The organism is Allobacillus salarius (genome assembly GCF_007559425.1).
GTDB lineage: Bacteria > Bacillota > Bacilli > Bacillales > Alkalibacillaceae > Allobacillus > Allobacillus salarius.
This window is the reverse complement of the sequence record NZ_VMHE01000015.1, coordinates 1-55,241: the sequence shown is the minus strand read 5'-3', so window position 1 is coordinate 55,241 and position 55,241 is coordinate 1. Positions and strand designations below refer to the sequence as shown.

42 protein-coding genes, 2 tRNA genes, 1 rRNA gene and 1 riboswitch are annotated in these 55,241 nt (G+C 38.5%); of the genes, 10 read left to right on the top strand and 35 right to left on the bottom strand.

What is annotated here, in order from left to right:
- Nucleotides 1-100: 100 nt before the first annotated feature.
- From pruA to pcrB, 5 genes are all read right to left on the bottom strand, one after another.
- Nucleotides 101-1,657: an L-glutamate gamma-semialdehyde dehydrogenase gene (gene pruA / locus FPQ13_RS09035; protein ID WP_144089012.1), complete on the bottom strand. Its 1,557-nt coding sequence runs from the start codon at nucleotides 1,655-1,657 to the stop codon at nucleotides 101-103.
- A gap of 108 nt (nucleotides 1,658-1,765) precedes the next feature.
- Nucleotides 1,766-2,974 carry a CamS family sex pheromone protein gene (locus FPQ13_RS09030; protein ID WP_144089011.1) on the bottom strand — a complete coding sequence of 403 codons (1,209 nt, stop codon included), beginning with the start codon at nucleotides 2,972-2,974 and terminating at the stop codon, nucleotides 1,766-1,768.
- A gap of 12 nt (nucleotides 2,975-2,986) precedes the next feature.
- Nucleotides 2,987-4,981, bottom strand: coding sequence for an NAD-dependent DNA ligase LigA (ligA, locus tag FPQ13_RS09025; protein WP_377863223.1), 1,995 nt, complete (start codon nucleotides 4,979-4,981; stop codon nucleotides 2,987-2,989).
- A 32-nt stretch (nucleotides 4,982-5,013) separates the two neighbouring features.
- The gene (gene pcrA, locus FPQ13_RS09020; RefSeq protein WP_144089009.1) at nucleotides 5,014-7,227 is read right to left on the bottom strand and encodes a DNA helicase PcrA; all 2,214 of its coding nucleotides are present in this window, start codon (nucleotides 7,225-7,227) and stop codon (nucleotides 5,014-5,016) included.
- On the bottom strand, nucleotides 7,228-7,935 hold the full coding sequence (gene pcrB, locus FPQ13_RS09015; RefSeq protein ID WP_144089017.1) for a heptaprenylglyceryl phosphate synthase: 708 nt from the start codon (nucleotides 7,933-7,935) through the stop codon (nucleotides 7,228-7,230).
- Nucleotides 7,936-8,357: 422 nt separating this feature from the next.
- Here pcrB and FPQ13_RS09010 point away from each other — a divergent pair, with 422 nt between their 5' ends.
- A complete protein-coding gene (locus FPQ13_RS09010) occupies nucleotides 8,358-9,740 on the top strand; it encodes a glycine--tRNA ligase (protein ID WP_144089008.1) in 1,383 nt (460 codons plus the stop codon).
- Between the two features lie 542 nt (nucleotides 9,741-10,282).
- Here FPQ13_RS09010 and mgtE read toward each other — a convergent pair.
- On the bottom strand, nucleotides 10,283-11,653 hold the full coding sequence (gene mgtE, locus FPQ13_RS09005) for a magnesium transporter (RefSeq protein WP_144089007.1): 1,371 nt from the start codon (nucleotides 11,651-11,653) through the stop codon (nucleotides 10,283-10,285).
- Nucleotides 11,654-11,768: 115 nt separating this feature from the next.
- Between mgtE and FPQ13_RS09000 the strand changes: the two genes are divergently transcribed.
- Entirely contained in the window at nucleotides 11,769-12,143 is a 375-nt protein-coding gene (locus tag FPQ13_RS09000; protein ID WP_144089006.1) for a fluoride efflux transporter FluC, read from the top strand.
- Nucleotides 12,140-12,475: a fluoride efflux transporter CrcB gene (gene crcB, locus FPQ13_RS08995; RefSeq protein WP_144089005.1), complete on the top strand. Its 336-nt coding sequence runs from the start codon at nucleotides 12,140-12,142 to the stop codon at nucleotides 12,473-12,475. Before FPQ13_RS09000 ends, crcB begins: the two co-directional genes overlap by 4 nt.
- A 239-nt stretch (nucleotides 12,476-12,714) precedes the next feature.
- Here the strand turns inward: crcB and FPQ13_RS08990 are convergent, their stop codons facing one another.
- From FPQ13_RS08990 to FPQ13_RS08980, 3 genes are read right to left on the bottom strand one after another with little or no spacing between them, the layout of a single operon-like run.
- Nucleotides 12,715-13,023, bottom strand: coding sequence for a YerC/YecD family TrpR-related protein (locus FPQ13_RS08990; protein WP_144089004.1), 309 nt, complete (start codon nucleotides 13,021-13,023; stop codon nucleotides 12,715-12,717).
- A 42-nt stretch (nucleotides 13,024-13,065) separates the two neighbouring features.
- On the bottom strand, nucleotides 13,066-14,118 hold the full coding sequence (locus FPQ13_RS08985) for a DUF3048 domain-containing protein (protein ID WP_144089003.1): 1,053 nt from the start codon (nucleotides 14,116-14,118) through the stop codon (nucleotides 13,066-13,068).
- A gap of 33 nt (nucleotides 14,119-14,151) precedes the next feature.
- Nucleotides 14,152-15,900, bottom strand: coding sequence for an adenine deaminase C-terminal domain-containing protein (locus FPQ13_RS08980; RefSeq protein ID WP_144089002.1), 1,749 nt, complete (start codon nucleotides 15,898-15,900; stop codon nucleotides 14,152-14,154).
- A gap of 72 nt (nucleotides 15,901-15,972) precedes the next feature.
- Here FPQ13_RS08980 and FPQ13_RS08975 point away from each other — a divergent pair, with 72 nt between their 5' ends.
- Nucleotides 15,973-16,188 (top strand): YgaP-like transmembrane domain, encoded by a 216-nt coding sequence (locus tag FPQ13_RS08975; protein WP_144089001.1) that lies wholly within the window; start codon nucleotides 15,973-15,975, stop codon nucleotides 16,186-16,188.
- A gap of 75 nt (nucleotides 16,189-16,263) precedes the next feature.
- Here FPQ13_RS08975 and FPQ13_RS08970 read toward each other — a convergent pair whose 3' ends face one another.
- From FPQ13_RS08970 to FPQ13_RS08945, 6 genes are all read right to left on the bottom strand, one after another.
- Nucleotides 16,264-16,443 (bottom strand): NETI motif-containing protein, encoded by a 180-nt coding sequence (locus FPQ13_RS08970; RefSeq protein ID WP_246065454.1) that lies wholly within the window; start codon nucleotides 16,441-16,443, stop codon nucleotides 16,264-16,266.
- Nucleotides 16,415-16,981, bottom strand: a complete 567-nt coding sequence (locus FPQ13_RS08965; protein WP_144089000.1) for a DUF2179 domain-containing protein — start codon at nucleotides 16,979-16,981, stop codon at nucleotides 16,415-16,417. The genes FPQ13_RS08970 and FPQ13_RS08965 overlap by 29 nt, the downstream gene beginning before the upstream one ends.
- 276 nt (nucleotides 16,982-17,257) lie before the next feature.
- Nucleotides 17,258-18,580, bottom strand: a complete 1,323-nt coding sequence (locus FPQ13_RS08960) for an NCS2 family permease (RefSeq protein ID WP_144088999.1) — start codon at nucleotides 18,578-18,580, stop codon at nucleotides 17,258-17,260.
- Nucleotides 18,581-18,725: 145 nt separating this feature from the next.
- Nucleotides 18,726-18,828: riboswitch (purine riboswitch) on the bottom strand.
- A 126-nt stretch (nucleotides 18,829-18,954) separates the two neighbouring features.
- Nucleotides 18,955-21,159: a transglutaminase TgpA family protein gene (locus FPQ13_RS08955; protein ID WP_144088998.1), complete on the bottom strand. Its 2,205-nt coding sequence runs from the start codon at nucleotides 21,157-21,159 to the stop codon at nucleotides 18,955-18,957.
- Nucleotides 21,159-22,424: a DUF58 domain-containing protein gene (locus FPQ13_RS08950; protein WP_144088997.1), complete on the bottom strand. Its 1,266-nt coding sequence runs from the start codon at nucleotides 22,422-22,424 to the stop codon at nucleotides 21,159-21,161. Before FPQ13_RS08950 ends, FPQ13_RS08955 begins: the two co-directional genes overlap by 1 nt.
- A 1-nt stretch (nucleotide 22,425) precedes the next feature.
- Nucleotides 22,426-23,382 carry an AAA family ATPase gene (locus FPQ13_RS08945; protein WP_246065452.1) on the bottom strand — a complete coding sequence of 319 codons (957 nt, stop codon included), beginning with the start codon at nucleotides 23,380-23,382 and terminating at the stop codon, nucleotides 22,426-22,428.
- Between the two features lie 375 nt (nucleotides 23,383-23,757).
- Here FPQ13_RS08945 and FPQ13_RS08940 point away from each other — a divergent pair, with 375 nt between their 5' ends.
- Nucleotides 23,758-23,985, top strand: coding sequence for a hypothetical protein (locus tag FPQ13_RS08940; protein ID WP_144088996.1), 228 nt, complete (start codon nucleotides 23,758-23,760; stop codon nucleotides 23,983-23,985).
- Nucleotides 23,986-24,703: 718 nt separating this feature from the next.
- On the opposite strand, the gene FPQ13_RS08935 is transcribed toward FPQ13_RS08940, so the two are convergent.
- Entirely contained in the window at nucleotides 24,704-24,982 is a 279-nt protein-coding gene (locus FPQ13_RS08935; RefSeq protein WP_144088995.1) for a hemagglutinin, read from the bottom strand.
- 328 nt (nucleotides 24,983-25,310) lie between these two features.
- Between FPQ13_RS08935 and FPQ13_RS08930 the strand changes: the two genes are divergently transcribed.
- Nucleotides 25,311-26,231: a YegS/Rv2252/BmrU family lipid kinase gene (locus FPQ13_RS08930; protein ID WP_246065450.1), complete on the top strand. Its 921-nt coding sequence runs from the start codon at nucleotides 25,311-25,313 to the stop codon at nucleotides 26,229-26,231.
- Between the two features lie 131 nt (nucleotides 26,232-26,362).
- On the opposite strand, the gene FPQ13_RS08925 is transcribed toward FPQ13_RS08930, so the two are convergent.
- From FPQ13_RS08925 to FPQ13_RS08895, 7 genes are all read right to left on the bottom strand, one after another.
- The gene (locus tag FPQ13_RS08925) at nucleotides 26,363-27,016 is read right to left on the bottom strand and encodes a class A sortase (protein ID WP_144088994.1); all 654 of its coding nucleotides are present in this window, start codon (nucleotides 27,014-27,016) and stop codon (nucleotides 26,363-26,365) included.
- 65 nt (nucleotides 27,017-27,081) lie between these two features.
- Complete coding sequence (locus tag FPQ13_RS08920; protein ID WP_144088993.1) at nucleotides 27,082-32,853, bottom strand: Cna B-type domain-containing protein; 5,772 nt, start codon at nucleotides 32,851-32,853, stop codon at nucleotides 27,082-27,084.
- 190 nt (nucleotides 32,854-33,043) lie between these two features.
- Nucleotides 33,044-34,171: a response regulator gene (locus tag FPQ13_RS08915; protein ID WP_144088992.1), complete on the bottom strand. Its 1,128-nt coding sequence runs from the start codon at nucleotides 34,169-34,171 to the stop codon at nucleotides 33,044-33,046.
- The gene (locus FPQ13_RS08910) at nucleotides 34,152-36,929 is read right to left on the bottom strand and encodes an ATP-binding protein (protein WP_186279625.1); all 2,778 of its coding nucleotides are present in this window, start codon (nucleotides 36,927-36,929) and stop codon (nucleotides 34,152-34,154) included. The genes FPQ13_RS08915 and FPQ13_RS08910 overlap by 20 nt, the downstream gene beginning before the upstream one ends.
- Nucleotides 36,930-37,475: 546 nt before the next feature.
- Nucleotides 37,476-38,045: an SCO family protein gene (locus tag FPQ13_RS08905; RefSeq protein ID WP_144088990.1), complete on the bottom strand. Its 570-nt coding sequence runs from the start codon at nucleotides 38,043-38,045 to the stop codon at nucleotides 37,476-37,478.
- Nucleotides 38,046-38,195: 150 nt separating this feature from the next.
- Complete coding sequence (locus FPQ13_RS08900) at nucleotides 38,196-39,947, bottom strand: GMC family oxidoreductase (RefSeq protein ID WP_144088989.1); 1,752 nt, start codon at nucleotides 39,945-39,947, stop codon at nucleotides 38,196-38,198.
- 20 nt (nucleotides 39,948-39,967) lie between these two features.
- Nucleotides 39,968-40,735 (bottom strand): gluconate 2-dehydrogenase subunit 3 family protein, encoded by a 768-nt coding sequence (locus tag FPQ13_RS08895; protein WP_246065448.1) that lies wholly within the window; start codon nucleotides 40,733-40,735, stop codon nucleotides 39,968-39,970.
- A gap of 1,402 nt (nucleotides 40,736-42,137) precedes the next feature.
- Here FPQ13_RS08895 and FPQ13_RS08885 point away from each other — a divergent pair.
- Entirely contained in the window at nucleotides 42,138-42,707 is a 570-nt protein-coding gene (locus FPQ13_RS08885; protein WP_377863222.1) for a biotin transporter BioY, read from the top strand.
- A gap of 294 nt (nucleotides 42,708-43,001) precedes the next feature.
- Here FPQ13_RS08885 and groL read toward each other — a convergent pair whose 3' ends face one another.
- Nucleotides 43,002-44,633: a chaperonin GroEL gene (groL, locus tag FPQ13_RS08880; RefSeq protein ID WP_144088987.1), complete on the bottom strand. Its 1,632-nt coding sequence runs from the start codon at nucleotides 44,631-44,633 to the stop codon at nucleotides 43,002-43,004.
- Nucleotides 44,634-44,672: 39 nt separating this feature from the next.
- Nucleotides 44,673-44,957 (bottom strand): co-chaperone GroES, encoded by a 285-nt coding sequence (groES, locus tag FPQ13_RS08875; RefSeq protein WP_144088986.1) that lies wholly within the window; start codon nucleotides 44,955-44,957, stop codon nucleotides 44,673-44,675.
- Between the two features lie 249 nt (nucleotides 44,958-45,206).
- On the opposite strand from groES, the gene FPQ13_RS08870 reads away from it, so the two are divergent.
- Both FPQ13_RS08870 and FPQ13_RS08865 read left to right on the top strand, forming a co-directional pair.
- Complete coding sequence (locus tag FPQ13_RS08870; RefSeq protein ID WP_144088985.1) at nucleotides 45,207-45,923, top strand: CPBP family intramembrane glutamic endopeptidase; 717 nt, start codon at nucleotides 45,207-45,209, stop codon at nucleotides 45,921-45,923.
- A gap of 3 nt (nucleotides 45,924-45,926) precedes the next feature.
- A complete protein-coding gene (locus FPQ13_RS08865; protein ID WP_144088984.1) occupies nucleotides 45,927-46,130 on the top strand; it encodes a YdiK family protein in 204 nt (67 codons plus the stop codon).
- 386 nt (nucleotides 46,131-46,516) lie between these two features.
- Here the strand turns inward: FPQ13_RS08865 and FPQ13_RS08860 are convergent, their stop codons facing one another.
- Together FPQ13_RS08860 and FPQ13_RS08855 are read right to left on the bottom strand one after the other, a co-directional pair.
- Nucleotides 46,517-47,926, bottom strand: coding sequence for an MDR family MFS transporter (locus FPQ13_RS08860; RefSeq protein ID WP_144088983.1), 1,410 nt, complete (start codon nucleotides 47,924-47,926; stop codon nucleotides 46,517-46,519).
- 34 nt (nucleotides 47,927-47,960) lie between these two features.
- A complete protein-coding gene (locus FPQ13_RS08855; protein WP_144088982.1) occupies nucleotides 47,961-48,590 on the bottom strand; it encodes a redox-sensing transcriptional repressor Rex in 630 nt (209 codons plus the stop codon).
- An 87-nt stretch (nucleotides 48,591-48,677) separates the two neighbouring features.
- On the opposite strand from FPQ13_RS08855, the gene FPQ13_RS08850 reads away from it, so the two are divergent.
- Complete coding sequence (locus FPQ13_RS08850) at nucleotides 48,678-50,618, top strand: ABC-F family ATP-binding cassette domain-containing protein (RefSeq protein ID WP_144088981.1); 1,941 nt, start codon at nucleotides 48,678-48,680, stop codon at nucleotides 50,616-50,618.
- A gap of 311 nt (nucleotides 50,619-50,929) precedes the next feature.
- Here FPQ13_RS08850 and tsaD read toward each other — a convergent pair whose 3' ends face one another.
- The 8 genes from tsaD to rrf all read right to left on the bottom strand — a co-directional run bounded on the left by tsaD (nucleotide 50,930) and on the right by rrf (nucleotide 55,113).
- Entirely contained in the window at nucleotides 50,930-51,940 is a 1,011-nt protein-coding gene (tsaD, locus tag FPQ13_RS08845) for a tRNA (adenosine(37)-N6)-threonylcarbamoyltransferase complex transferase subunit TsaD (RefSeq protein WP_144088980.1), read from the bottom strand.
- Nucleotides 51,941-52,399, bottom strand: coding sequence for a ribosomal protein S18-alanine N-acetyltransferase (rimI, locus tag FPQ13_RS08840; RefSeq protein ID WP_144088979.1), 459 nt, complete (start codon nucleotides 52,397-52,399; stop codon nucleotides 51,941-51,943). It lies immediately after the preceding gene.
- Nucleotides 52,383-53,081, bottom strand: coding sequence for a tRNA (adenosine(37)-N6)-threonylcarbamoyltransferase complex dimerization subunit type 1 TsaB (tsaB, locus tag FPQ13_RS08835; protein WP_144088978.1), 699 nt, complete (start codon nucleotides 53,079-53,081; stop codon nucleotides 52,383-52,385). Before tsaB ends, rimI begins: the two co-directional genes overlap by 17 nt.
- Entirely contained in the window at nucleotides 53,078-53,527 is a 450-nt protein-coding gene (tsaE, locus tag FPQ13_RS08830; RefSeq protein ID WP_144088977.1) for a tRNA (adenosine(37)-N6)-threonylcarbamoyltransferase complex ATPase subunit type 1 TsaE, read from the bottom strand. The genes tsaB and tsaE overlap by 4 nt, the downstream gene beginning before the upstream one ends.
- A gap of 15 nt (nucleotides 53,528-53,542) precedes the next feature.
- Nucleotides 53,543-54,499 carry a thiamine-phosphate kinase gene (gene thiL, locus FPQ13_RS08825; protein ID WP_186279624.1) on the bottom strand — a complete coding sequence of 319 codons (957 nt, stop codon included), beginning with the start codon at nucleotides 54,497-54,499 and terminating at the stop codon, nucleotides 53,543-53,545.
- A 173-nt stretch (nucleotides 54,500-54,672) separates the two neighbouring features.
- A tRNA-Asp gene (locus FPQ13_RS08820) sits at nucleotides 54,673-54,749 on the bottom strand.
- 135 nt (nucleotides 54,750-54,884) lie between these two features.
- A tRNA-Met gene (locus FPQ13_RS08815) sits at nucleotides 54,885-54,961 on the bottom strand.
- 36 nt (nucleotides 54,962-54,997) lie between these two features.
- Nucleotides 54,998-55,113 (bottom strand): 5S ribosomal RNA (gene rrf / locus FPQ13_RS08810).
- Nucleotides 55,114-55,241 lie beyond the last annotated feature (128 nt).

Genomic DNA, 55,241 nt, shown 5'->3' with positions numbered 1-55,241 from the left:
GATCTTCAGCAGTTAGAGGCGCTGGTTCAGCAGTCAAATCAAATCCATCAACCAAAACAAAAAAATCCCGGCATTGCCCCGGGATTTTCTCATCTTCCTATTAATACATTTCAGAGATTGTTTTTCCTTGTAGGAAGTTATTCAAGTAGTCAGGTCCGCCTGCTTTGGAGTCGGTTCCGGACATCTTGAATCCGCCGAATGGGTGGTAGCCTACGATTGCTGCTGTACATCCACGGTTAATGTATAGGTTTCCGACGTGGAAGTCTTCTTTCGCCATTTCGATATGCGTACGGTTGTTGGAGATAATTGCTCCAGTTAAGCCGTACTCTGTATTGTTGGCAATGTCTAACATTTCGTCAAAGTCTTTTGCTTTTGTGAAGGCAACGACTGGTCCGAAAATTTCTTCTTGCATGATGCGGGATTTCGGATCAGCATCAGCAAAGATTGTCGGCTGGATGAAGAAACCGTTCTTGTCATCTCCAGTACCACCATGTACGAGGCGAGCACCTTCTTCTTTCCCGATTTCAACGTAGTTCAAGATTTTATCGTAGGAAGCTTGATCAATCACTGCACCCATATAGTAGTTTTGCTCGGATGGGTCACCTACATCAAGCTCTTTCGTTAATTCAACACAGCGGTCTAATAACTGATCATAAACGTCTTCATGCGCAACAACTCGAGAACATGCTGAACATTTTTGACCAGAGAAACCGAATGCTGAGTTAACAATCGATTCAGCGGCTAATTCTAAATCTGCATTGTCATCAACGATAATGGTGTCTTTTCCGCCCATTTCAGCGACGACGCGTTTTAACCACTCTTGTCCTTCTTGTACGACTGCTGCACGTTCGAAAATACGCGTACCTACTTCACGAGAACCTGTGAAGCTGACAAAGCGCGTTTTTGGATGCTCGACTAAGTAGTCACCGACTTCTCCACCTGGTCCTGGTAAGTAGTTGATGATTCCACCTGGAAGTCCTGCTTCTTTTAATGCTTCCATTAACTTGTAAGCAATGACTGGTGTATTACTTGCCGGTTTTAAGATGACAGTATTACCAGTCACTATTGGAGATACAGCCGTTCCAGCCATAATTGCAAATAGGAAGTTCCATGGTGAAATGACAACTCCTGCTCCTAATGGAATATAACTGAAGCGGTTATTTTCAATTGGACGGCTGACGATATCTAGCCCTTTTCCACTATCAATTTCTAGCATTTGTCTTCCGTAATATTCTAAAAAGTCGATTCCTTCTGCGATATCCGCGTCGGCTTCTTTCCAAGGTTTTCCGGCTTCTTTAATAATCCACGCATTAAATTCAAAACGTCTGCGCCGGACGATTGCTGCTGTGCGGAAAAGAATATCGGCACGCATTTCAGCAGTGGATTTTCTCCACCAATCGAAATGTTCATTTGCGGATTGAATTGCTTTCTCCGCAAGTTCTTTATTCGCTTTGGAAACTTTCCCAATCACTTCTTCTTTATTACCCGGGTTTGTCGAAACGATTTTATCATCTGTATAAATCTCTTCACCGTTGATGAGGAGAGGATACTCTTTGCCAAGCATTTGTTCAACTTGATGAAGCGCTTCTTTCTGCGCTTTCTGATTTTCCTCTAATGAAAAGTCTGTAAACGGTTCATGTGTGAAAGGTACTACCATTGAAATCTTCCTCCTCTTAATTTTCTGATATTATAGCGCTTACACATCTATTTTAAATGAAAGGGAGGCGGTATTCAATCCTTCTTTTTTACCTCCCTATCAAAACAGCTATTGATAGATATAAACTTCTGGTTCTTCTTTGTCTGCTTTTCTGTAAACGACACTCTCTTGACGTTCCGGTGACATGACATTCACTTCTACATCGTAATGGTTTGGAAAATGTTCCTGAACCAACCGGTACACATGTTGTGTGAAGCCGATGACTTCTTGTTTTCCATTGAATTCTATTGTTATATCAATTGATAAGTCGTGTAAATTTCCACCATTAAAATAACCCGTACCAATTACACCAATATAATTCGGGAAAAATTCGCCGACATCTCTTTCAAATGCCGTAAAGGCTTCATATTGATCGTAATGGTCTCTTTCTGCTTTCCCAGAAGGAAAAAGAACATACTGTTCATTAATATTTTCCCATTCGCCGATTGTTCGACCATTCGGATCAACAACAGCTTTCGTTAAGTAGTTTCCAGGTGTGATTCCACTTGCCTCATTTTCTTTATACAATGCAATCAAAATTGGAATATCCGCTAACTCTTCACGGTCTCTCAGTCGGTTGATCACCTTCTCTGCCGTTTCCTTGCCGAACTTCAATAGTTCCGCTTCATCGATTTCTGTGTAAAGTGTCGGTTCACCGATATCTGTTTGAAAAGCATATTCCGATTTCAATACAAGTGCTACCGCGATGCCTCCAAGTTGCATTTGGTCTTCATTGACACGCTGCAAATAGTTTTGTTCGTGTATATAAGAGAGGATCTGTGGACTATCCTCTTGCATTTCTTTTCTCTTTTCTTTGTCTGCTTCTTTATATTCATCATCGTCCAATGGTGGATTCAACCCAACTTGAATATCTTCAGGATTCGCATCTTCATTTTCATCTAGATGTTCTTGAACCTCTTCTTTTGTCGGTTGTCTACCGAGATACTCTCCTAACGTATCTTCCGTCAGATATTGTCCCTCTTGAAAAAAGTACTTCTCCGGATCAAAAACATCCTTCGCTTGGCGAATCAACCCTTGTTCAACCTCATCGATATCATACCGGTTTTTTACCCGATCGACGATATAACCACGCGCGACACCCGGGACGTAAGGCAAAATGGTTCGATACGTATCTTCTTCTAGCTTGTTGGTCGGAATAATATATCGCTGTTCCTCTTCATCTTCTGTTTCCTGTACAACTTCTTCATCGGTGTTATAGTTTGGTGCACAGCCTGAGACGATTAATAGCGCCAGGCTGAACAGCATCAATCGTTTCATTCTGTCCACTCCCTAAGCATTCAGTGCTTCTAGCATCTGTGCTTCATTCCATATTTCAATGGATAATTCTTTTGCTTTATCCAATTTCGAGCCAGCATCCTCACCAGCAATCAATAAATCCGTATTTTTACTGACACTCCCTGTTACTTTTCCACCAAGTGATTCAATTTGACTTTTCGCTTCGCCGCGAGACATTTCTGATAATTTACCGGTTAACACGATTGTTTTATCAGCAAATGGGGAATCGGTTGGCACTTCGATGGCTTCGTGTAAATAATCCATATTCAAGCCTGATTCCTTCAAGCGTTGAATCAACTCTTTTGCTTCTGGCTTCTCAAAATACGTCACGACGGAATCCGCCATTTTTTCTCCAATTTCCGGAACGCTCTCTAGTGTTTCACGGTCGGCCTCCATGATTGGATCAATCGATTTAAACTCAGCCGCTAATATGTCCGCCGCTTTACTGCCGACAAAGCGAATGCCTAACCCAAACAATAAGCGCTCTAGCGAATTTTCTTTCGATGCTTCAATGGCATTCATTAAGTTGGTAACTGATTTCTCACCCATCCGTTCCAGCTGAAGCAAATCTTCTTTTTTCAAGTGGTATAAGTCAGCAAAATTCCGAATAAGCTCGTGATCAAATAATTGTTCGATGACTTTTTCACCTAAACCATCAATGTTCATTGCCGTTCGTGATACGAAATGGATGAGACCTTCTTTTAGCTGGGCCGGACAATTTGGATTCATACAGCGCAAGGCGACTTCGCCATCAATTCTCTCCAAATGGCTGTCACACACCGGGCAATTACTAGGCATGCGGAAAATCTGCTCATCACCGTCTCGCTGATCTTCAACGACACGAACGACTTCTGGTATAATATCGCCCGCTTTTTTGATGACTACGGTATCGCCTATTCGGATATCTTTTTCAATAATTAAATCTTCGTTATGCAAAGATGCACGCTGTACAGTCGTTCCAGCAACTTGAACAGGTGTTAAAATCGCCGTTGGAGTGACAACGCCTGTCCGTCCGACACTGAGTTCGATATCTAGCAAATCGGTAATCGCTTCTTCCGCAGGGAACTTATAAGCGATTGCCCAACGCGGGCTCTTTGCTGTAAAACCGAGCTCTTCCTGTTGCTGAATCGAATCGACTTTAATGACGATGCCATCAATATCATAGTCCAACTCGTTACGGTGGATTGTCCATTCTTCTGTGTATTCAATGACTTCTTCAATCGTGTCGAATCGCTTCGTTTCTGGGTTCGTTTTAAACCCTAATTCTCTTAAGTATTTCAATCGTTCACTATGGGAAGCAGTCGATGCTGCTTGCCATTCACCAACTGCATATAAAAAGACGTCTAGGTTACGACGTGCGGCCACTTTCGGATCGAGCTGACGCAATGAGCCTGCTGCCGCATTCCGAGGATTGGCGAATAGTTCAAGACCTTCTTTTTCCCGATTGTCATTCAACGAAAGAAAAGACTGCTTTGGCATGAACACTTCTCCGCGGGCTTCAATCGTCACAGGCTCCGTCAGACGAAGTGGGATGCTTTTGACGGTCCGTAAATTGTGCGTGATGTCTTCTCCCGTTTTCCCGTCACCTCTTGTCGCTCCGAGCACGAACTTTCCTTCCTCGTAACGCAACGAGACAGCAAGTCCATCAATCTTCAGCTCACAAACGTACTTAAAGTCATCTCCGATTTTTCCGCGGACACGGCGATCGAAATCACGTAATTCTTCCGCATTAAAAGCATTGCCAAGACTTAGCATTGGCACCGTATGATCAACTTTTCGAAATTCATCTAGTGGCTGACCACCCACGCGTTGGGTCGGTGAGTCATCTGTAATGAGTTCTGGGTGTTCTTCTTCCAGCTGAACAAGCTCGTGTAGTTTCTGATCATACACGGCATCGGGAACGGTCGGTTGATCCAACACATGATACTCATAATTATATTGATTGAGCTCTTTTCGTAACGCTTCAGCTCTTTTTTTTGCTTCGCTCATATCACTCATCCTTTTTCACATGGGTAATCGCCTTATATTTTTTCGATTGGTGCAAATTGGGCAAGTAATCGTTTAATTCCTGTCGGTGCCGGAAATGCGATATCTAACTCGGTATCTTCCTCTTCACCAACGACTTTGACGACCGTACCTTCGCCCCACTTTTTATGGGAAACCTTATCGCCTAATTGGAAGTTCACATCGCCTTTTGGCTTTTCTTTAATGACACGAGATTTCCTTTTCCCTGTCGTACGATTTGGTCTGAAGTCATCAATTGTTGTTCCAAAGCCTGTTTGTTGAGTCGTCTCTTTGACATCCTCTTCGATTAAATCAACTGGTATTTCATCTAAAAAGCGGCTTCGCTCGTTGTATTGCGTTCGACCAAAAATCGTTCGTGACGTAGCATGTGTAATAAACAAATCACGCTCGGCGCGAGTGATGCCTACGTATGCCAATCGGCGTTCCTCTTCCATTTCCTCCATATCGAATAACGAGCGGGTATGTGGAAAGATGTTTTCTTCCATTCCGACTAAAAAGACGACTGGAAATTCAAGTCCTTTCGCTGCGTGTAGTGTCATCAATGTAAGCTTATCTTTCGTCTCTTCATCCGTGTTATCCAAGTCAGAGATCAAAGCTAAGTCTGTCAAAAATGAAATTAACGTTTGATCTTCACTCGTTTCTTCAAATTGCTTTGTAACGGTTTTGAACTCTTCTAAGTTTTCCAAGCGGCTTTGTGATTCGATGGATCGATCTTTCATCAGCTCCGCTTCATAGCCTGAGCGAGACAGGACTTGCTCAACCACATCCGTGACATTTAAAAATTCCTGTTGCTGTTGCCAGTCTTCAATCATTTCTCGGAATAAATTCAGTTGATTGGATGCTTTTTTGCTCATGCCTGTGAAATCTGATTCTTTAACCGCATCAAATAATGATAAGTCATTGATTTCTGCATGCATTTGCAATTTATCCACCGACGTTTTACCGATGCCTCGTTTCGGCACATTCACGACACGCTGAAAACTAATATCATCATGCGGGTTCGTTATTAACCGTAAGTATGCGAGCAAGTCTTTAATTTCTTTTCTGTCATAGAATTTTGTCCCGCCGACGATTTGGTAAGGGATGTCGGACTTCACGAGTACATCCTCCACTGCACGTGACTGCGCATTCGTCCGGTAAAGAATCGCCATTTCTTTATAGCGTGTACCTTTTGTTCGGTTTAACTCTTGTACTTGATCGATGACGTAGCGCGCTTCATCCCGCTCATCAAGCGCTTTAAACAATTTGATTTCCGTTCCGTCATCGTTTTCTGTCCAAAGGTCTTTTGGTTTTCTCGATTGGTTATTTTCAATGACGGTGTTCGCAGCTTGTAAAATCTTTTTCGTCGAACGGTAATTTTGTTCGAGTAAAATTACTTTTGCGTTTGGATAATCTTCTTCAAATGAAAGAATGTTATAAATGTCAGCCCCACGCCATTTATAAATCGATTGGTCAGAGTCACCGACGACACATAAATTTTGAAAACGAGCGGCTAACTGTTTCACTAATTCATACTGCGCTTTGTTTGTATCCTGATACTCATCGACATGAATATATTGAAAACGATTTTGGTAGTAATGAAGAACTTCAGGATGCTTTTTAAATAAAAAATGAGTTTCCATAATTAAACTATCAAAGTCTAGTGCTTGGTTTTTCTTCAAAATCGTTTCGTATGTTTCATATAATTCAGCAATTTTTTCTTCACCGTAATCATTCGCTTGCTGCTTCATCACTTTCGGTGTAATCAGCTTATTTTTCGCATCACTGATCGCATATTTTACCGCCTTCGGATTGAACACTTTCGGATCGACGTTATTGATTCGAAAAGCTTCCTTGACTGCCGTTTGCGAATCAGACGCATCATAAATCGCGAAGTTCCGGTCGATGCCTAATTTATCCCCGTCTCGGCGTAAAATTCGAACACAAAGGGAGTGGAACGTCGACATAATAATCTCTCTCGCTTGTTCACCGACAAGTTTCGTGACACGTTCCTTCATTTCCTTTGCTGCTTTATTCGTAAATGTAATCGCCAAAATGTTCATTGGCGCAACGTCTTTCTCTGATAGTAAATAAGCAATCCGGTGAGTCAACACCCGTGTTTTACCACTTCCGGCCCCTGCCATGACAAGTAGCGGACCGTCTGTGTGCTTGACCGCCTTCGCTTGCTCTTTGTTCATTCCTTCAAGGATCTCTTGCATGGATAAACTCATTTATTTCCCACCCTTAATTTTCTCGACTGAATGGACCGCGTGAACGGTTCGCAATGCTGCATTCAAATTTTCATAAATGATATTTCCGACAACGACGATATCTGCATGCCGCGCCATATCTCTCGCTTCAGCCTTCGTCGTAATTCCACCACCATAAATCAATAAACTTTGATCGAGTTCTTCACTTACGCGTTCAACAAGTTTTACATCTCCATATGTACCGCTGTACTCCATATAAACGAAAGGAAGATGCATTAAATGTTCCGCAACTTGTGCATAAGCAATGACATCTTCATCCGTTACCTGCTTCGAATCTGTCCATTGATACGCTTTTGACTCGGGATTTAACATAATATAGCCTTCCGCTTTCAACTCTTCCCATTCAATGAACTCCCCGTATTCCTTAACGGCTTGCTGATGGTAATCAATCAACCACTTTGGATTTTCTGTATTCAACACCATCGGAATAAAGTAAAAATCATAGCCAGGTGTGACGGCTGACAAATTGGACACTTCCAAAATACACGTCACTTCATATCGACGAATTCTTGCCAATAAATCAAGCACTTGATCGAGTGTCACATCGTCCGTGCCACCGACGATCACTGCATCTGTACCTGATTCGCAAATTTTTTCCAACGATTCATCATCAATCGGTTTGTTCGGATCTAATTTAAAAATGTGTCGCCACATTCGGTAATCTTCAATCATTCGACATACGCCTCCAAAATTACATACCTTTACCTCACTTATTATAGCAGAAACAAGGGGGGTCTTTCACCGATTCTTCTTAAGCAATTTGGATTAATTTGATGACGAACCAATCCCTCCACACAATTTTGTTGAGAAAAAGATTCCGTTATGCTACGATATTCTCAGGAAATATGAATATAGACCCACGAAGAAGGACCAATAGTAACCAATCACCTCTGCAATAAGCGATTCAGGGACGGTGCAAGCCTGAAGCAAGGATTGGCGAAAAGGCAGTCTTGAGTGTAATTTTTAAAGCGGACATGATTGTTTCATGTCAAGCAGGGTGGAACCGCGAGAGTACATCTCGTCCCTGGGCAGTTAATGCTCTGTGGACGAGATTTTTTCATGTAACAGACATTATTAAGGAGGCTATATACATGGCGAAAAATATGGAACAGCTCGTCAATCATGCGAAACACCGTGGTTTCGTTTTTCAAGGATCTGAAATTTATGGAGGACTAGCAAATACATGGGATTATGGTCCATTAGGTGTTGAAGTAAAACGTAATTTGAAGGATGCTTGGTGGAAAAAGTTTGTCCAAGAGCAGCCGAACATGGTCGGCTTGGATGCTTCGATTTTAATGAATCCAAAGACGTGGGAAGCTTCCGGACACCTTAACAATTTCAATGACCCGATGATCGATTGTAAAGAATGTAAGTCACGCCACCGTGCAGACCATTTAATCGAAAATCATTTTGAAGCGAAAGGCGAAGAACGTGTCGTCGATGGCTTGCCTTTTGACGAATTGCAGAAAATCATTCAAGAAGAAGGAATTACTTGCCCGAATTGCGGCTCTAATGACTTTACGGATATCCGTCAATTCAACTTGATGTTTAAAACCTATCAAGGTGTAACAGAAGACTCCTCTGATGAAATCTTTATGCGTCCTGAAACAGCACAAGGAATTTTTGTGAACTTCAAAAATGTTCAGCGTTCGATGCGTAAAAAAGTTCCGTTCGGAATTGCACAAATCGGTAAAAGTTTCCGTAATGAAATTACACCAGGAAACTTTACGTTCCGAACGAGAGAATTCGAGCAAATGGAGATTGAATTTTTCTGTAAACCTGGCGAAGAAAAAGAGTGGTTTGACTATTGGTTGGACTTCAGCCATAACTGGCTGACAAATCTCGGTCTCAATAAAGAATTGATTCGACGTCGCGAACATGATGAAGATGAATTATCTCACTACAGTAATGAAACAACCGATCTAGAATACCTTTTCCCATTTGGATGGGGTGAGCTATGGGGAATCGCATCTCGTACGGACTATGACTTAACACAGCACGCCGAACATTCCGGCGAAAACTTTGAATACATCGATCAAGAAACAAATGAGCGTTATATCCCTTACGTCATTGAGCCATCATTAGGAGCAGACCGTTTGGCACTTGCTTTCCTAGCCGATGCGTATAAGGAAGAAGAACTTGAAGATGGAACAACACGTACCGTGATGAATTTCCATCCAGCAATCGCACCATATAAAGCGGCAATCTTCCCATTGTCCAAGAAACTATCTGAAGAAGCGCAAGAAGTATTCCGCGACTTAGCAACAGAGTTCATGGTTGACTATGACGAATCCGGTTCAATCGGAAAACGTTACCGTCGTCACGATGAAGTTGGTACACCGTATTGCATCACATACGACTTTGATTCAAAAGAAGACGGTCAAGTGACAGTGCGCGACCGCGATACAATGGAACAAACAAGAATGCCAATCAGCGAACTAAAATCCTTTTTAGCTGACAAAATGAACTATTAATATGGAAATGACACCAAGATTTGGCTTGGTGTCATTTTTTTGATGGATAATGATTGTTTTGCGGGGCGTCTAATACCGGATAGGCTATTGAATTTTGACGCTACCTTCGATTAGAGGACGTCTTTTCTACGATAGAGCAATAAAATTCAGGCCTTTCGTCGATTAGAGGGCTGCTATTCGACGATAGAGCAATAAAATTTGGACCTACCGTCGATTAGAGAGTGTCTATTCGACGATAGAGCGATAAAATCCGGGCCTTCCGTCGATTAGAGAGCGTATATTCGACGATAGAGCGAGAAAATTCAGGCCTTTCGTCGATTAGAAGGCGTCTATTCGACGATAGAGCAATAAAATTTGACCCTTCCGTCGATTAGAGAGCGCCTATTCGACGATAGAGCAATAAAATTTGACCCTTCCGTCGAATAGAGAGCGTATATTCAACGATAGAGCAATAAAATTTCGGCCTACTGTCGATTAGCAAACTACTATCCAAGTGTAGCGGTCAAACTATCCTTTTTTTGTATTTTCCACTTAAATATATTCTATTGCAAGTACTGTAAAAATGATGTTGCAATAAGGAAGTAAATGACGATACTAACCATGTCGTTAAGCGTCGTTATAAAAGGTCCTGAAGCAACGGCCTGATCAATATTTAATTTGTTAATAATAATTGGAATGACACAGCCAATGAAGGTCGCAAATCCCAATGCGAGAAAAACCGAGCCGCCGACGATAAATGCTAGTGGCCAATTTCCGTTATAGAAAATCGGAATGACGATAAGCAATACCGCAGCAGAGCAAATACCGATCATGAACCCTGCGGATAACTCACGTAAAATAATTTTCCAGACACCTTTCTTCACTTCGTCATTTGAAATACTTCTAACAATGACTGCTAGTGTCTGTGTTCCCGTGTTTCCCGCAGCACCCATCACTAAAGGAATAAACGCAGATAACATCACAACTTCTTGTAGCGTATTTTCGAAAAAACTAATGATTTGCGCTGTAACCATGCCGATCAGCAGTAATCCCATAATCCATGGTGCTCTTTTTTTCGCGGCAAGTAAAGCGGATATTTCAATACCTAGTGCGCCTCTGGATGCGGCGAATTCACCTAAGTCCTCTGTCGCTTCTTCCTCTACGACATCCATAATTTCGTCGACCATAATAATTCCTAATAAATGACGATCATCATCAACAACAGGAATGGCAATCAAGTCATAGTCTTTTGTCAGTTTCGCAATATCTTCCTGATCCTTGTCTTGCACTACTTGTATGACTTCTTCTTTCATAATCTCTTCTAACGTCTTCGTCGATTCACCCGCCAACAAATGGCGAAGCGAGACTACGCCGACTAATTGATGCTGATCATTTTCGACATAAACATAGTATATCGTCTCAGCTAGATCAGCAAACGCTCGCAATTTTTCGATTGCTTGCTCTATAGTCAAGTCTTTATTTAACGAAACGAACTCTGTTGTCATTAACGCTCCAGCTGTACCTTCCTCATGTTTCATCAGTTGCATTACAGTCCGGGCTTGTTCAGCATCCATTTGATCAATCGATTGATGAATGACATGCTCTGGCAAGCGGTTAAATAAATCGGCTAACCGATTCGTTGACATCGCTGAAAAAACATCAGCCTGGTACGTGTCCTCTAATTCTTGAACTTTATCTACTTGGTCCTTCAGTTTCAATTTCTGAAAGATTGCAGCGAATTCTCTTGCTGACAAAGCTTTATATACGTTTTTTCTTAACGAGGGATTTTGCAATTGTTCAAACCATTTCATTTGATTGTATTGATGTAAACGTAACAATTCATGTCTAAATGACTCAATATCATCGTTTTCAAGATATTCATCTAACTTTTTATAAGAACGATGTGCAGAGGTTGCACTCAATAATAGAAACATAACGATTCACCTCAACTATCCAATCTATCTAATGGATTACCCGAAGTTTTGTCTTTTGAACCCCTGACAGAATGAACATGTTAGAATAAAAGAAACAAAAACTAGGAGCATTCCGATGAAACTACATTATTTATTGGCAGTCGGGTTAGGAGGCGCTGTAGGAAGCGGCTTTCGTTACATGGTCGCCCGCTTACTAACAGAAACACCAGCTATTGCAACTTTATCCGTCAATATTGTTGGAAGCTTTTTATTAGGGATAGTCGTAGCGTATTTTATTAAATATCCTGAAAAACACACCTTACAATTACTTTTAGGGACTGGTTTTTGTGGTGGATTTACAACAATGTCTACAGTGGCTTTCGATTTCTTCAAACTCATTGATAGCGAGCAATATATTTACTTGGCCGCTTATTCATCAGCAACCTTAATCGGAGGAATCCTCGCTGCTTTGTTCGGATTTCTATGGATGGAAAAGAAGGTGACAAAATGATTCACGTCATGATTGGTGGAGCATTTGGTGCAATCACCCGGTATGTGCTCTCATTATTATTCTCTAAAACCAATGTATTTCCTTGGGGAACGTTCGCCATTAATTTAATCGGATCTTTTTTATTAGGAATTGTCATCGCCACTATGTCTAGTGAGTCAATACTCTTATTCGGCACTGGTTTTCTCGGAGCCTTCACAACATTCTCGACATTCAGCGTTGAAACAATGGAAATGCTTCGCGGAAATAAATATGTAACTGCGATTATTTATATCGCAAGCAACCTTATTGGAATAGGCATTTGTTTTTCAGTTGGATATGTGTTGGTTGGGTGAAACGGTGATGTTGAGACGAGTTATCGATGACATTTTGTGATGCGGTGATTCTAGTTTGTGTATTGAAACGGCCTCTCGATGACATTGCGTGATACCACGGTGCTCATTCGTGTGTTGAGACGGCTTCTCGATGACTTTTCGCGATCACACAGCTCTCATTCACGCATAGATCACACACCCCACTACATTTAACATACAAAAAATCCGTTTTCTAAAATAGAAAACGGATTTTCATTCATTTATTTTTCTTCTTTTTCATCTGCGTAAATTCTGCCGAATACCATTTCGTATCCTTCGCTGCCGTAATTTAAGCTTCTTTTCACGCGTGAGATTGTAGCAGTTGAGGCATTTGTTTCTTCCTCAATTCGCTGATACGTATGGCCTTCGCGAAGCATACGAGCAACATCCATTCGTTGTGCTAGTGCTTGGATTTCATTGACCGTTGCTACATCGTCGAAAAACTTATAACATTCCTCGACGTCTTTTAATGCGAGAATTCCTTTGAAAAATTGATCCAATTCTTTTCCGCGCAATTTATCGATTTGCATGTAAAACCCTCCTCCAGGTTTTTTCTTGTTTATTCTTTGTTGTTATTGAATCGTTACTTTCTCTTCGATGCCCATTGGGATTACGTTAATCCATGTTTTTCCGGGAACTAGTTTTGCTTCCTTCCCGTCTACAAATGGTAGCATTAGTCCATCAACATTTTTCCATTCAATTTCTTTTGCTACACCGTTTTGAATCAAGTATCCATTTCCGCCCGATTCGCGGTCAATGTCCCGACGTGATGCTTTATCAATGACCTCATGATGTGTTTCATAGATTAAAACATTCGAATAATGAAGCTGTTCTTCCGTGTTTAAGTCGGTAGATGGCTGTCCATCCGCAAAACGTGCATACGTATTCGTTGCTTCATCATACTCATAGGAAACACTTAAGTTACTGAAATAATCGATTCTGATGTCTGTTGCTGGCGAACCATCAACTCCGCTCAATTCATCCTCTTCATAAAAACCGAGCCAATCATGATCTTTTTCTGTCTCTATATTATTTCGTTTCGCTACTTCATAAGCATTTTCCAATAACGCATAAGAGTTATGAGGTGCTCTTCGGAAGGATTCCCGTTTGAACAAAAATCCATCGTTATCATAGTACGCTCCATTCAAATTATCCACCCAACCGGCACGTAAATCTTCTTCAATGAAGTTTGCTGCACCATGGTAAATGTACAACGCCTCATGTGCTTTGGCTGTCTCAATATAATAAGAACGAGCACTTCTTACAGGACCAACCGCTTCCGGTATTTGGCTCTGATAGACTGCTAGAAAGCGAGTAATGGGTCCTTCCGCCAAAAATTCATACACAACATCAGCGTGAATCAACCCTGTTTGCGGCCTTGCTTTAGAGTGGTTATTGATCATGACTGCCAACGCCCGGTTCGTCACTTCTTGATCAGCATCTTCTCCAGTCAATGGATAAGTGAATTGAGGTTTCGATTCAACTTCATCTTCCTCATTTTCTGTAGATTCTTCTGCTGTTTGTTCCGTTTCAGTAGGTTCCTCACTCGTCTCTTCATCGTCACTACAAGCAGAGCTGACTACCAAAATCATTAATAAAGTAAAAATAACGTAGTACTTTCTCATCGTTTTCCCCACTACCTTTATTTGAAATTTACATTAACGCATAATCGACGGGAACAAGATCTCTTTCTTCATGACATCGACAATTCCTGATGGTGTAATTCGGATATAAGGCAAATGCGTCGAAGATAAAAATAACAATGTATAGACAGGATCGCCAAATGTATAACCGAACTCTTGTAGAAGTTTTTTTAATTCTCTCTCTTTTTCAATAACATCTTCCATCTTTAAGTTTGCCATAACACCTTGTAACCGTAAAGGTAGTTCGAAAATGATTTCGCCTTTGTGCGCAAGAACAATTCCTCCGCCAAGTTCCTTCATTCGCTGGAACGCAAGCTGGATATCACTTTTTTTCTTACCGAGCAAAATGACATCGCCTGTATTGGAATAAGAACTCGCAAGTCCACCAAGTGAATCAGTAAATCCTTTTATATAAGTGGATGTTAACCATTTTCCTTCCTTATCCATCAAAAGAACATACGCTTCGTTATTTGAACGGGACAGTAAATTCTTATTTGATTCTGTTTTGACGGCATAAGGCTTCAACAATACATCACTGATCATTTCCATACCAAACGGCATTGAAATATGTAAGTCATCTGCATTAGGCTCCCAATCCAACTTCAATGGATCGAAATCAAAGGCTGGCCAATCAACCGGCTTCATGTAATCGCTCGCTGTTTCACCATTTCGGACAATCCACTTACCCTTAGCCATAACAGAAGTAGGCAATGGGTTTTCTTTTGAAGAAAGGAAATTGATGTGCGCTGTCCGTCCAGGTGCAATGCTTCCAAGACGATGATCTAAATTGAAATACTTTGCTGCATTAATTGAAGCCATAGCATACGCCTCTTCTACGGGCACACCTTCTTCAATCGCTATTTCAATGCACCGTTCAATCATCCCTTCTTCTTCATAAAAGCTAGGGGTTGCTCCATCTGTTGTGAATAACATGTAATCCCAAACTTTCACATCGTACGCCATGAGCTCCTTCAGTATATTTCTCAAATCAGGACGAATGGAGGAATGTCGAATCGCTGCATAATAGCCCAACTGCAAGCGTAAATACAATTCTTTCGCAGAAATCGATTCGTGATCGCCATCTGCTCCAAGTAGTTTCATTTTTGATAACGTTCGAATGGAAGCTCCTGGGAAATGCCCTTCAACCGACTTACGGAGCCGCTTCGTCTCTTGCATCCAGTATAGGGATAAGTCATCCTCTTTTAAAATTTCAGGCCAATTCGTCAGTTCGCCCCCTTGAATGACGGCTTCATGATTAAGCCAATCCAATACTTCTTCACTATCCAAAAACTCTTCTTCTTCCCGGAGAGCAGATTGTGAATCGAAACGAGCCCACCAAAAAAGAGAAGCAGGCGTATCCTGTAAACTGTCAATAAAAGAAAACGCTTTCTTTTTCTTCAATAATAAAAGAAGCATCAAGTTATCATTAACAAGTGTTGTCGTGCCTTTTTTCAGTGCATACTCTGCCAAGGAATGGGGATTATATAACTGAAACGGATGTGAATGAGGCTCAACATAACCAGGAACGAGATATTCTCCAGTGCAATCGACCACTTCAGTATTTCTCATTTTTTTCGGCATATCGTCACCGACGAACACGATGCGATCCTCATAAATCCAAATATTTGCGGTTTGCCACTTCTTTAAATACACATTTAAGAAAGTCGCATTTTTCAAAACAATCGTTGGCGAAATTTTTCCGTCAATAACAGCAACATGTTCTCTTAGCTGCTTGTTACGCCAGCGATATAAATGTTCTTGCATGTTCAGTCCTCCATTTATCTCTGTATAGTCTACATTTTAATGCATTAAACCTGTAAAGGGAAGGGAAAAGTTATGAGAAAACAAAATATCGGAACGGTCAGTGCGTTTGTAAGAACGAGTATGGGATTATGTGGTTTAGCAGTAGGAGCGGCAAGGCTTTCTCGTCATTCTGTAACAACCTGGAACCTTCTATTAATCAAGTTATCAGCTCTAGTAGCAGCTGAAGGTTTGACGAAATATTGTCCGACGAAGGAGTTATTCGTCCCGCAACGAACTTCTTCTAAATGATTGATAGATTTAAGGTTAACAAAAGTTTCCAATAAATGAAAGGTTCAAAAGGGACTCATTCTCTTTTGAACCTCGTTATTTTTCTATCGCTTCAAAGACAATCTCTTGACTGATTGGCACTCGTTCACCATTTTTCTTCTCTTCAAACACGGGTTTTTCCATCCGTCTTATAGGTCGATATCCGTCTTTGGCTATTTGGTCTAAACACGAATCGATTGAGTCAAAATCACTCACTCTGTACTTTTTCTTCTTCACGTTGCAATCGACTCCCTTTTACTTTCTTCACCCAAAAGCCGCCATGAATCTGACGTGGTTCATAAGCGATGATAAACGCTTTAGGGTCAATTTCCTTTATCGCTTCGTACAACATTAATTCATAGCGTCGTGGAGTTAACACTTGTAAAGCCAAACGATCTCCATCCATTCCATACGCATACCAACTCGTCACACCATAACCTTTTGCACGAAGCTTGCGAGTAAATGGAATATCTGGATTAGAGGAAATAACGTTAACCGTAATATACCCAATCGCCAGCTTTTCTTCAATTTTCATTCCAACAATAACACCAATCCCAAATCCGAGTGCATAAGCAATCACGTTTTGGATTTCACCTAGGTTGTCCAATACTAATCCTAAACCTACTACATACACCGTTATTTCAAAAATACCAATGCTAGCTGCAATATATTTCTTCCCTTTTAATGTAAAAATCATCCGTCCGGTCAATAAAGAAACGTATACAATATTAACCACTAGGATAATTGTTACCATGACAAGGCTAGATTCAAGCAACGCCAAGTCTCCTCTCAAATGAATATAATTTTATTTTATGTTCAGTCTTCCCTTAAATTTACTGGGTAATCACTATTAACTATATGAGTGGTCAGTTTAATTTACCCAACCAATTCTTATGTATTTTAATACCAATTTAACGCCTAGGTCAACTGTCGACAGCTAGATGAGATCATCTCTTAATTTATTGCACACCAAGTCCATTCCTCAATAATCACAAAGCCCCCACCAGCTATTCCTTACATAGCCAGTAGGGGCTTTGGATTCATAAATTAATTACGTTAAAAAGATAAAATACAAGAAGAATATTACACCTAACACATACATCAATGGGTGAATTTCTTTATATCGACCTTTGACAAGCATCGTAATCGGATAGAAAATAAATCCAATCGCAATACCCGTTGCGATACTATTTGTTAAAGGCATCATGAGGACCGTCAAGAAAGCTGGTACAGCGATCTCAAATTTGTCCCATTCGATCTCTTTTAAATTGGATACCATCAAAACCCCGACGATAATCAACGCTGGTGCTGTCACTTCTGTCGTCACCACACTGAGTAATGGTGAGAAAAATAAAGCGAGCAAGAACAATCCCGCTGTTACGACAGATGCAAAGCCAGTACGACCACCTGCGCCAACACCTGTTGTCGACTCAACGAATGAAGTCGTCGTGGAAGTACCTAAGATTGCCCCACTGACAGTCGCTGCAGAATCAGAAAATAGAGCTTTCCCTGCACGTGGCAACTTTCCGTTCTTCATCAAACCACCTTGGGTCGCAACCGCCACCAACGTTCCTGCTGTATCAAAGAAATCAACGAACAAGAAAGTCAAAATGACAACTAACATATCCATTGTGAAAATTTCACCGAAATGAGTGAGTGCTGCACCAAACGTCGGTGCTAAGCTTGGTACACTACCAACAACATCATTGACACCAGTTGGCACATTAATCAAACCGACTATCATTCCAGCAATCGCTGTAATGATCATTCCGTAAAAAACGCCACCTTTGAAGTTCGCCGCTAGTAAAATAACGGTGACAAACACACCAAAGATTGTTAGTAAGATACTAGGATTAGTCAAATCACCTAATGCGACCAATGTCGCCTCGTCTGCTTGGATAATCCCAACATTTTTCAAACCGATAAATGCGATAAACAAACCAATTCCTGCACCCACAGCGAGCTTTAAGTTATTTGGAATAGCATCGATGACTTTCTCGCGAATCCCAGTTAACGTTAATACAATAAAAATAAGACCTGATGCGAGTACGCCTGCTAAAGCCGTTTCCCAAGGAATTCCCATCCCTAAAACAACACTATATGAGAAGAATGCGTTCAATCCCATACCTGGTGCTAAAGCGATTGGGTATTTCGCAAGTAACCCCATAATCAGTGTACCAATTGCAGCAGCTAATGCCGTTGCCACAAATACAGCCTCCGGGTCCATCCCTTCGACTCCCTCAACGTCACTCAAGCTAAGGATCGCTGGGTTAACGAATAAGATATAGGCCATCGCCAAAAATGTTGTCAGGCCTGCGACGGACTCTGTCCGGTAATTTGTCCCAAATTCCTCAAAACGAAAATAATTTTTCAACGCAATTTCCCCCTCGATCACTTGAAACACTACGGATATCCGAGCTAAAGAATAGCAAAAGCACCCTTGGTATAACCAAGAGTGCTACGAGGAAGATTGCAAACATACCATAAGCTTGGTTAGATAATAACAAACCATTTTGCTTTGGCTATTAACAATCACTCGTAGTCAGACCATTTACGGTAGTCTGGTAGAAACTCTTGGGCCATATTCCCAATATTATACGAAGTGTTCAAGTTTAATTTTATAATACATCTCTACTTTACAAACTTCCACACGATTCGTCAAGAGGGAAATTCACGTATATTTTCTCATTTACATCAACTTCAATAATATTTTTCGACCTAAAGCCGAATATACAGAGCATAACTTTCTTATTTAGTTAGCAAATTACGAACAATCTGAGACCATAGCCGATTAATTTCCTCCCGGTCACTTTCCAAATTCTCCTCCCGGTAAACAGCTCGCTCATAATAATTGGTTAACTCGGACATATCTGTGTTACCAATCAACCTGTCGACTTTTTTCGAAAATTCTCGTAATGTCTGACCACTTTCAACTACATATCCTTCTTTTTCTAATAGCTTCAATAAGAATTGATAAGCATCTGTGAACGATTCTTGGTCATGATTACGTTGTAGTTTGTTTTTCTTCCAATAAGACATGAGACGGAAGCGATACCGTGAAATCAACCAAATGATTAACACAGCAAGCCCTATGACAATGCCCCATTTTAACAACGTATAACCAGAAAAGTCAGAAGCAGTTTCCACACTTTCGGCATCACTTTCTTCTTCTGGCTGTGGTGCTTCAGGACCTTCGTCCAATTCAGGTTCAGGAAGTTCTTGCTCCTCTTGCTCGGTTGGTTCATCCGTTTCCTCTAAATCTTCCGGTGCCTCTTCTGCCATAAATTCGGTTTGGTTGGAAAATCCGACGGTCGGTTCAAAGGGTACCCAACCGACATCAGGGAAAAACACCTCCACCCACGAGTGAGCGTTATTATTTTGAACTTCATACGTCGTTAAATCTTTGTCATTTGCCAGGTCTGTCTGCTGGGTCATTTCTCCGCCTGTAAAACCTTTCACCCATCTAGCTGGTATTCCTGCTGAACGAAGCATCGCAACCATTGATGTCGAATAATGATCGCAGTAACCTCTTTGTGTTTCAAATAAAAATTGATCGACAAAATCTTGATCATCATCTGGAACAGGGACGTCCTTCGTTTCATACACATATCCATTTCGAGAAAAATATTGCTCGACCGCTTTCACTTGATCGTATCGATTTTCTTTACCCGCAATGATTTCCTCTGTTAATTCATATACTCGGTCTGGCAACGTCTCCGGTAACTGCAAGTACGGTTCAGGTACAGTGTGCATCGCAGGAGACACAGCCTGCATTTGTTCAAGAGGGAATTTCGGTTGCTCCACATATAAATTATACGGCTCGGCCGGCAGTTCATCCGGGCTATTGACTTCCCCAGTCACTGGATTGTATTCGACCTGTAAATTTCTAAAAGATGCCGTTCCATAACGATAAGGAAGTTTATTTAAATTTCCTGGTTCGACCAACTGAATACTCGATTGACCTGGTTCTCTTGTTACCGTTGTCGGATACGTTTCCAATGCGAGCGTTTCCCCAGGAGAACCAGTAGCAAAATCACCTTCGATTGTGCGCTTCCAGCCCTTTCCGGTGTATTGATCCTTTGTTTCAACTTTCCAGTATTGACTGGATTCAGCAGATGCATAAAACACTGTCGTATCATCGGCAATAAACCCGCCGCCTAACTGTTCGTCATTTTCTCCATACCCAATCCGTTGTACTTTATCTTGAAAGCCAACACCACTGAAGCCTTCTTCTGCCGTTCCTTGTAAAAATGGAACAGGATCAGGCCACTGAGGACTAAACTTCGGTGCAGCATACCCAATGGATGTCCCGACGATGATAACGACGAGTAAAGGTGTTAACCATTTCATAAGTATGCGAAACGATTGAATCTTTAATTTTTCCGCTTCAGCCAACTTAAATAAATGACTGATGCCTAGCACACCGACGCCAATTGCAAACGTACGGATGATCGACCAGACAGCACTATATTCTGTAAAGGTGTCCAAAACCGTTAAATAAACAAACGTAAATACGATAAAAGATAAGGGCCTTTTCACGATGGCGAACCAATAATAAAGTAGATAACTCAACATCCACAATAAAATCAAAAACAGAAATGTTCGAAACTGCGCCGTAAATTCCATCCAACTTCGGTTAGAAAGCATTTCGAAATTTATGCGTAAATCACCGAGAAATTGCTGCATCCATGCCCCGGATAGAAAACGTGCATCAAAAAACAAAATATCCATGACGACGAGTAGTCCGAGCAATTTGAGCGGTGAACGAACCCACGCTGGCATAGCGACTGCCGTCATTAAATAACAGTAAGCAACAAACAGATAAAACACGTAAACGTAACCTGTGTCGGTAACGATCTCAAGTGGTATAATCCATTCGAATAATAAAAACATACTGCCGATATATAATAATATACTTACCCAAGGATGGGTCGGATTTCCGTTCAAACGCATTACGCGTTCACCTCGATTATTTCACTCGTCAAATTGTCTTCAGAGAGCCACTGGAAACCGGCAGGACTCTGCGCCAAACGATTGATGATCGCATGCTCTTGATCCGTCAGTTGCTTTTTTCCGGCAATAAAGATAAACAATACGTCTCTCGCTTGCTGACTCAAACGCAAGACCGATTCTCCAATTTGCTCATTTAATTCTGCCGATACAATGAGCAGATTGCGATCAGCCGCACGTAACGATGCTTCCTTGATCAACTGCTCCTCAAATGAGCTCGATTGCAACGGTTGAATTGTTGATAATAAGTGTATTAGTTGTTCATCACACCGCCTTCGATTCGACAACATCAATTCTTCTCGTAGAGCACCCGCATGGATAAATTGAACATTTCCATACAAATTTAACGACTGTCGGGCCAACGATTGAGACAACTCAATAGCCGCTTCAAATGCGAGCCAACGATTCGGATCCGCTACAGCTCCATTTAACAAAACCGTTACGTCCTTATTTTTTTCTTGCTCAAACTCTTTTGTAACAAGTCGCTGCTTTTTAGCGGTTGTTTTCCAATCCACCCATGAAATACGGTCGCCAGGAGCATAATCTCGCACACCCGACACGACATTCGTATGTCTCACCTGAGGTAGAAACGCCGATTGCCTTCCTTCATCAAACGCTGACATTCCACTGGATAGCTTTGTCGTTCGATTCCACGCCCGCACAGCAAAATCATTTTGAACTTCTATTACTTTTCTCTTTTTAATAATCCCTAAAAAATCACCTGTAACAATTTTCACCGCACTAAATTCATGTTTGCCACGTGGTACATGATCAAGTAAATAATGATAAGTTAATCTCCGCTTAAACCACGGAAAAATAATCGTTTTTTTCGCTTCCCGGTTCATTAACACTTTCGGTTTGCTTAAAAATTGATACTTTTTCGCACGGGTATCTTTCCAATTTAGACTCTCAGGCAATGAGTCTTCGATAATTAAATAAAAGACCGGCAATGGCAAAAAACGCTTTAACGTCACTTCTACTTGAATGTCTTGTCCTGCTTCTCCATAACTCGAATTAAATTGACGTTCGGCTTTAAACAAACTTAATGGATAAAACGTTAAAAATAACGAATAAAGAAACACAGGGAGAAAGCCAAAAAATAAAAACCAACTGACAAATCCCCCTTGAAACATCGCGTACGCAAAGAGAATTCCGGCAAGAGACAATACAAGAATGAAACGAAAAAATGTACGTATAGAAGCAATCATTTTAACCACGTTCCATCGGAATTCGGGTTTTATTTGTGATTTCTTCTAAAATCGAAACAACCGTCCGTCCTTCAAATCTAGCTTCTGAGCTGACAAGCAAACGATGACTTAACACATCATGCAATAGCCATTTCACATCATCCGGCACGACATAATCCCGTCCCTGGATAAATGCATAACTTTTTGAAGCACGCATTAAAGCGATGGAAGCACGCGGGCTCGCACCGAGTTCAAGCATTGGATGATTCCTCGTTTGATGAACCAATTTTACAATGTATTCCTTGATGCTATTGCTGACATGGACTTGCTGTACTTGTTGCTGTAATTCAATGACCTCTTCTTGTGTCATAACCGCTTGAATTTGGTCGACCGGATGAACGGAAGTCGTGCGTCCGAGCATATCGATCTCTTCTTGCTCCGTCGGATAACCTAGTTTTAATTTGATTAAAAAACGATCTAACTGAGCTTCTGGCAAAGAGTACGTTCCTTCATATTCAATCGGATTTTGCGTCGCCATGACAAAAAACGGTTGCTTCAATGCCATCGTTTGGCCATCAACCGTTATATTCCGCTCTTCCATACTTTCCAACAAAGCCGACTGAGTCTTCGGTGATGTACGGTTTATTTCATCCGCTAAAACAATATTTCCAAAAATCGGTCCTGGCAGAAACTCAAACGTCATGTCTTTTTGATTATAGACAGAAGCACCTGTCACATCAGAAGGTAATAAATCTGGCGTGAATTGAATTCGTTTAAAATCCAAGTCCAATGATTTGGCTAATGCCCTGACAAGCATCGTCTTCCCGACTCCTGGTACATCTTCTAATAACACGTGACCACCAGCAAGCAAAGCTACAACCGTTAATTCAATCGTATCTCGTTTTCCAACGATTACTTTCTCCATATTCGTCAACAGCTCTTCAATCTTCGAATGCTGTGTCATAATCGATCGCTCCATCCCCACTTCTCCTCCTTCAATTCTTCCACTGACAAATCTACCTTCAGCGTTGGCGTATTTTACACAAAGTATACGCTCAAACTACTAATCTATTAGATGAACGGTTATACGCCATTCGCTAGAATGACTACGTCCAACTAGTATTTATTTAATTACTTTTCATTTTACCAATAATTCCGACATTTTACCCTATACATTACATGGAAAATTAATTTCATACTGATATTTCTATGTTTTTATCCAAAAATGTCCAACTAAATCAATACACTCTCTTAAATGTTACCAGAAACAAGACTGACTAGGAAATGGCTTACTGCGTTTAGTACTTAAGAAAATGAGGTAAACAATAACAAACAAGAAATATGAGGTGATTTGATGAATAAAGATCACAAACCTACAGATAGAAAAAGGGATTCTGTTTATGACGAAAAACGAACACCCTTAGACGGAATGAAAGAACAACAACACACGGATGATATACCAATGGAAGATTTGAAGATTGATGAGTTGAAAAATCAAGACGGAGCAGGCTACCAAGAAACATCACAGTCAGAGAGGAAATGGGAAGAAAAAGATAATAAAAAACAAGATGACATCGACTAGATTACAACTGGCTCAGGTAACTGAGTCAGTTTTTTAATGTCTAATATATCCATTTTAATGCAATAAAATGAAGGAATTTACTGAAATTAGTCGAATATGTACAGTAAATTTAAAATTTTGTGAGGAGGTAAGTAGATGGCTGCATTTTATTATTTACAGAGCCCCGATCATAAAGGCATTTTTACTGTACATACTGAAGACTGTAGAATTATCTTGCCTGTTCATGGAAGAACTTATATTGGCACTTTTGAAAACTGTCAAGAAGCAATCAAAAGTGTAACACTCCTCTTTCCCTATCGCATATTTAATGGTTGTGTAGAATGTTGTCCGGAATGTCTTTATTGGTGAACGGGATGACTGGAATCTAGCTGATAGCATCACCTTCTAACGTCTTTTCTCACTTCATTTTTAAGGATCATATATTCTTCTCTTGGTCGTAAATATAAAAGTTTTGGGGCCATATTTTCTCAAATTAGCTACATAAGTTATCGTCCGAGGCGCATATATGAGCTTCGTGGCACATATTTAACTTAAAAGGGTTCAAATAAAGTAGGATTTTATTGTCAATGACGGCTTAATTATTAAATGTAATAAGAATTTTTGTGGAATGAAGTAAGTATGTGTTATTTATAGGCGATGAATGTGTAGGTTATCCTTGGAGATCGTAGTAGATAGTGTAGATTTAGCAGGCTCGTAGTATAAATTATTGTTTCGATTGTTATAAAACTCTTTTTTTCAATCGGAAAATATCCTCATCATGATCGATCATTTTCTCTTGGATGTATTCTACTTTTTCTGTTAGTCGGTCAATTTTACCCGTGACAACACCGTGGTTTTTGTCCACCTTTTCTTCTAAACTGTCCATTCTTTGTTCGAGGCTGTCCATTCTTTGTTCGAGCCCATCGATTCGTTGATTCAATCTCGTTTCAACTCCATCGATTTTGTCAGACAATTCACGAATTGCTTGAATAATCATATTGAATTCACTTTTTTCCATTTTAGCTCCTCCTTTAATTTGATGATAAATCTATTATACTAAGATTTTGTCGGAAAAGGAAGTGAGTCTAAATAGGACATTCTTAGAAATATAGTTAGTTCTAATATGATTCAATTTACTCGGCCACTTTATTTAACTTCTCTGCTATTAGGTATAGTCCATTAGATTATTTACAAGAATAAATATTAAGGGCTTCTCAAATGTTTTAAAACAACGAGAAGCCTTTTTATTTTTTATGGTTAGTCCTTTGCGAACCTTTTAAATTAATCTTTCTTCTTTAACACAACCCGCAACAAAGTTTCCCAATAATCCTAAAGGGGAACATGATATGCAAGTTGAAACGGAGAGTGTAAACATGGAGAAATGGAACAATGCAATTCTTGTATACAAAGCTGAAGAAAAGGCTAATGTTATTGGAAAAAATTTATCGCAAACAATCCCGATATTATCTCAAAAGATAAAAGAACTAACAATCATTGCAACTTCTAGTCCAGATGATTTGAAAGAAGTATGCAAATCAAAAGGCGCCAATGTTGATCTAATTATTGTGCTTGGAGGAGACGGGACGGTCCATTTAGTTATTAACAGTATCGCTCAGTTAGAGAAGAGACCGGCTGTTGCTATATTACCAGGTGGCACTTCTAATGATTTCAGTAGAACACTAGGTATGCCACAAAATCTAAAATTGGCTGCACAGTCCATTGTAAATGGAGAGTTAGTTTCTACAGATATTTGCCAGGCAAACAATGATTACTTCCTCAACTTCTGGGGCATCGGACTTGTTGCTGAAACTTCAAAAAACACTGATGATGCACAAAAGGATAACCTTGGCGTACTCAGTTATTTTGTGAGTACTTTAAAAACATTGAATCAGGCAACATCTTTTTCTTACCAGGTGAAGACCAGTGAGGGCGAATATGACGGAGAAGCAAGATTGATTTTTGTATTAAATGGCAACTTTATTGGTACGAAAGAGATAGCAATTAGAAAACTGTTCCCACACGATGGTCTGTTAGACGTGTTGATTGCTAAGAACACTAACTTAGACTCGTTACGAGAAATATTTTCATTGAATAATCAGCAGGTAGATCCTGACCAGCTTGAAGAATTAGATCATTTTCAAGTGGAAAAAGTAGAGATTGAAACAAAGGTGAAAATGGATGTCGATATGGACGGTGAAATATATACGACAACACCTACAGTTATATCTGTTTTACCTGGACACATTCAAATGGTAGGAGCAGTATAATTAGCTATACCGTAAAGTGACGTGCTCCCTTTAAAGTAGACACTTAAAAATTAATTTCGCATGAAAGGAGCATATCATTTTAACTAACGAGAATAAGTCTTATTATAATGAGATGATTAAATGCGAGCATATCAATCAAAGAAATCATTTGTGTAACTATACGTATTAATTAAATCACCATTCACTTTCACTCGATTGTGTGGCTTGCTTGGTACATCACAAGTTAGCAATGTTATCTCATCTTTGTCACGGTCATTAATGAGATCTGTTTCATCCTCATATACGATTTCTGGATCATATAATTTATATTCATAAATTGTTTCTTTATCAGTCACATATATAACATCCCCTTTTTTTAATCTGGGAATATCGTGAAATAACAACCCTTCTTCTTTCATTCTGTGGCCCGCAATCGCATAATTACCTTTTCCTAGTTCACTATAATCTTTCATTTCACCAGCACCATGCAGTAAATTGGTATTGTTAACACTCCCGTATATTGGAAGTTTCAAACCCGTTCTAGGTAAGTATAGAAATGCTACTGGATTTCCTTCAAATTTCAAACTTTTGAAGACATCTACATTACTTGGCAATTCAGTTACTTCCTCGCTATATTCTTTGTTTTTACGATTAGCTGCTAATTCATTACTGTCCAACTCTTCCATTTCATTTAGTGAATTATTCATATTATGATTTATAATATAATTCTTTATAAAGGGAGTTCCGATGAATAGGATTCCAGTTATAACTAGAGTTATAACAATAATATTTCGCCATAGTTTCATTTCTTATTGCTCCTTTTTAACAAAAGCCCAGCCAATAAAGGCCAGGCTTTTATCATACTAACGTGTTATTCAGTAGGCTTTTTTTTCCTGTTTGAAACGATTACTATTGCACCGGCTAAGATGATTAATAGCAGACCAATTATGATTGATTGTGTATTAGAACGGTCTCCGGTTTTAGGTAAAATTGATTCGTCTTTTTCTGACTCTACTGAACTAGTATCCTTTGTATTCGTAATGACAAAGCTATTAGCAGATTCTTCAATTGTTACATCATAACCTTCAACAGGAATTTCATTTATAGTATATTTATATTCTTCCCCATTTTCGTTATATTTATCTAAATTTGCGAAAACGTAAGACCACTGATCTTCTTCTGAAATATCGACCGTTTTTATAACTTCTCCGTTTTGTAAAAGATTAACAGTAATAAATTCAGGGCGATCTTGTTTTTCATCATTTACCCATACTTTACTCACTTCGATCGATGTCAGTTCAGAACGAATATTTGTAATGTCATATCCGTTCACTTTTGATACATAACCAGCTACTTCTTGTTCTTGGACTTCATAGTGATAAGGCACACCTTCATCATCAAATTCATCAAGGTTATTAAAGCTATATGTCCAATTATCTTTCGATGTAACTAAAGCTGTGTCGATCACTGTTCCGTTTTGAAGTAAATCAATTTTTATCTCACTTGGACGGTCAGCAGATTGGTCGTCTAACCATGTTTTTGTGCCTGATATATCAATCTCCCCGACTCTGAGATTTGTAATATCAAAACCTTTCAACGATGTTTGATAACCTTCAACTGACTCTTCTTCCACCGTAAATGAATAAGGCATACCCTTTTCATCAAAAGCTTCTATACTTTCAAATACAAAAGTCCATTTATTGTCTTTAGTCAACTCTACTGTTTTAAATATTTCACCATTACGTAAGAGATTAACCGTTATTGCACTTGGACGTTTTTCAGATTCCGCGTCAAGCCAGCTCTTTGTGACTTGAATGTTTCTTTGTTCTGATCTTGTGTTCGTAATGTCGTATCCATCTACTTCTGCAACATAACCTGACACGTGTTCTTCTTCAATTGTATATTCATAAAGAACTCCATCTTCATCATACTGATCAAGCTCTTCAAAAGTGTAAGCCCAGTTATTTTCAGCTGTAGTTGTGACTTCATCCACTACAACACCATTTTGCAATAAATTGACCGTAATGGATTCTGGTCGATCTGTTGCATCGTTGTCTTGCCATGTTTTTATGCCAGATATATCTGTTTTTCCGGTGCGTACGTTCGTCAGGTCAAAACCATTTACAATTGTTTTATAACCGTGAATCGGAGCCTCTGAAATAGAATAATTATAAAGAACCCCGCTTTCGTCAAATTGATCTAAGTCTGTAAATTGGTAGTTCCAGTCACTGTCTGCCGAGACATCTTGAGAGCGAATTTTTTTACCATTTTGAAGTAATTGAACTTCAATAGATTCTGGTCTCTCAGAAGACTGATCATCTTTCCATGTTTTTGTCCCTGAGATGTCTGTAGTTCCTACTCGAAGGTTTGTTATATCATAACCTTCAATTGTTTTTTCGTAACCTTCAATCGGTTCTTCGTCAACAGTATATTCAAACGCTACTCCGTTTTCATCATATTGATCCAAATCGACAAAACGATATTCCCATTGGTTTTCTGCCGTAACTTCTTGCGAGTCAATAACTTCATCATTTTGCAATAATTTAACCGTAATGGATTCTGGTCGATCCACTGAGTTATCGTCCAACCAAATTTTATTGCCTTCTACGGATATCTTTCCGACACGAAGATTGGTTAAATCGTAACCGTCTATTGTTGTTTGATAACCTTCTACACGTTGCTCTTCAATTCGATAGTCATACTCATTTAATAAGTCATCTGTAACAGGAATATCCTTAAAGGTATATGCCCAATTTGTTTGTTCGCTTACCTCTTTTGATTCATAAACATCACCATTTTGCAGAAGTTTAACTATAATTGTCTCTGGACGATCTACAGAATCATCATCTTTCCAAGTCTTAGTCCCTTGAATGGTTGTCGTCTCTATTGCCGTATTTTCTGCTTGAACTTGGACCGTTTCTGTTGCTTTTTCATCAATCGTGAATGAAATTGGTTTTTCATCTAATAAATAGCCATCAGGTGCTTCTTTCTCAATAAAATAATGTTCACCCGGTGACAGTTCTTTTACAAAAATGCGACCATCTTCATCAGTGGTAAACGTACCTAAAAGTGTCGAACTTTCTTTTTCATAAAGTTCAAAAACGGCACCTTTCAGAGTTTCTTGATTTGCTTCATCCACTTTTGTTAACTCAACTTCATGGATAATCTCTTTATTCTTTACTTCTAGCTTAGTCGCTTTATTATCAACTGTTACCGTTTGTTGATCATTAATGCCAACAACATAACCTTCAGGAGCTTTCGATTCTTTCAATAGATAGTCACCGTATAGTAGGTTCTTGAAAGTGACGATGCCTTCTTGATTTGTTGTTTTAGAATTTAAAAGTACTTCGCCTGTTTCGTCATAAAGCTCGAATACAGCTCCGCTCAATCGTTTTGAATGGTCATTATGGTCCGTTTTTGTGATCGTTAAACTTCCCACTTCACCGTCGATACCACCACTTATATTCGATAAATTGATTTGATTGGAATAAGTGTCATCTGTATCTAAAGATGTGGTTTCATTAGCAAAGAACTTTGCATCATTGGAAATCATACCATCATCTTTATATAAAATATAAGTGTCATACTCCAGGACATAAGCCCGATCTATTTTATCTTCATTGAAATCAATCGTGAATGTATATTGACCTTGTTCATTTTCAACAACAGTCAACGTATAATCTTCACCTTCTTGAAGAAGCTTTTCAGTATCTTTCGAAATTCCTTTTTCCGTCACAGTTGTTCCATAAAGTTTAACGCTATCTTCTACTAATGCTTGGTTGATGCTCGGTGTATCTTCTATTTTTAAATCTGTTACCGTTGATTGTGCGAAATTAATGTTTACATTCCAATTGACGACTCTTGGATTTTCTTTATTTTGAGATGCATTTTTATCCGTATACTCTCCGCCATGAATCGGTTGTACAGATGCTTTTAACTCATTTTTAACTTGATCTCCATCCAGCAAGATTGCTTTATTATCGTAGCTACCCTCAACCAACAACCCATTTAAATCAGTGGTATATTCAATAATATATGGTGTGTTAATCTCCCCTAATTCCACTTGAAAACCAGAGTCACCGTTTTCATTGGTTGCCTCTTTAATTGCTGGGTTTTCGACTTCATTTCCTTTTCGGTATCCGTTCGCCTTTCCTGTTAATTCCATCTCATAAACTTTGACATTGTCTATGTCAAAATTCTGCTCACCTAAAATAAAATCTTCGACAATTGCATTTTCTACCGTCGTTTTGTTGTAATTCACACCAATCGTCCATTTAATTTCTTTTGTTACCGGATTATATTGAGCACCCTTGAATCCATTTTGTTTCGTATACTGATCAGGATTAAACGTGGCATTTCCTTCTTTGGTAATTTTAGAACCGCTATCGTCAATCCACTCAAGGTAAGCACTATTGGTATACTTCACATCATTTGGATTGACCTGATCGAAATCGATTTGCGTAGTGTATGTGATAATTACCTTTTTTGTAATATTCTCAGTGAAAGCAATATTGATCTTTCTTTCATCACTTTTGAACTTATACGTAAAATCTTTTCCTTCTTCTAGCGTTTCTTCGCCATGTTTAATGACTATATTCTTCGGTGTAAACCCTTCTGGCAATTCATCGGTAAACAAAACTTTTTCCATCACATATTCATCTCGGTTTATGACAACACGCCAATCCGTTTCTTTCGTATCGTAATTCGTGTTGTTAACATGAGACTTAATCAAAATACCTTGATGAATATCTCTACTGCCTTCATTTTCATTTCCAAACTCATCAGAGATTTTGTTTGTGACTTTATTATTATTATTGATTCGGTCAACAGCGGTCGTTCGATAAATGACTTTGTATGCGGTCTCTATGTCACTGTTGAACTGAAAATCAAAGCCGGTCCCATTTTTAGTAACCTGATAATCAGCAGCGTCTATATCGGTTGCACCTATCTCTTTACCTGTATCTGGGTCAATTTCTACTTGTTTTACGATAAAACTATCATCTACAAGTTCTTGATTAATACCGAATTGATCTGTCAATTTCGCTTTATTTTGGGGGATCTTCTTTTCATCATAATTATATTTAACTTCCCATTCAATCGTTTGTGTAACATTGTCATAATCGCTTGATTTTTTTTCAAGAGGTTTGCCGCGCTTTACGTCAACCGTAGCAGACGCTTTAATACCATCTTCACCTAACTCTTCCCCTGTTAATACTGCAGTATTTTTGTATTTTTCACCTTTGTTATCATTAATTTTCGTATCATATTTAATTCTATAAGCTGAATCGATGTCACCAAAAATTAGCGGAAACTCATTACCGAAACCATGATTGTCTAATCTTTGAGTCTTCGTTTCATCAATACTTCCATCCGAATTCATCGATAACTGATATACTTCCAACGTTCCAGCAACGTAAGAGTGATCACCTTCCAAGATATCCTCTAAGGTTGCATTGTTGATTTCTTGCAAATCCTTATTAAAATCTACCGTCCATGTGATTGTTTCGGTATTATACGATTTATTAGGAACACCAATCTTATCAATTGATGAACCGCTAGGAACGAACTTAATTGGATATGTTATTGTGCTCTCACCTTTTATCGGAAAGTTTATCTCTGTTTCTGCCGAATCTTTATAATGAGCATCAAATTCAGATTCTAAATTTATATAACCTGAAATATTTGATTTCTTCTCTATTTCATCATTAAATGTTATTTTAATTTCATTATTATTGGTAACTATAAAAGAGCCGAATTGCACTCCTGATTCTTGCTTCAAAGGAATAGGTTCAGGATTAGCTAATACATTGAAAAGTTCGGGAATTTCGATTGTATAAGTGGATCCGTCTTTATAACTGTGGCCATTCGGTAAAGCAAAGTCATAAGCTAATTCCACTTTGAAAGCATCATATGGATTATTTACTTTTATTTCTTCATCAGGCTGCAAGATTGTAGACTGACCATTTTCATCCAACATTGATAAATTTACATCCGTAATAATATTTTCATCAATAATAGCCTGGATAGATTGATTTGCTTTCTTATATTGTGAAGAATCTTTAGAAGTTAGTTCTTTTTCTTCAGAAATATTATTTTGATTTTCTTCTAACTTTTTATTTGTTTCTTCCGTGTCTTCAAGTGTTTTGTTCGATTTTTCTTCTTCGGATTCTAAATTTTCTTTTTCGGATTTCACTAGTTCTTCATTCGGTTTACTTTCTTCAACTTCTGTATTCTCTTCGCTTAACGTCACATAGCCATGAAGATCAAATGTATTTCCTGCTTCAGGAAATTTTTCAATGTTTTCATTGAAGCTAATTTCTAAAATATTTTCCTCTGTGGCCGTATACGTACCAACCTCTTCTTTCTCCGTAACAAGAACACCATTTTGTTCTTGATGAATACTCATCTGTTCTGGAAGTTTAATAGATTCTGTATAATCACTCGCTACATCCAAACCTCTCACAGACCAACTCACGTGTAATATTGAGGGTTCAGATTCTTCTTCAGCATGTGTCACAGAAACATCGGTCACAACGCTTTGGTCAGCACTTTCTGTTAGTGTCTCACTATGGACCCCTGTACTGATTGTCAACGTTTGAAAAAACAAAAGAAATACGATGGACAATCTTAGTGTTTTTTTCAATTTTTACAATCCCCTTCTATGTATTATTTATTTTGAAAAACGTTGCATTATAATTAATGCAAAGAAAAATTCCACATATACGAAAGGTACTATGTACCCATATACAAAAACTGTACAGATTTGGAATAAAAAAAGTTGATTGCACGTTTTTAGTGCAACCAACTTCTTTAATCATCATTATTTAAATAATTCAGGTCGTGTAATTGAAATTTTGGATCCAATCGTTATACCAATGCTGAATTTTAAAGCTTGGTTCAACAGCTAGCTCTTTTTCCAACATCAGTTTGAGCTCATTATAATATTTTTTCACTGCTTTACTATCCTTTGTCACTGCAAATGTTTTCATTAGCTCAAAATATCCCTCTTCCTCTAGAGGGTATCGTTGATATATGTCATATGCATGTTTTAAAGCTGAGTCAATATCGCTAGTCTCCCTATACCACTGAATCATTTTAGATTTTGTAGAAATCGTTAAAAATCGAAGTCTTGTTTGTTCATAATCGATCCAAGTATAATCAAAACCTTGCAAATAATCGCCATCAACTAATTGTATGACTTTTTCATATTGACTTATTGTGTTTTCATTCATAGGTTCATTTTTCTCTATGAAACGTTCAAATATCTCAATATCTAATGCTACATTCTTTAACTCTATTTTATACCCTTCACCAATGTTCACGATTTTTATATTGTTTATTAAGCTTTTTAAAGTTCTTCTTACCTGATAGATTGTTGTATACAATTGAGCATTTGCTTTCTCCAATTCAAAGTAAGGCCATAAAATTTCAATTAACTCCTCTTTTGCCACAATTCTATTTCGGCAGTGAATTAAGTAATAAAAAACCTGTTGAGCTTTATATGTTCTCCATTTCAGGGGAACTTCTTGATTGCCTTCAAGTATTTTTGGCTCATAACATAAGTGAATCTGAATTTTATCATGCATTTCTTTTGTATGCTCAGTTATTTCACTATTTAAACGAGCTGTCGTTTTATGCAGACGCTCTAATTTAATTGGTTTCAACAAATAATCAACAGCATTTAATTCAAAAGCCTGCACAGCATATTCATTATAAGCTGTTACAAAAACAATTTGTAACTCTGGATTGTCTTCTAATAATTTTTCAGCGAATTCGATTCCGTTTATACGAGGCATTTCAATATCTAAAAATAATACATCCACTTTATGTTTATCAATTATTCTTTTAGCGTCTAATGGATTCGTGAATTTACCGATTATTTCATATTGTTTTGTTTTTATCAATTGGTTCTCTAAGTACTCAAGTGCTAGTTTTTCGTCATCAACGAGTATAGACTTCATTTATCTCCTTCCTTTCGTTCATTCTGCTTTGTTCCAATAAATCATCCTGATAAATATTAAAAGCAACAACCGTTCCTTGCATAGGAATACTTTTAATCTGTAAGTTGGTCTGAAACTTAATTTTTAATCTCTTATTCGTGTTTGCTAAACCGACACCTCCTGTCTCCGTAGTTTCTGTGATAGAACGGACAGTTTCTTTATTCATTCCAACTCCATTGTCTTTTATAACAATTCGAAGATGTTTTCCTCTCTGGAAAACTCTTATGGTAATTACGCCGCCTTCAATTCTCTGCATTACACCATGATGAACTGCATTTTCAACAATCGTCTGAATCGTTAGAGGTGGGATATTAAACCCTTCAATATTGCCAATTTCCCATTGGACAGTTAGCCTTTCACCAAAACGAACTTTTTCGATATAAGTATATGAGTGAACAATTGAAAGCTCATCTTTAACTGAGATTAAATCATCATACGCAGTGAAATTAAATTTACTTCTGAGAAAGTCGCTAAATGCATCAATTAAACGTCTCATTTCATCCGTATCGATCTCACTTAATGCATTGATCGTATTCAATGTATTAAAAATAAAATGTGGTTTGATTTGTGCTTGTAACCACTTTGACTCTAAATTCAGTTGAATTTCAGTAGATTTTTTGATGTTAATCAAGTTTCTGACTCTCTCTTTAAGTTCATTTCCATTCACAGGCTTCGTCAAGTAATCATTGGCTCCTGCTTGGAAACCCGTAACAATGTCTTTTGGATTATTTCTTGCCGTAAGCAAAAGAATAGGTAATTCTGTCTTGCTGAACTGCTCTCTCACTTTAGTCGTTAGGTTATAGCCTGATAGATTTGGCATCATGACATCCATAATAATTAAGTCCCATTGTTCTGCATTTATTTTTCGTAACAATTCGCGTCCGTGTTGAACACAGACCATTTTATAATTCTCACCAGACAGCAATGATTGCAAAACAGTTAAGTTGATTGGATCATCATCTATGATTAAAACATTCGCAACTTTTTCGGTAGAAGATTCTTCATTATTGCTTATCGAATGTTCTTTGTTAATATAAAATTTGTCCAAGTTTGTTAAGGATGTTTGATCTCGATTGAAATTCTCATTTTCTCCATGTTTAATTGTTAATGTGAAAGAAACCTCGCTCCCAATACCCTCTTCAGAATTTCCATAAATTTTTTCATCATGTAACTCAATCAACTCTTTGCTAACCGCAAGACCTAGACCAAGACCACCTTCTGTTGTGTTAATGTTGTTTTCACCTTGTTCATATGGTTGGAACATTTTATCAAAAGCTCGGCTATTCATACCAATGCCTGTATCTTTAACTGTGACAATTACTTGTTTACTTCTATTCGTTTGCGCACTCAGAGTAATTTCTCCTTCGTCCGTAAATTTAACGGCATTATGAATTAAATTATAAATCACCTGAATTACTCTATTCTCATCTGCAAATACCGGTGGTAAATCATCATTTATTTCGTTCTTCAGAGTCACATTCTTTTTGTCTATCGTAGAGTCAAACATATCCAATATTCCCGTAGCAATCGATTGCAAATAGAAGGCTTTTTTTCGGATTGTAGGTTTTGTTATTTTCAAATTAGCCATCTCAAATAAATCGTCTAATAGATAAGTTAATCTGTTCCCCACTACGATAACATTTTCTAAATCTTTTATACTTTTCTGATCGATGATTCCTTTGTTTCTATTTAAGGTTATTTCTGTTATGTTCAAAATACTATGTAATGGATTTCTTAATTCATGAGATGTCCGAGCCAAGAATGCATCCTTTTCCTGACCAACTCTCGTAAGTCGCAAAGCCTGGTCTTTTGTTCTGTTGTGCATGTTGAAATACATTATAAACCACATGACTACCAGAAAGCCTATGACTAAAAGCAAATCTATAGGATAGAAGAAAACATATATTTCAAGATCATTCCAAATCCCCCACCAAATATAACTGTTCAATAAAGCTAATAATGCGAATAATATCCATATCGTTTCTTCCCGTTGTATATTGCTTTTTTTAAATAAACTACCAATTATGAGTACAAGAGAAATAATTAAAATTCCACTGAGATAATCCATCGTATCAAGTAAGTAAACTAACGGAGAAAATAAGACCGTAATTATTGAAATTATACTAATAGTAATAATTATTCTATGTATTATTTTGGGAAATGTAAATGAGTCTTTGATAAAAGTCCATAACGAATAAATCATACCAATGGTCGCTAAATTTGTGATTCTTAAATTCCATTTATAATCCAATTGCAACCAATAGGTTAATAGTTTTTCATTACTTCCTAAAGAATAATTTACAATGACACAAAAAACTAAAAACGATAAAAGGAGATACGTCCCTTTACGGTCATTTATGAAATAAACACCAATTGAAAAAATAGTGAAAATAATAAAAGCAACGAAAACAATTAACTGCATCGAATAGGAAATTTGATTATCTGAAAGAACGTTTGAGCTTTCACCAAATCGTATAGAACGAGAGATAGCACCATTTTCAGGCTCTAGATAATTTGCGACTTGAAGCATTATTTCTGCCACGCCGTTTTCGTCTGTAGTAAATGAAGCTGTATAAGGAACATTTTTCGCATCATAATCATTCTCATGATCACCAACTTCACCTGACTGTCCCAACAATTTTCCGTTGACATATAGTTTTGAAGCATTCCTCACACTAGGAACAGAAATACTATAAACTTTGTCATCTGCTGAATCCATTACTAACTTCAAGTAATAGGTGCCATAGTTAGGAAGGGACCCATTCTCATCAACACTATGGTCTCCCCACTCACCTGGAACCTGGACAAAGTCGAAATGCTTAGAAACTTGGTCGGTTGTCGTTAAATGATTCGGAAAGAACTTCCACTCGCCATCCAAATTTATTACTTCTGTTGAACTATCCCACTCAGTTAAATCCAGTTCACCTTTTTGAATCTGTGGTTGATCTACATCGTCATAAAATAAGGCTAACCAACCAATTCTTAACGTAGATAATAGAACAAGGAACAAAACTGCTATTAGAATTAGCTTTATTCGATTCATTTTTTTAAAAAAGTTAAGCATTCTGTGAACAACTCTTTCTTCTGAAATTTAAACTAAATTTTGTGTGAAAATAAATAATAATTAAATTACTACTATTATACCAAAAGATGCTAAATACTAGGTTTAGTATTTCAACATATTAAAATGCCATGTATAAAGTCATACATGGCAATAACATCTAATTTATTTACCTATATTAACAACAGCAAGCAATCCAAGACACTACATACCTTTTTTCACATCGGAAACAAGCATTTCTAACTCCTCTTTGTTCATTCCGTTATATTTTTTGACAATAACACCTTTAGGATTGATTAAATAAAAATTAACTCCGTGAGACCTTAATCCAACGGCTCCTTTTGCTAAGTTAGCTTTAAAAGTTTCCTGAGATAAATCTTGAATCGTTTCAAATTCATACCCTGTTAAAAAGCTCCACGAGTCAAAATTAGCATCATATTGGCTAGCATATTCTTTTAGAACATTGGGTGTATCATTTTCTGGATCAACACTAAAAGAGACAAGGTGTGGGTGTAAGCCTTCTTTGTCCAATGTTTTTTGGATATCTGCCATCCGTTCCGTTGTAATGGGACATACGGCTTCACAACTTGTATACATAAAATTTGCTATCCACCAATCACCTTTTAATTCTTCAAAACTCAAAGTATCTTTATCTTGTGTAGTAAATTGAAAGTCTGACATTGGTTCAGACATATTGGTTTCTATATCCGCTTCATTTCCACAAGACACTAAGAAAACTAGGAAAAAATAGAATATTAACTTGATCCTTCCCATGTCATATTCTCCTTCGTTAACCAAGACTTTTTATTAGCAACATTATTAAATCGTTAATAATTAAACAATAAGTAACCTGATAATTGCTGAAAAATGATTATCAGGTTACTTGTAAAAAAGTAATATTTATTTAAAAGTTACAAGCTAGCTTTAGGTATTAGCTTTAGCATCTTTTGCTTCGACTAATTGACCTCCACCATTCTTTAAAAACTCTTCAATACCTTCAGCAGCACGATAAGCCATAGCTCCTACCGTTCCTGTTGGGTTTGCGGAACTAAAATGTGGAAATGCAGAAGCACCTACGACAAATAAATTATCTACATCCCACATTTGTGAGTAATTGTTCACTGCAGAGGTTTCAGGTGAGCTCCCCATAATAGCGCCTCCACTACTATGTTGGAATATAAAACTCCCACTAATATGATCAACATCTTCACTTGGTTCGATGATATCTGCGCCCATTTCTTTCATTACATCCGCACACACATCTCTTCCATATTTAAGCAAGTTATGTTCTTGATCTTTAAAATCAAATGTGACGCGTATCAATGGATCACCCGAGCGATCGGTATAATTAGGATCAAGATCTAGATAGTTATCTCTATAAGGCATAACAGCGAACATAAAGTTAACATTTAACATTCGGTTTGCGTAGAACAGAGATTTCTCTTTAAATTCTCTTCCCCAAGTAGGCGTCCCTTTTGGTACAGGGTTATGTGAAATTGCTCCACTACCTCCTTGGGTTATTCTAGCGACACCACCATGGATAAAATCAACATCCGAATGGTCAAAGTTATCAGCAGCAAGATCGTAAAAAATAGCACCTAATCCCCCTGCTCCCATGTATAAATTGAACTTCTTTTCATTAAAGAAACCAACGGCATTACTCGCGCCATCAGCCACATGGTGATCACAGAAGTTTTTACCAATGACTCCCTCACCCGTTTTCGGATTATAAGGTGTCCCGATTTCAGATAATAACAACAAACGAACGTTATTAAATGTATAGCTTGTCATAACGACTACGTCAGCTGGTTGTTCAAATTCTTCTCCTGTACGCGTGTCTGTATATAAAACGCCTTTAGCTTTACCATCTTCATATAATATACGCGTTACGTTGGCGTTTGTACGAAGCTCAAAATTATTCGTTTCTTGTGCAGTCGGGATCACCGTAATAATAGGATCTGATTTAGCACCAAATTGACATCCATGGCTGTAACAAAAAGCACAGTATTGGCAAGCATTAATCCTTTGACCATCAGGGTTCTCATACGATTCTGATAGAGTAGCTGAGGCCAAGGTAAGTGGATGATAACCTAAATTTTTGGCAGCTTTCTTAAACATCTTGGTAATAGGAACGTCTTTCATTGGGGGAGTTGGATATGGATTCGAACGTTGTGGTCCGAAAGGGTCTTCTTCACCAGAAATTCCCGCCATTTTTTCAAATTTATCGTAGTAAGGTTCTATTTCGTCATAAGTAATTCCCCAATCTTGAATGGTCATTCCTTCAGGTATTTTATCTTTCCCGTACCTCTCAACAGTCTTACTATAAATCTCATAATCATAAGGGAAATAACGGTGATATTGCGCAGCCCAATGACTGCCTCCGCCGCCTGTATCTTTTCCAATTCTTAGATTACCATTATCACGAATTGGTAGTGCTTCTGTATCAAAATTATTACGAAAAGTAAGCGTAGCATCAGACAGGTCATTCATCATTTCATTTCTAGGATTGTATTTTAATTCGTCTTTTATCTGGTTATAGTCATCGAGTGACGTTTCTTTACCTCTTTCCAAACCTAATACTTGATATCCTGCTTTAGCAAGTTCAGCAGCAATAATACCGCCTGTCCAACCAACACCTACGGTAACAACTTCAACTTTATCTAGTTTTTTGGCCATCGTAATATCTCCTTTTCAAACTATTTATTATAGTCACTTAAGCTAATTGGATCCATCTTAATAAATTCTTCTTCTTCAATTTCATTTATATAGGCACTTTGGGCTCCAGGAAATTCCTTCATGCGCCAACCGTCCATATTTCTATTCCCGCCGTATAAGGGATCTGCATAAGCACCTTCAAGTGTAGCTTGTCTAAGTAAACCGAAAAATCGAGTCGAACTTACATTTTTTAAATCTACTTCTCCATTTTCAAACATCATTAAAACTTCATTTTGCTGATCCTCTTCTAGCTCTGGGAAAGATGCCTTAAACTTTTTGTTACTCACTTTGTTTATTTCACGAATACCTTGAATAAAAATTTCTCCTCTGTTCAAAGGCGATTGAAAACCTTGAGTTTGTTCCCCATCTTTGAAGGGTCCAAGCATATAATCATCGGCATTTTTCCCCCAAGAACCAGCTAATTGTTTATCAATGAAGTACGGAACGCCTAATAGGATCGCACCTGGTCCATTATCATCCTCTGGAAAAATTCGCTCAGTTGCCCAACTTAAAACATTAAAATCTTCTCGACGATTAAAAAAGATTCTTGCTTCACTAAAGTCAGGAGATGTCTTTGTCTCTGTAGCAGAATCAGAGTCGTCCCACCAATTATGGCCAATCACACCTCCAAGGAAGCCAGCACCAACTACGCCTCCTGTGAAAACTCCTGCGTTTTTTAGAAATTTACGTCGACCACTATCTTCTTCTTGGTTAGCGTCAACGTTTTTATTTTTGTCTTTATCATCCACCACAACCAAACACCTCATCTCATTTTAGTATTTAATCTATCTAATATTTGGATTTAATATACCTTAACATAGTCTATTTTTTATTTTAAATATTTTGTATTTAGTTATTAATTGCAATACTCGTGAAATAACCAAGAAGAAATAGAGTTCGACCGAAAGTCTTTTAGATTACAGTAATTTAGTTCCACTTTCCTTTAACAGTCCCTTTTGGTTTTTAAAGTGGCGCATAAGTATACTTTTCCGAATTGCTCTATTAACCTTTATGGATTATTAGATTGTCCAAAGGAATTTTCATTTTCTCTTAATGCTTCATTTACCTCTCCTTTCGTTGTGTACGAACATAATGGGAAGAAACTGTGATGTTACTAGTAGGGGCAAACCTCTGGTTGGATTTTTAAAAAGGAAATTATTCAAACAATTACCTTATTCCGTTCTGTTTAAACCTTTAAAGTAGTAGTTATCCTTACTATTTACTTAAAAACGAGCTTATATAATTAATAATATAAAAAAGGCTAATCACTATAGAATGAATCTAGTGATTAGCCTCAGTAAATATAACAAAATTATTAAATTGTTAGCATTTGATTTATTGATTTAAGAGTCTATTTAAATCCACGGTCTCAGGCAGCTATTACATCATGCCCCGCGTGTTGTGATCCGTTTTTTATTGCTTTTATAAATTGTAAAATGCTATTGAATCAATGGTTTGGAGTGTTCCTTAGTAAAGATGATTGCGTATAATTTTGTATCGTTGTTTATTTCTGTATTTTTTGTTGCTTTTTATTTAACAATCATCAACTTTATTATATTTTATTTCTGTCTGCTTCTTTTCTCATCGAATTCTAATCGTATTATACTTTTGGTATCAAAATATCTATCATTTTATCTGAACGTGTAGTATAAATAACCTGATGATTATTTCCTGCCAAGTCACATAATACTGTCTTGTAAAAATACACTTGATGGTTTTCATGTAAGAAACTCTCTGGCTCTTCTTTAGCTTTCCCCCATTTATTTTCCTTTTTATTCTTTCCTTAATAATACACTAAACAATATGGCCTTGATTTAGGCGCGATGATTATTTAACAATCGCGCCCTTTCGGTTTAATCAAATAAGGTTCTTAAACTAGCGTAACTATTAATTGAAAATATAATAAACATACCAAGAAAGAAACAGTTGAATAACTTTGATGAGGTATCATATCAAAGTGGTGGAACTTCAACTTCTGTATTTTTATCATCACGAACAATGCATATTGAAACTTAAATCTGAAATAAGTGCTACTTCTTTTTAATGATCGTTATGTAGAAAGCTATAATTGTAAACCAATCAATGATAGCGGTTGACAATCACCCCCCTTCTTCTATTAAAATAATTTTTAACAGAAGGGGGACGTTTACATTGAATCGACAAGGTAATAAACTGAGAATTATGCTCAAGATCTCTATATTTGCCGCTATAACTGCAATACTTGCACAGATGGAAATTCCACTTCCACTTATTCCAATCAGTGGCCAGACATTGGCAGTAGGGATTGCAGCAACTGTTCTTGGAAGCCGTCAGGGATCATTGGCAATGGTGCTCTATATGGCGATTGGAGCGGTCGGCCTTCCGGTATTCGCTGGATTCAGTGGGGGACCACAGGTGCTTGTAGGCCCTTCAGGTGGATATATTTTTGGGTTTATAGCCGCAGCGTACGTTACTGGTCTCATTTTGGAAAAAACAAGTTTTACAATCTCAATGGCTGTCATCGCAAATATTATGGGAATGTTTGTAACACTGGTTTTTGGTACTATTCATTTGAAACTTGTACTGGATCTTGGATGGAGTGCTTCCTTGGCTGCCGGTGTATACCCGTTTCTTGCTGTAGGATTCATTAAGGCATTTCTAGCCAGCTGGATTGGCATTGTTGTCAGAAGACGCCTAATACAAGCAAAAGTACTTGGAGATATGCCAAAAGAAGTTGCATAAGTTATGACACTAATTGAATCAAATAGAAGCACCATAAAAGTGTCACTTTGACCGATAATTTGCATTTATTTAAAGCGTTATTTGCATAATAGCTCAGTTATCTTTACATAAGAAGTTTAGCTGAGCTTCTTCATTATTAATATTTTATAATTAATATTTTTGCCATAACGTTATCTGTACTCAATTTTTTATGGTTACTTATTCATGTTACCTTTTTGTGACATACAAGAAAAAAACGAGGTCTACCCTCTGGCAAACCTCGTCATATCAAGCTTTTATTATTCAGTTTTTGGCTTACATCATGCCCGGCATGCCGCCGCCCATGCCGCCCATGTCTGGGGCGCCACCGCCGTTTTCTTCCGGTAGGTCGGCAACTACTGCTTCTGTTGTTAGGAACATAGCAGCTACGGATGCAGCGTGCTGTAACGCTGAACGAGTTACTTTGGTTGGGTCTACAATACCTGCTTCTACCATGTTCACCCATTCGCCTGTCGCAGCGTTGAATCCAACGCCTAGATCTTCACCTTTTAGACGTTCAACGATAATTGAACCTTCTAATCCGGAGTTTTCAGCAATTTGACGTACTGGTTCTTCTAGTGCACGAAGGACAATGTTTTTACCTGTTTCTTCGTCGCCTTCTAGAGACAACTCGCTTACTTTGCGGTAGATATTGACAAGAGCTGTTCCACCACCGGAAACGATTCCTTCTTCAACAGCTGCACGTGTTGAGTTCAATGCGTCTTCGATACGTAGTTTCTTCTCTTTCAATTCTGTTTCTGTTGCAGCACCAACTTTGATGACTGCTACTCCGCCTGCTAGTTTAGCTAAGCGTTCTTGTAGTTTTTCTTTATCGAAATCAGAAGTTGTTTCTTCTAATTGAGCACGTAGTTGGTTAACGCGGGCAGATAGTTCGTCCGCTTCACCAGCACCTTCAACGATTGTTGTGTTTTCTTTTGTGACAACAACTTTTGAAGCACGGCCTAATTGGTCAATGGTAGCTGATTTCAAGTCTAGACCTAAGTCTTCTGTAATCACTTCTGCCCCAGTTAGTGTCGCTATATCTTCAAGCATCGCTTTACGACGGTCACCGAAACCAGGAGCTTTAACAGCTACTGCGTTGAATGTTCCACGTAGTTTGTTGACAACAAGTGTCGCTAGCGCTTCACCTTCAACATCTTCAGCAATAATCAAGATTGGCTTGCTTTGCTGTACAACTTGCTCTAATACAGGAAGAACTTCTTGGATATTGGAAATTTTCTTATCTGTAATTAGAATGTATGGATCTTCAAGCTCTGCTTCCATTTTATCTTGGTCAGAAACCATGTATGGAGAAGCATAGCCGCGGTCGAACTGCATACCTTCAACGACTTCTAGCTCTGTAGCGAAACCTTTAGATTCTTCGATTGTGATAACACCATCGTTACCAACACGGTCCATTGCTTCAGCGATCAACTGACCAACTTCTTCGTCTGCAGAAGAGATGGAAGCAACTTGTGCAATAGAATCTTTTCCTTCGATTGTTTCAGAAATCTCACGAAGTTCATTTGTTGCTAATTCAACAGCTTTTTCGATTCCACGACGGATTCCAACTGGGTTTGCACCAGATGTAACGTTTTTCAATCCTTCACTGATCATTGCTTGTGCCAAAACCGTTGCTGTCGTCGTACCGTCACCAGCAACATCGTTTGTTTTAGAAGCAACTTCAGATACAAGCTGTGCACCCATATTTTCAAAGTGGTTTTCCAATTCGATTTCTTTTGCGATGGTTACACCGTCATTCGTAATCAATGGAGAACCGAATTTTTTCTCAAGAACGACGTTACGTCCTTTTGGTCCCAATGTTACTTTTACGGCATCTGCCAATGCATTAACACCATTAAGCATTTGACGACGAGCGTCTTCACCAAACTTCATTTCTTTAGCCATAAGTATAAATACCTCCTTGATTCATTCCGTTAATTTTTATTACTGAACAACAGCTAAGATGTCGTTTTCTCGTAGGACTAAGTATTCTTTGCCGTCTTGCTTCACTTCTGTTCCTGCAAATTTTGAATAAATGACGCGGTCGCCTTCTTTCACTTCCGGCGCAACCTTCTCACCATGCTCAGTCACTCGACCAGAGCCGACTGCCACGACTTTCCCTTCTTGTGGCTTTTCTTTTGCGGAATCAGGCAAAACAATTCCACTTGTTGTTGTTTCTTCTTGCTCAACAACCTCGATAATGACGCGATCTCCTAGTGGTTTTAACACGACAAAAACCTCCTCTTATGAATTGAATAATCGTTTTGTTAGCACTCGTGTTATCTGAGTGCTAAATCCAATATTATAATACTCAATCTTTTATTTTTTTGCAAGTAAAAAACAATATTTTTGTTTCGGCTTTTGATTTAGTATAAAATAAACGTTAGGTTCTTTTTTGATTTCTAAAAAATATCTTAAAAATAGCCAACAAAACTAGTGTATCATCTCATGAATGATCAACAAAAGGAGACGGTTGAATTGCCTCAAAGATATTGGATTATCATCTTCACATATATATTGGTACAAGTTTCACCACTCTTCGGTATGGGGCTATTTGAACGTGTTTTTCCGAGTATGGAAAAAGTCGATCATTTCGTTTATTGGCATTTGTTCAGTTACACGATTGCAGCGCTCGTCATGCTATACTTGGTTCAAGAAGATATGAAGCCAAAAAACATGCGTGACCGCGAAGGAATTGGTAAGCTAATCGGTTGGTCAATTGGCGGTGTATTCATCGCTTATGGAGCTCAAATGTTAGCCAATATCATTAACTTCCAGTTTATCGGCATTGATCAAACCTCTGAAAATACGATGGATATCATCAGTATTATTGAGGCGAATTACTGGTTTATTATTGTACCAATTGTATTTGCACCATTTTTCGAAGAATTGATTTTCCGGAAAATTTTCTTTGGACAACTCTATAAACGAATGAATTTCTTTTTTGCAGCGCTGCTCTCTTCTCTAATATTCAGCGCTCTGCATCTTGATTTTACGTTCACATTAACGTATGTGGCTATGGGTTTTGCTTTTTCTTATTTATATGTAAAAACGAAAAGAATCATTGTACCGATGATCGCCCACGGAGCCATGAATGCAACAGCCGTATTGATCAACCTATTCGTCGACATTGAAGATTTAGAAAGACGGCTACAGGAATTAGAAAATACGGCAACAATTTTAATTGGGGGATAACTTATGCGTGCATCACCGCGATTTTTTGCAATTATTTATTTGCTGATGGGGCTAGGATTCATGTACATTGCTTACATGAGTGTTGAAGATACTGTCTGGAACATTGCGACAATCATTTTCACACTGATCGCCGCGTTCGACTTCGGCGCAGCAATCAAAATGTTCGGACTCCACAGACGTTTAAAAGAACAGCAAGAGAAAAAATAGTACAAAAAATCGAGATGGCATGTAGCTGTCTCGATTTTTTTGGTGTGAACTACGACTTGCTTGAGTAGTGAGGGACATTTTTTAAGTAATTAGGCTAAATCTTTAAGAGGATTATCGGGTTTCTTGAGTAATTAGCACATTTTCAGCCAGATTGTTGCTTTTTCCAATTACGTGGCACACCCAAAGTGATTGAATCTCAATTATATGAACCCAACTCAGAAAAATATGTTCCTCCTACCCCGTCTTATGCTCCCAGGTCAATAAAATATGAGACCCAAATAAAAATATATGCACCCTCTTCGCGAAAATATGAGCCAAAAGCCAAAATATATGCGCCCTACCCAATCAACAATCAATAAAACCTTCTCCAAATCGGAGAAGGTTCCTTATTCTTCATTATATTCCTGCTTCATCCGGCATGCTGCCGGAATGGCGCTCGCTACAATTACTGCAGCTATGATAAACGCTTCATTAAGTGCTTGCATCGTTGCCGCTTCAGCAGATATCTCATTTGCAAGCATGATGCTCCCTCGGCGTGTTTCGTAATAAACGGAAAATAATACAATTCCCATTGACGAAGCAATTTGACGGATGAGGTTGTTCATCGCTGAACCTTGGGCGACAAGTCTCTCTGGTATGGCATTCATGCCTGCCGTGGTAGCCGGCATATTACCAAATCCTAAACCAAATCCATGAATCGCAAAGAATACAACGACTAACCAATAAGGTGTTGAGAGGTCAACAAAAAATCCAAACAATAAGGATGCACCAGCAATTAACACTAAGCCTGGTGGCACGACGAATTTCGGGCCTTTCAAATCAAGTAATTTCCCACCTAATGTCATAAATACACCACTCGCTAGCGCACTTGGTAAGAAAACGAGTCCGGTTTCAATAAGCCCTAATCCTAATGCTTCTTGGATTAAATACGGAATTAAGAAAAGACCAGAGAACAAACCGATGGACGCCGCAGATGTAACCATAATTGAATATCGGTACGTTTTAATTCGAAACACGGTTAAATCCAGTAAAGGTTGTTTTAATTTTAACTCGTAACGAACAAATAAAATAATTAAAATGGAACCGACGATGACTAAGAATAAATTAGTCCAAGTAAGTGCGGACTCAAACTCACGGCCTTGTCCAAGAACATAGAGAATAGAACCAACCCCGACAGTAATCATCGAGAAACCGATCCAATCAAATTTCAACGATGGATCAGATGGTGTCGGTTTTAGGTATTTAGTAGATAGAGTCAAACTCAGTAAACCAAAAGGAATATTGAATAGAAATAGAAAATACCATGAGAAGTTTTCTGCAATCACTCCACCGATCGTCGGACCAATGGCGGGTGCAATCATGACGGAAATACCATAAACCCCGACTGCAAAACCTCGCTCATTTCTCGGAAAGGCTTGGAAAATTAATGCCATGGCGTTCGGCATCATTAGACCCCCGGCGATTCCTTGTACAGCACGGGCAATAATGACCATACTTAACGTCTGGGAGAGTGCACCGAGTGTCGAACCTGTCATAAACAAGAGTAAACCGGCAATATACACTTTCTTTTTTCCGAATCGGTCGCCTAAGAATCCGGTCAGTGGCATCGTCATTCCCATAGAAAGCATGAAAATCGTTAAGATCCAACTGACTCCGACGGCATCTGAATCAAATATATACATAAAATCCGGAAGAACCGGATTCAGCATACTGTTATTTAGAATGACCGTAAATGTTCCGAATAAAACGGAGACAATGACGAGCCATTTATTCGTTGTATCAGCTTCCTTGCTCAATGCTGTTCACCTCAATACGTTTTCCAACAAAATTTTACGATTTGTTTTTTAAAAAATAATTCAATGTTTGTAGCTCAACGGCTAAGTCAATACTATGTACCTGTACAGTATCCGGTACGTTCAATCGGACTGGCGTGAAGTTTAGAATTCCTTCGATTCCACTATCTACTAATCGGTCAGCTACTTGCTGTGATGCACTCGCAGGTACTGTCAGTATCGCTACTTGAATTCCTGACTCCTTTAACGTCTTTTCAAGCTCGTCTAATGCATAAATGTGTACATTTCCAATCGAATGGCCGATTTTCTGCTTATTCGTATCAAACGCTAAATCAATTCTCATATTATCATTCTTAATGAAATTATAGTTCAATAATGCTTTCCCTAAGTTCCCAACACCGATCAGTGCAACTTTCGCCACTTCATCTTGGTCTAGAATTTTCCGGAAAAATTGAATCAATTTTTGGATATCATACCCATAACCTTTTCTGCCTAACTCACCGAAATACGAGAAGTCTTTTCGGATCGTTGCTGAATCTATTTTGACAATTTCACTTAGTTCCTTCGAGGAAATTCGACTTTTCCCTTGATCTGAAAGAATATTTAAATGTCGATAGTAAAGCGGCAGCCGCTTCACCGTTGCTCGTGGGATGCGGTCATCTTTCATTACTCAGACTCCTTTTAACCAATTCAACCACTAACGTATTCTCCATAACAATGCTAAAATGGAGGAGAACTAGTTAGAGGTGAAATGATGATCTTAATGCAATTAAATCAAGTCAGTAAATATTTTGGCGCTGACCTTATTCTATCGGATATTAAATTAGAAGTACATAATCAAGATCGAATTGCCATCGTCGGGCGTAACGGCGCTGGGAAATCGACCTTGCTTAAAATAATGGCTGGTGAACTTTCCTATGAAGGTGAAATCTATCAACCAAAAGATTTGACGATCGGTTATTTGGAACAACATACCGGTTTTAATTCTACCGCGAGCATATGGGATGAGATGCTCACCCTATTTAAAGATACAATCGCTTTGGAAAAAGATCTGCGGGCAATGGAAATAAAGATGGCTGATCCTGATGAAATGAAAGATGAAGAAACCTACCAACAACTGCTCCATGACTATGATCGAAAACAAAACTTGTTTCAGTCTTCTGGTGGCTTTCAATATGAAGCTGAGATTGAATCTGTCTTGCATGGACTAGATTTTGGCCATTTTGATTTTTCCACACCTGTTAATGAATTAAGTGGTGGGCAAAAAACGAGGCTCGCATTGGCGAAGCTGTTATTGTCCAAACCACAACTTTTAATTTTGGACGAGCCGACAAACCATTTGGATATCCGAACACTAAGTTGGTTGGAATCCTATTTAAGAGGATATGACGGTGCGATTGTGATCGTTTCCCACGACCGATATTTTCTAGACCGAACCATTTCCACCGTTTATGAAGTGACTTTCCAACGAACGAAGAAATATCATGGAAACTATAGCTATTATTTAACGCAACGCGCAAAAGATTATGAGCTTGAATTAAAGCAATACGACAAACAGCAAGCGGAAGTGAAACAATTAGAAGACTTCATTCAACGGAATATTGCTAGAGATTCTACCAGTAATCGAGCGAAAGCGAGAAGAAAGCAATTAGAGAAAATGGAGATTATGGACCGCCCGACATTGGAAAATAAATCGACGAAGTTTTCATTCTCCATCCAACGCAAAAGTGGAAATGATGTATTGAAAGTTGAAAACTTGATGGCTCAATATGAAGACATGGATAAACCCGTCTTCCAAAATGTGAACTTCCATGTAAACAGAGGAGAACGTTTAGCGATTGTCGGACCCAATGGGGTTGGGAAATCAACATTGCTCAAAGCGATTTTAAAGAAATTGGAACAAGTACACGGAACAATCCAAGTCGGCACAAATGTACAATTTGGTTATTATGATCAGGAACAAGCATCCTTGCATCCGAAAAAAACTGTTCTTCAGGAATTATGGGATGACTATCCGCAGAAAAATGAAAAAGACATTCGCACGATTCTCGGGAACTTTTTATTCAGTGGTGATGATGTATTAAAAACAGTCGGGATGCTGAGCGGCGGCGAGAAAGCTCGGCTGCTCTTATCGAAGCTCATGCTACAACAAGCAAACGTACTTGTAATGGACGAACCGACAAACCACTTAGACTTAGACAGTAAGGAAGTTCTTGAAGCAGCATTGGCTGATTTTCCAGGAACCATCCTTTTTGTATCGCACGACCGTTATTTCATTAACCGAATTGCCACTCAAGTAATGGAATTAACCAAAGAAGGTTCGCGCATCTTTTTAGGTGACTATGATTATTATATAGAAAAAATTGAAGAAGAAGCTGAATTAGAAGAATTGGCAAGAGCGGAAAACGAACTCGAAAGTGAGCAACCAGATAAACAAGACTTTCAGGCGGAAAAACAATTCAAACGTGAATATCGTAAAGTGCAACGGAAACTTGAAGCTATTGTGGAAGAAATCAGTAATACAGAAACGAAAATCGAACAGTTAGAAGAAACGATGAGCGATCCTGAAATTGCTGGTGATTATTCAAGACTACAATCCATTCAAGACGACTTGCAGCATCATCAACTTCTACTTGAAAAACATATGGAAGAGTGGGAGCAGTTGCAACTTCAGATGGATGAAATGAATGAATAAACAGCTTTATTCCACATTAAACCCGAACTAAAATTTAGTTCGGGTTATTTATATGGTGATTGTATTCAATATTATTGATCTATACTTTAATAGGAAAGTTAACTAGAAATATAATCGTTTTTTCATATTCTTTTATCCATGAACATATCCACATATCCCCCCTTGATTTAACAGCAATCCACATACTTATACACATTATCCACAGTTACATATAAAATTATCCACATATTTATTCACATTATCAACAGCGTCATGGCAATCTACATAAAAAAATACCCACAGCAACTTCTTGTCACTGTGGATAACATGTTTTACCTTTCTATCATTAACCCAGGTTGTGCATTTAAATTCAGACTGGCATATTGATTGTTACGATATTGAATGGATGCGGCTGCTCCGATCATCGCTGCATTATCCGTACATAAATAAAGCGGAGGAATGGACACCGCAATGTTTGTCCCTTCAAATCTTTCTTGAATTGATCTTCGTAGTGCACGATTCGCAGAAACCCCACCGGCAACGATTAATTGCTTCACACCGTATTGTTGGGCCGCCTGATACGTTTTTTCAACTAACACATCAACGACACTGGCTTGGAAAGATGCTGCGATATTAGCTTTAGATATAGGTTCGTTTTTTTGCTTTAACTGATGGATTTGATTTACAACAGCCGTTTTCAATCCACTGAAGCTAAAATCAAATGAGCCTTTTTCCAACCACGATCGCGGGAAATCATATGTTTCTTCTCCTTCGTGAGCCAGTTGATCGATGACTGGTCCACCTGGATAAGGTAAGTCTAATGCTTTTGCGACTTTATCATATGCTTCGCCTGCAGCATCATCTCTTGTTTCACCAATAATTTCGTAGTCGCCATGCTCTTTCATTAAGATTAACTCTGTATGTCCGCCGGAAACGACTAAGCTTAACAGCGGAAATTGAAATTCCTGTTCCAACCGATTGGCATAAATATGACCGGCAATATGATGCACACCAATTAACGGTTTCTGATGAGCGAATGCCAACGTTTTTGCTGCATTCACACCGATCAACAATGCACCGACTAACCCTGGGCCTTCAGTGACCGCAATCGCATCAATCTCTTCCATCGTAACTTCCGCTTCGTTCAATGCCTGATCAATAACTAACGTAATTTGTTCAATATGGTGACGGGAAGCCAACTCAGGTACGACACCACCAAACTTCTGGTGAATGTCCATTTGCGTCGCGACGACATTGGAAAGTAAAGTTGTACCGCCTTCAACGACTGCTGCGGCAGTTTCATCACAGCTTGTTTCGATTGCTAATATCTTTTCTTGATCCATTTATAATTCCACCCACATGACAATGGCATCTTCCCCATCATCTTGATAATAATTTTTTCGTACACCTACTGGTTTCATACCAAACCGTTCATATAATCGTTGAGCCACATGATTGGATTCTCGTACTTCCAATGTAAGCTCAGTTGCACCTTTCAACCTCAAGTATTTGAGCATTCGTTGAAATAACTGCACGCTATAGCCTTGTCCTCGTTCATCCGGATGGATTGCAATGTTCGTAATTTGAGCCGCCTCAACAACTGTCCATGTACCAACGTATCCAATGATTTTATCCCCTTTTTCCATAACAAGATAATCTGAGAACGGATTATTAATTAAATCATGAGTAATGTCTTCTTCTTTCCATGGCGCAGTGAACGAAGCATTCTCCACCTCCATGACTTGGTCCAAATCTTCATACGTCATCCGTCTAACGATTACATCCTTACTTATTTTGCGCATTTTTCTCCAACCATTTCACTTCAGCTTCTACTAACCGGTGATATTGCGGGCTTGTTGTATGAATATCGACAGGTTCTCGGTCTTTCCCAAGCAAAACAAGTTGACCTGCTTGTGGGAAGCTCAAGTGACCAGTAACCCATTTTGCACGCTTTCCTAATATTTCATAAACCATATCAGAAAATGTATGCTCTGTTGGACTGACCATTGTAATTGGTTCCCCAAAATCATTTAAACGGTCCAACCATTCTTCCATCGCGATATTCTGATCAGGTAGCTCTTCCGTCAAACGCCCTTCTTGAGCGCGGTATAATCCAGTGAAGACGTTACCTCTTCTCGCATCGAAAAAAGAACAAATGAGACCACTGGAGTAGATTAGATTAGCTGCTACAAGCTCAAGACTAGAAACAGTAACTAAAGGAATATTTAATGTCCAAGCCAATGTTTTGGCTGTAGTAACACCAATCCGTAAACCTGTATAAGAGCCTGGACCGTTTGCAACGATAATTTTCGAAAGATCTTTCGGCTGAATGTTCACTTCCTTCATTATATAATCAATCGCAGGCATCAGTTGCACAGAATGATTTCGTTTACTATTTAACGTATGCTCAATCAATGGAGTCTCATTATGATATAATGCGACACTCATTGGTCGGTTCGAGGTATCGATTGCTAATATGTTCATTGTTGAAGCTCCTCAATTAATTTCTCATATTCTTCGCCAATTGGTTGAAGAAGAATTTGACGTTCATCAGCACTTATCTTCTTCATTTGAATCTTTAAGTATCTTTCAGGCAGATAGGTCCGAATATAATCAGACCATTCGATGACAGTAATGCCCTCACCTGAGAAATATTCATCAAAACCAATATCCTCTTCACTATCTTCCAGACGATATACATCCATGTGATAGAGAGGCATCCGGCCACGATATTCTTTTACAATCGTATAGGTTGGACTATTGACCGTTCGTTCAACGCCTAACCCTTTTGCTAGCCCTTTTGTAAAAGTAGTTTTTCCCGCACCTAGATCACCATCTAACGTGACTACTTGATTCGGTTGTAAAAGCTCACCTAATTTTTCTGCAAATTCCATCGTTTCTTCATCATTATTTGTAAAAAACTCTTTCATACAATCACCTATCTTCTAGCCATGTGAATAACCACTTTTATGCAAAATTGTTCTCGAATTTTTTATCGTTAAAAATACTTCTGGTGTGTTTGATTCCTCAGTAACTTTGCCAATCGGTGTCACCTGTAACTTATTGCTTGTCTTTTCTTTGATTAAATCCCATTCTTTCGGTGAACACGTGCCGACCAACTCGAAATCTTCTCCACTTGATAAAACATACTTTTTTAATTGCTCAGTATCTATAGATGCCATTTTAGAATGGACCGGTAAGTCATCCCAATTGATTTCAATTACAGCATTTGAAGCTTCAGCGATTTCATTCAGCTCGCTTGCTAGTCCATCACTAACATCATTCAATGACATGCGAGAAATTGAATCTGTTAGTTCCGTGAAATCAATGCGCGGAGTTGGTCGCTTATGTCGGTCGGTAAAATGATTTTCCAATAGAACATCCGATTTTAATAGGTCATAACCATAAGCAGCTTCACCTAAATTACCCGTAACAAATACAATATCGTTTGTTATCGCGTAACTTCTTAATCGTTTTTTATTCGGCAACACTTTTCCAAATACACTTATCGTAATGACCAGTTCATTTGCTGAAACTGTATCTCCACCAATTAAATCGACTTTATATTTTTTGGCTAGTTCGTCCATACCAAGATATAAATCGATTAACTGTTCATCAGAATAAGTTGACGGTACAGCTATATTTACAGCGTAATAGAGCGGCGTTGCTCCCATTGCTGCCAAGTCACTTAAATTTGCCGCTAACACACGGAAGCCAATATCCCTTAACTGCATATATTCAAAAGAGAAATGAACATTCTCCACCATTGTATCAGAGGCGATGACAAGCTCATATCCATTTGGCGGCTTTACAACAGCTGCGTCATCACCGATCCCTTTAATAACCGATGAGTTTCTGTAATAAGACGGTTTAATCTTTTCAATAAACTCGAACTCCTTCAAAACAACACCACCAATGAAGAGATCTTTTTTCAATAATAACATGTGCTTATGAAATTCGTTAGTAGAATAACTTTCATACGTATGGGAAAAGTCTTATATCTTTTCATAGAAAATAATTTTCATTCTAAACAAAAAAACATGTGGTTTCCCACATGCTTTACATTATGTATTAATGGCGGTCCGGACGGGACTCGAACCCGCGACCTCCTGCGTGACAGGCAGGCATTCTAACCAACTGAACTACCGGACCATTTAAAATTAATTATTTCACCTTGCTTCGAGATCAATTCGACGTAGAAGCGATGATTAAATTGGTTGCACCCTACGGGCACTCCATATCTTACCTTTCTTCGAAGTTAATCCGACGTAGATACGGTAAGTAAATTGGTTGCGGGGACAGGATTTGAACCTGCGACCTCCGGGTTATGAGCCCGACGAGCTGCCTGACTGCTCCACCCCGCGATATAATTAACATATAGACCATTCAATCAATGATCTGCCCGGCAACGTCCTACTCTTGCAGGGGAAAAACCCCAACTACCATCGGCGCTAGAGAGCTTAACTTCTGTGTTCGGAATGGGAACAGGTGTGACCTCTCTGCCATCGTCACCGGACAAATATGTTGTTGAAAGGCATATACCTTCAAAACTAGATAAGAAGCAGTGCATCATCAAGTAAGTTAAGTCCTCGACCGATTAGTATCCGTCAGCTTCACGTGTCACCACGCTTCTACCTCGGACCT

Excerpts from the sequence above, each read along its gene's own strand:
- pruA (WP_144089012.1), bottom strand. The coding sequence starts at position 1,657 with ATGGTAGTACCTTTCACACATGAACCGTTTACAGACTTTTCATTAGAG.
- FPQ13_RS09030 (WP_144089011.1), bottom strand. The coding sequence starts at position 2,974 with ATGAAACGATTGATGCTGTTCAGCCTGGCGCTATTAATCGTCTCAGGC.
- ligA (WP_377863223.1), bottom strand. The coding sequence starts at position 4,981 with ATGAGCGAAGCAAAAAAAAGAGCTGAAGCGTTACGAAAAGAGCTCAAT.
- pcrA (WP_144089009.1), bottom strand. The coding sequence starts at position 7,227 with ATGAGTTTATCCATGCAAGAGATCCTTGAAGGAATGAACAAAGAGCAA.
- FPQ13_RS09010 (WP_144089008.1), top strand. The coding sequence starts at position 8,358 with ATGGCGAAAAATATGGAACAGCTCGTCAATCATGCGAAACACCGTGGT.
- mgtE (WP_144089007.1), bottom strand. The coding sequence starts at position 11,653 with ATGTTTCTATTATTGAGTGCAACCTCTGCACATCGTTCTTATAAAAAG.
- FPQ13_RS09000 (WP_144089006.1), top strand. The coding sequence starts at position 11,769 with ATGAAACTACATTATTTATTGGCAGTCGGGTTAGGAGGCGCTGTAGGA.
- crcB (WP_144089005.1), top strand. The coding sequence starts at position 12,140 with ATGATTCACGTCATGATTGGTGGAGCATTTGGTGCAATCACCCGGTAT.
- FPQ13_RS08990 (WP_144089004.1), bottom strand. The coding sequence starts at position 13,023 with ATGCAAATCGATAAATTGCGCGGAAAAGAATTGGATCAATTTTTCAAA.
- FPQ13_RS08985 (WP_144089003.1), bottom strand. The coding sequence starts at position 14,118 with ATGAGAAAGTACTACGTTATTTTTACTTTATTAATGATTTTGGTAGTC.
- FPQ13_RS08980 (WP_144089002.1), bottom strand. The coding sequence starts at position 15,900 with ATGCAAGAACATTTATATCGCTGGCGTAACAAGCAGCTAAGAGAACAT.
- FPQ13_RS08975 (WP_144089001.1), top strand. The coding sequence starts at position 15,973 with ATGAGAAAACAAAATATCGGAACGGTCAGTGCGTTTGTAAGAACGAGT.
- FPQ13_RS08955 (WP_144088998.1), bottom strand. The coding sequence starts at position 21,159 with ATGCGTTTGAACGGAAATCCGACCCATCCTTGGGTAAGTATATTATTA.
- FPQ13_RS08950 (WP_144088997.1), bottom strand. The coding sequence starts at position 22,424 with ATGATTGCTTCTATACGTACATTTTTTCGTTTCATTCTTGTATTGTCT.
- FPQ13_RS08945 (WP_246065452.1), bottom strand. The coding sequence starts at position 23,382 with ATGGAGCGATCGATTATGACACAGCATTCGAAGATTGAAGAGCTGTTG.
- FPQ13_RS08940 (WP_144088996.1), top strand. The coding sequence starts at position 23,758 with ATGAATAAAGATCACAAACCTACAGATAGAAAAAGGGATTCTGTTTAT.
- FPQ13_RS08935 (WP_144088995.1), bottom strand. The coding sequence starts at position 24,982 with ATGGAAAAAAGTGAATTCAATATGATTATTCAAGCAATTCGTGAATTG.
- FPQ13_RS08930 (WP_246065450.1), top strand. The coding sequence starts at position 25,311 with ATGCAAGTTGAAACGGAGAGTGTAAACATGGAGAAATGGAACAATGCA.
- FPQ13_RS08925 (WP_144088994.1), bottom strand. The coding sequence starts at position 27,016 with ATGAAACTATGGCGAAATATTATTGTTATAACTCTAGTTATAACTGGA.
- FPQ13_RS08915 (WP_144088992.1), bottom strand. The coding sequence starts at position 34,171 with ATGAAGTCTATACTCGTTGATGACGAAAAACTAGCACTTGAGTACTTA.
- FPQ13_RS08910 (WP_186279625.1), bottom strand. The coding sequence starts at position 36,929 with ATGGATTCAGCAGATGACAAAGTTTATAGTATTTCTGTTCCTAGTGTG.
- FPQ13_RS08905 (WP_144088990.1), bottom strand. The coding sequence starts at position 38,045 with ATGGGAAGGATCAAGTTAATATTCTATTTTTTCCTAGTTTTCTTAGTG.
- FPQ13_RS08900 (WP_144088989.1), bottom strand. The coding sequence starts at position 39,947 with ATGGCCAAAAAACTAGATAAAGTTGAAGTTGTTACCGTAGGTGTTGGT.
- groL (WP_144088987.1), bottom strand. The coding sequence starts at position 44,633 with ATGGCTAAAGAAATGAAGTTTGGTGAAGACGCTCGTCGTCAAATGCTT.
- FPQ13_RS08865 (WP_144088984.1), top strand. The coding sequence starts at position 45,927 with ATGCGTGCATCACCGCGATTTTTTGCAATTATTTATTTGCTGATGGGG.
- FPQ13_RS08855 (WP_144088982.1), bottom strand. The coding sequence starts at position 48,590 with ATGAAAGATGACCGCATCCCACGAGCAACGGTGAAGCGGCTGCCGCTT.
- FPQ13_RS08850 (WP_144088981.1), top strand. The coding sequence starts at position 48,678 with ATGATCTTAATGCAATTAAATCAAGTCAGTAAATATTTTGGCGCTGAC.
- tsaD (WP_144088980.1), bottom strand. The coding sequence starts at position 51,940 with ATGGATCAAGAAAAGATATTAGCAATCGAAACAAGCTGTGATGAAACT.
- rimI (WP_144088979.1), bottom strand. The coding sequence starts at position 52,399 with ATGCGCAAAATAAGTAAGGATGTAATCGTTAGACGGATGACGTATGAA.
- tsaB (WP_144088978.1), bottom strand. The coding sequence starts at position 53,081 with ATGAACATATTAGCAATCGATACCTCGAACCGACCAATGAGTGTCGCA.
- tsaE (WP_144088977.1), bottom strand. The coding sequence starts at position 53,527 with ATGAAAGAGTTTTTTACAAATAATGATGAAGAAACGATGGAATTTGCA.